Raw genomic sequence first — 57,671 nt, forward strand, 5'->3', positions numbered from 1 at the left:
CATCGCCCGGTAGCGTCCCGCCCATTCCGCTGGCACTTCGTCGGGCAACATTCCGGCAGCCGCAGCGCGATTCGCCTCGGCCAGCGTGCTCTCGATTCCGGCTCGCAAGGCCGCTTCGGCGCCCGGGAGTAGCGGGAGGGCTGTCAAGTCGAGCTCGGCGGTCAGAGGCGAAGGGGCCGAGTCGCGGGAACTGTCGAGCATTTCCAGCAAATGCCCGAGCAAGCCGAAGCCGGTGACATCGGTGACCGCCGCGAGTCCCGCCTCGATCGCCACCGCGGCAGCGGCCTGATTGCTCGCGAGCATCGACGCGAGCAAGCTCTGCAGATCGGGCCCGCGGCACTTCGCCTGGCGATGAGCCGCGAGCAGGACTCCGCTCCCCAACGGTTTGCTGAGCACCAAGTGGTCGCCCGCAGCGAGTCCGGCTTTGAGCGGCATCGGGCTCCCGGTACTTTTCGCGCCGCGTTCTGTCGGCCGCTCGCCGCGCCTCCCAAGTCGCTCGCCGAGCAACGTAAAGCCAAACACGCCCTGCTCTCCTTCGATCGAGTGCCCGCCGACGATCGGCACGCCGAGGGGACGGAATTCGGCGAGGCTACCGGCAAGCCACTCGAAGAGGAGTTGTTCCTGCTGGGCGGCGGGACCGGGGGGCACGATCGCATGTGCCAGTGCGGCCGTGGGGACCGTACCCTTGGCGAACAGGTCGCTGAGCGCGTTGAGTGCGGCGACTCGACCGACCACGAAGGGGTCATCGAGAAAAGCGGCAAAAAAATCGGTCGTCGCGACGACCGAAGCCCCGCCCGTCCAATCGATCTCCGCCACATCCTCAGCCTGCTCGAGCCCCAGCTTGATCCGCGGCGAGCTCGGGTTGTCGAGCCGGGCAAGGACGCGGCGGAGCGTCGTCGACGCCAGTTTGCCCCCACACCCGGCACACCGCATCGGAGCTTCCCGCTCGGCACGCTGCTCGGCACCGCGAACCGCTGCCATCGCGTCGAGCGAGTAGTCTTGATGCTTTGCCATGAACCGCCGGTCGATACGATCTTTCAACCACCAGCACCAGCGACCCTCGGCGGACCAGCCCCGGTAATCGAGCACGGCTCGTCCGTCTCCGGTGTTCAGCAGCGACAAAAAATTCCGCTGTGGCTTCCACTTGCGGAGCGGCTCTCCATGGAGCGAACGCTGGAGGTTCTCCCACAGCACCGGCCCTTGGCGGACCGCGTACACGCCTGCCTTGGGAGTCGGGCGTGACGGGCAGGTTCCCGAATCGCCGACGACGAAGATCGAGCTGCTCCCGAGGCTCCGCAAGGACTCGTCGACGAGCAGGAAGCCGGCGTCATCCTTGGGCAGTTCGAAGCTCGCAAAGAGTTCCGGCCCGACCGCACCGACGGCCCAGATCACTACATCCGCAGCCAGATGTTGCGAGCCCTCCTGCGGATGCTCGACGACGACGCTCTCGGAGGTGAGCTGTCGGACTTCGCAATGCATCAGCCGGCGGTGGCCGCGCTCCTCCAGCACCCGCTCGGCGCGGCGAACCGCTGACGGTGAAGCCCCCGAGAGCAGCTGCGCGCCCCGATCGACCAGCGTGAGCTCGAGCGTTGCAGCGGGAAAGTGCTGGGCGATAAACGCCGGCAAGCAGAAAGCGATTTCCACGCCCCCAGCCCCCCCGCCAGCGACGACGGCGCGCAGCGGCCGACCCGCTTCAGGCGACCGGCCGGCATCTACGGGCCGACGCTTCTCGAGGGCTGCCTGCACGCGCGCTCGCAGCCGCGGCAAAAACGTCTGCATCGGTTTGATCGACAAGGCATGTTCGAGCCCTGAAACCGCCGCCGGACGCGACCCAATCCCGATCGACAGCCGGTCGTAGGGGAGCGGTGGCCGATCGGCAAAATGCAGCTGCTGGTTCCGTAGATCGAGCCCCACGCACTCGGCCAGCAGCAAGCGGGCTCCGACCGCCTGGCATCGGCGGACCAGATCGACTTGCATCTGCTCCACTGGGTACTGGCCAGCCAGCGTTCCCGGAACCATTCCCGAGTAGGCCGCTTGCCAACGGTTTGAAATGCAGGTCAAACGGACTCCCGGCAGCGGTCGCATCTTCCACATCCGCAGGAGGTGCAGGTGGGTATGCCCGCCGCCGAGGAGCACGAGTTCACGATTCGGCAGGGTCTGGATCATGGTGCTGGCCTCGGCTCTACGATAGCGTGGGCTCCAAGGATGACGCGACTGGTCCGCAGGCTAAGGCTCTGTCAGAAAACCCAGCTGACACCCTCCCCCCGGGAGGGTCGCGAGGAACGAGCGGGGAGGGCGATCCGCGGCGTAGAGGCCGAAGCGCGAACGGATTCAGCTGGCCCTCCCCGGGCCTGAGAGCCCGACCCTCCCGGGGGGAGGGTGATGGGGAACAGCGGTTTTCTGACCGAGGCTAGCGCCTACGGCTCATGAACGCGGCTGCGAGGCCCGAGGCTAGCACCTACGGCTCATGAACGCGGCAGAGGGAAAGGTGAATGGGGATGACGAGGCATTTGATCCTGGGAACGGCTGGCCATATCGATCATGGCAAAACCGAACTGGTCAAAGCGCTGACCGGAACCGATGCCGATCGCTTGCCCGACGAAAAGCGACGGGGAATGACCATCGATCTGGGATTCGCCGAGTTGCGGCTCGGCGATCTGCAGCTGGGAATCGTCGACGTTCCGGGGCACGAGCGACTCGTCCGCAACATGCTCTGCGGAGCGATGGCGATCGACTTGGCTCTGCTCGTCGTTGCCGCCAATGAATCGGTGAAGCCACAGACCCGTGAACATCTCGAGATTCTCAAGCACCTGGGGATCGAGCACGGCGTGATCGTGCTGAGCAAGTGCGATCTCGTCGAACCGCATTGGCTGGATTGCGTCGCGGAGGAAGTTCGCTCCCTGGTCGCGGACAGCCCACTGGCTCAGGCCCGAGCGGTCGGCGTCAGCAGTCTCACGGGCCAAGGGCTGCCGGAACTGCGGGCGGCTTTGGCCGAGGCCGCCGAGCACGCCGCCCGCTCGCCGCGACGCCAACAGCTGCAAGCGCCTTTCCGGATGGCGATCGACCGGGCGTTCACCGTCGAGGGGCACGGCACGATCGTCACCGGCAGCGTCGCCAGCGGGCTGCTGCGAGTGGGCGAGGAAGTCGCCCTCGAGCCGCAGGGAACCGCCGTCCGCGTGCGGGGACTCCAGTCCCACGGGGTGGCCGTGGACCGTGTCGCTCGGGGCCAGCGGGCGGCGATCAATCTAGTCGGAGTTTCGCTCGAGGAGGCCCATCGAGGCGACGTGTTGGCCCCGCCCGGTTACCTCACCCCGAGCTGCCGATTGCACGTCGCCCTCTCCCTCAACCGCCCCCCGATGCGGCACGCTTCCGCCAGCGACCCGCCGCCTCGCAACCCGCGCCGCAAAATTTCCGTGCGGGTCCACCTGGGGACCAAGGAAATTCAGGCCACGCTCCGCTGGCTCGAGCCGCGGGGGGATGATTTTGACCAGGACGGAAGTGTGCTGCTGGCGGAGCTGGAGTTGAGCGAGCCGGCAGTCTGCGTGTGGGGGCAGCCGGTGGTCGTGCGGAGTCAGGCGCCGGTCGCGACGCTCGGCGGCGGACGCGTCGTCGATCCGCATCCCCGCCCGCTGCGGCGGAGAGCGACGGAGGAGGTTTCCGCGATTCGAGAGCTGGCATCCGAGTCGCCACGGGCTCGGCTCGCCTCGCTCTATTTCCTCAGGGGCTTCGGCGAATTGGGCGCCGCCGAGGTGGTCCGTCGCGGAGGAATCCTCGGGGAGTGGGAATCGCTCCGCGATTCGCTGGTCGCAGAGCGGGTGCTCGAGAGGCTGCCGCTGGCACCGGGACGCCTCCTGCACGTGCATGCCCAGGTCTTGGAGAGAGCAATGACACGGGTCGAGCAACTGCTGGCCAAATACCACCAGCGGAATCGCACCCAAGCGGTCTTCCCGCTGTCGGTGCTACACAAGATTTTCAGCGGGAGCGAGTCCCCGCGGCACACGGCCCAGTGGCTCGCCGCGGTGGTCGAGCGGATGCGGAGCCAAGGGCGGTTGACGGTGACGCCCGCCGGGGTGGCGCTGCCGGGGGCCGGACCGCAACTCTCCAAGCCGCAGCAGCAGTTGTACGAGGAGATCATCGAGACGCATCGCCGCTGCGGATGTGCTCCGCCAGCGATCGACCAGCTCGCCCCGACCGCGGCCACCCGTCGCTCGGTCGTCCCGAAGCTGGTCGAGCTGGCGATTGCCCAGGGGCATCTCGTCCGCGTTTGCTCGGCGTGGTGCCTGCACGCGGAAGTCGAAGGCGAGGTCCGGCGGACGCTTGTCGAACGACTCGGCGAAAGTTCGTTTGCGGTCCGCGATCTGCGCGAACTGCTGCACGTTTCACGCAAGTATCTGGTCCCGCTCTGCGAGTATCTCGATCGGATCGGCTTTACCCGGCGGGAGGGCGATCGGCGGACGATCGTCGGCTCCGGAGGTGGAATCGAGAGCCAGCCCGATCGCCTGCCCGAGGAGGTGAGCTCGTGAACGAGCCGCATGCGGTGGTGCGTCGCTTACCGAGTGTCAGCCGAGCCATCGATAGCGAAGCCTTTGCACCGCTGGTCGATCGCTACGGCCGGCCGGCGGTGATCGACGAGTTGCGGAAGGTGTTGGCCGAGCACCGCGAGCGGTTGCTCACAGCCAGCCACTCGCTCGATTCACGCCCCGGTCCGGCGGCGAATGGGAACGCTCCCGCCGCAAGCGTTCGCGAGTTGGGGCTAGGTGCGTTGAGCGAGCAAGTGCAGCAGCGGTTGGATCGGCGGCGGCGCTCTCGCAGCCTCCGCCCGGTGATCAACGGCACGGGGATTCTGCTGCACACTGGGCTCGGCCGCGCTCCGCTGGCTCGGGAAGCGATCGACGCGATTGCGGCCGTGGCCGCTGGATATGCAAGCGTGGAGCTCGATCTGGAGAGCGGCCAGCGGGGGCGGCGAGCGCGAGCGGTCGATGAGCTCCTGTGCGAGCTGACCGGCGCCGAAGCAGCGGTGGTCGTCAACAATAACGCGGCGGCGACGGTGCTGAGCTTGGCGGCGCTGGCCGCGGGACGCGAAGTCATCGTCTCCCGCGGCGAGTTGATTGAGATCGGAGGCCAGTTTCGGCTGCCCGAAATCATGGCCGCCAGCGGAGCGGTGCTGCGCGAAGTCGGGAGTACGAACAAAACGCGGATCGACGACTATGCCCAGGCGATCGGTGAAGCGACCGGAGCGTTGCTGCTGGTCCACCCGAGCAACTACGTGGTGGTCGGATTCACCGAACACGTCTCGCTCGACGAACTGGTCCGGTTGGGGCGCAGCCGCGGCGTGCCGGTGATCCACGACATTGGTTCGGGGGCGTTGGTCGACTTCGCCCAGTTCGGATTCCGAGATGAGCCGCTGGCCGAGCGAAGTATCGCCGCGGGAGCCGACGTGGTGCTGTTCAGCGGCGATAAGCTGCTCGGCGGACCGCAGGCGGGAATCATCCTTGGTGGGCGGGCGGCGATCGAACGGATCGAACGCCATCCGTTGGCCCGGGCGATGCGAGTCGACAAGCTGACGCTGGCCGCGCTGGCCGCGACGCTCGAGTTGTACCGCGATCCGCAGCGGACGAGCGGCACCGTTCCGCTGCTCCGGCTGCTCGCGACTCCTGCCGCGGAACTGCGGACGCGGGCCGAGCGGCTCGTCGCGGCGCTGACGGCGCTGCCCGCGTTCGCCGAAAGTTTTGCGGAGCCGGAAGTGCTCCCCGGACATGGCTATTTAGGGGGCGGCGCGGTTCCCACCCAACAGCAAGCGTCGTGGTGCGTGGCGCTCTCCCCGCGATCCATTGGCCTCGACGAGTTCGCCCGCCGCTTGCGCGCCGCGCGGCCAGCGATCGTCGGCCGGGTGCACGACCAGCGCTGGTGGCTCGACCTGCGGACGGTGTTTCCTGAGCAGGATGCGGAGGTCGTGGGGGTCCTATCAGCCGCCACGCGCTAGCGTCCGGTTTTCATGGCGTTAGCGGGAACCGGGGGCTCGCGCTCGGCGGCTGATGCAATACCCGAGAAGGGCGCGGGGCGTCCGAGCGTCCTCTCCCGCAGACCGGCCCGGGGTTTGCACGCGCCCTCGGCGGACCCGTCCCGACTCAGGAGCTCCGACCGATGTCCGCTTCCAAACCTTCGGCCAAAACTTCCACACGCCAACCGCAGCCGTTTAGCCCCCAATCGCTCGCCAAGGGCTCCCGGCTCCAAGGAGCCTCGCTGACCCACAGCGTCTGTCCCTATTGTGCCGTCGGATGTGGGCTGAATATCTACAGCAAGCGGGGCGAAGTGATCGACGTCGAGGGCAATCCGGAAAGCCCGATCAACGAAGGGACGCTCTGTCCCAAAGGGGCCAACGTCTTCCAATTGGTCCACAATCCCCACCGCGTGAAAACGGTGATGTACCGCGCTCCCTACTCGGACCACTGGGAGACGAAGTCGCTCGACTGGGCGCTCGACCGGATCGCCGAACGCATCAAATCCGCCCGTGAGAAAGGTTTTGCAGCGGAAGATGCCGACGGCAATCGGCTGAACGCGGTCCGCAATATCGGCACGCTCGGCGGTGCGGTGCTGGACAACGAAGAGAATTATCTCATCAAAAAGTTGTTCGGTGCCGGATTGGGAGTCGTCTCGATCGAGAATCAAGCGCGGATTTGACACTCCGCCTCAGTGCCCGGTCTGGGTGCTTCGTTCGGCCGCGGCGCGGCCACCAATTACCAGCAAGATCTGGCCAACAGTGATTGCATCCTGATCATGGGCTCGAACATGGCTGAAGCCCATCCGGTCGGGTTTCGCTTTCCGCTGCAGGCCAAGGAGAAAGGTGCCAAGCTGGTCCACGTCGATCCCCGTTTCTCCCGCACTTCGGCCCTCTGCGATCTGCACGTGCCGATCCGCGCCGGAACCGATATCGCTTTCCTGGGCGGTGTGATCAACTATGTTTTGACTGAGGAAAAGTGGTTCAAGGAGTACGTCCTCGACTACACCAACGCGGCCACGATCATCGAGGAAGGTTTTCTCGACACCGAGGATCTCGATGGCTTGTTCAGCGGGTTTCAGCCCGATCGGGCGCAGTACTCCCCCTCCGAAGGACACTGGGGATACGAAGAACGCGGCAGCCATCAACAGGATCGGGATCAGGGCCAAAGTCGGGACGAAGCTCGCGTTTCGGAGCAAGGTCCAGGTCAGGAGGCGGAGCCTTCCGCGTCACCGAGCGACGAATCGCATGTGCAGGCCAGTGAGATCGACACCTCGCACGTTCGCGAGGTGAGCGAGAAGCTCGATAGCCGGGGCGTCCATGGCCCCGGGCTGATGGGGGGCGCCAGCACGCACGAAACCGAACGGGGTTCGGCCGTGGAAGCTCCGGCTGGCGAGCCGTTGCAAGATCGGACCCTCAAGCATCCCCGCTGCGTGATGCAAATCCTCCGCAGGCATTTTAGCCGCTACACCCCGGCAATGGTGTCGGAGGTGTGCGGTTGCAGCGAAGCGGATTTCCTGCGGGTGGCAGAATGGTTGTGCGAAAATTCGGGACGCGAAAAAACGTCCGCAATCGTCTATGCGGTCGGCTGGACGCAGCACACGACGGGCGTCCAAAACATTCGCGCCGCTTCGATCCTGCAATTGCTGCTCGGGAACATCGGACGTCCGGGAGGCGGGATCATGGCGATGCGAGGACATACCAGCATTCAAGGCTCCACGGACATTCCGACATTATATGATTTGCTGCCCGGCTACTTGCCGCAGCCCATCGTCGGTGAAGACCGGGGAGGTCTTGACGATTACGTCCGCTTCGAAGGCCTACCCACTGGGTACTGGACGCATACCAAAAAATTCATGGTCAGCTTGCTCAAAGCTTATTATGGAGATGCGGCCCAGCCTGAGAACGATTTTCACTACGACTGGCTGCCCCACCTGGACGGTGATTATTCGCAGTTGCCATTCTTTGATCGAATGGCGCGGGGCGAAGTCGATGGGTACATTCTGTTCGGCCAGAATCCTGCCGGTGGGGGGCCCAATGCGGGACTGCATCGCGCGGGACTGCGGAATCTCGATTGGCTCGTCGTTCACGATTGGTTTGAGATCGAAAGCGCCGTTTTTTGGAAAGATGATCCCACCGGTCCACCGCCCTCGGAGATCAAGACCGAAGTCTTCTTTATGCCGGCGGCTAGCATTCCGGAGAAAGAAGGCACGTTTACCAATACCCAGCGACTGCTGCAGTGGCACGACAAGAGTGTCGATCCGCCGGGCGATTGTCGCAGCGACGCGTGGTATGTGTACCAGCTGGGCAAGCGACTCAAGAAACTGTACGAAGGCTCGGCCGATCCGAAGGACCAGCCGCTGCTGAATCTGACGTGGGACTACGATCAAGAATGGCCGCACCCATTGCCCGATGGCCAGCCGAGCCGTATCGAGGGCGAGCCAGATATTGCGAGGATTCTGCAGGAGATTAACGGCCGGAATCTGGCGGAGGTCGATCCCGCCACGGGGCAGCCCAAGTTGGTCGGCGGTTTTGAAGAACTGCGAGAAGATGGCAGCACTGCGTGCGGGTGTTGGATCTATTCGGGTTGCTACCCGGAACCGAATCTCAATCGGCCTCGCCAGCGGGTGCGAACCGCCAATCCGCTGCAGCCGGAGTGGGGCTTTGCGTGGCCGAACAACCGCCGCGTGATGTACAACCGCGCCTCGGCCGACCCGGCCGGCCGACCCTGGTCGGAGCGAAAGAAGCTGATCTCCTGGGACGAGGACCAGCAGCGGTGGGTGGGGTTGGACGTGCCCGACTTCGAACCCGATAAGCCGCCCGAGTACCGGCCGTCGCTCGATTGCACAGGGATGGATGCGATCGCCGGCAACCAGCCCTTCATCATGAAACCCGATGGCCGCGGTTGGCTCTATGCCCCAGGAAAGCCGAAGGATGGGCCGCTGCCGGTGCATTATGAACCGGTGGAGTCTCCGGTCGAGAATGCACTCTATCCTCACCAAACGATCGACCCCACCACGCGATTCTTCGAAGGCCCGCTGAACTCGCTCGCCCACACGCCGACCCGTGAGTTTCCAATCGTCGCCTGCACCTTCCGCGTGACCGAGCATTATTTGAGCGGCCCGATGAGCCGCTTCAACAGTTGGCTGAACGAACTGATGCCGGCAATGTTCGTCGAGCTAAGTCCCGAACTGGCTGGCGAGAAAGGCATCGTCCATGGCGAGTGGGCGACGATCATCTCGGCTCGCGGAGAAATCGAAGCGCGGGCGCTGGTCACACGGCGTATCCGACCGCTGAATTTGAAGGGCCGCATCCTGCACCAGATTGGATTGCCCTTCCACTGGGGATTTGCCGGCGAGAGCGTCGGAGGAATCGCGAATGATCTGACGTCGCTGGTGGCCGACCCGAACGTCAGCATGCATGAGGCTAAAGTCTTTGCCTGCCAAATCCGCAGCGGTCGCTCGCGTTATCCCGCGGGGCAGCCGACCAAGAACTACACGCCCTGGCCGCAGCGCAACCCCACGCCCGATACGCCGCCTGCTTCGCAACCGGAGGGACATCTGCGATGAATCCCCTCACGCCACCACTCGATGTGCTGCTGAACGCTTTTCCGCCACGGTACACGCCGGTCCCCGACCCCGAGGACGAACCGACGGCGCGGATGGGGTTTTTTACCGATACCACGCTGTGCATTGGCTGCAAAGCTTGTGAGGTGGCCTGTAAACAGTGGAACCAGTTGCCGTCGGACGGTTTGGATTTTACCGGCAATAGTTATGACAACACTGGCCATCTTTCTCAAAGCACTTGGCGGCACGTCGCGTTCAAGGAACGGCACAGTGAGGATGGAACGAGTCGATGGTTGATGATGAGCGACGTGTGCAAACACTGCGAAGAAGCTCCCTGTTTGCAAGCCTGTCCGACGGGTTCGCTGATCTACAACGAGTTCGGCGATGTGTATTTGCAAAATGACATCTGCAATGGTTGTGGATACTGCGTCGTCGCCTGTCCCTTCGGCGTGCTCGGTCGCAGCGACGAAGATGGGCATGCTCATAAATGCACGATGTGTTACGACCGTCAGAGCGATGGTATGGAACCGGCCTGCGCTAAAGTCTGTCCCACGAACTCGATCCAGTTCGGACCGGTCGAGGAACTCCGCGAGCAAGCGAAAAAACGCGTCGAACAATTGCAGGAGCGAGGCAGGGAGTCTGCCTATTTGTATGGTGCGGACGCGTTCGAGGAATACAGCTCGCTGAATGCGTTTTTCTTATTGGAGGATCACCCGAACCACTACAACCTTCCGGAGCAACCCAAGCATCCATTCAAGGGACAGGGGGTTCGATACGCCGTGGGCATTGCTGCCGGCGTGGCGTTGTCGGCCGTCTCCGCCCTGTTCCTCGCACGAGAGGATTGAAGCCATGAAGCGTCCAGGATTGATCGAGACGGGTCGCAACTCCCGAGCGATAGGGCGTCGTGACGACCGCTCGCCCCAGGGTGAGGATCGGGACGCGGAGGAGGCTGGGTACTACGATTTGTCGATGCTCAAGCCGCCGGTTTGGAAGTGGGAGATCGCCTCCTACTTTTTTTTGGGCGGTTTGTCGGCCGGTGCGTATTTACTGTCGCGTTTGGCGGCACGCTTCGGGGGACGGTCGATGGAAGGCGTTCGCAGCGTGGGAACGGCCGTGGCGGCGATCGCCGCGTTGCCCTGCGCCCCGCTGCTGATCAAAGACCTTGGACATATGAGCCGCTTTCATCATATGCTGCGGGTCGTGAAGCCGGAGTCGCCGATGAGCGTGGGGACGTGGGCGCTAACCGTTTACTCGGCAGCCGTGGCCCTCTCGGCCGTGCAGGAATGGCTCGGCAGCGAGTCGCTCGATGGGGCGGCAAAACGCCGGATTGCCGCGGCACTCGAGCGGGGCCGTCCGATCATGGTGACCGCGCTGGACGGCGCGGGCATTCCCGCGGCTCTGGTCATGATCAGCTACACCGGAGTGCTCGTCAGCTGCACTGCGATTCCTGCCTGGTCGCGGCAGGCGTGGCTGTCACCGTTGTTCGTCGCCAGCGGGATGAGCACTGCAGCCGCCTCGATCCAGCTCGGATTGGCCGCCACGCGGGAGGGAGAAGAGCCGACAGCGGCGGAGGCGGCGCTGGAGAAGATCGAGTCGGTCGCACGTTTGGCCGAAGCGGTTTCGCTCGGCGGTTACCTCCGATCGGCCGGTCCGCTGGCTCGTCCGCTGACACATGGCAAGCTGGCCCACCACACGTTGCTCGCCGCCGCCGCACTGGCGATACCCGAAGCGATCCACCATCTGCTGCCGGGCAAGCCGAGTCGCTGGAAGACCTATCTCGCCGCTGGCATCACGTTGGCTGGCGGGATGTCGCTGCGGTGGGCGGTGGTCCACGCCGGTCGTGAGTCGGCGAACGATCCGCACGCCGCCCGCCAGGCGAGCGGGCCGAGTCATCCTGAACAGGGTCGCCTTTCGCTCCGCGAAAGCAGCGCAGATCGGCTACTTTCGCGGAGCGAAAGGCGACTATGACAGTCCCACCCCTGCCGCCGGGAGCGCGGGAGTTGCCGGTCCATCGCGTGCGGGCTGGGTTGTGGACGGCGGAGCAGGACGCGCTGGCGATCGAGGAGCCGCTTGAGACGCGGCTGATCTACCACCGCCGCGGTCGGCGGCGGCGAAAGACCATCGCTGTGACGATGCGGACACCGGGGCACGACGTGGAGTTGGCGGTCGGATTCCTGTTCGCCGAAGGGATCCTCAACAGCCGCAGCGATCTGCGAGTCGCAGCGCACTTTGGGCCGGTCAAGGAGGAGGGAATTCGCAACATCGTGCAGGTGGAGCTCCGTCCCGATGCGTCAGTCGATCTCGAGCGACTGAAGCGAAACTTCTACACCTCGTCGAGCTGTGGGGTGTGTGGCAAAGCCTCGATCGAGTCGCTGCGGGTCAGCGGGTGCGCGCGGCTGAGTGCCGAGGATCCGCGAGTGGATCCCGCTTTGATCGCGAGCCTGCCAGCAAAACTTCGCGAGGCGCAGGCGGTTTTTGCGTCGACCGGGGGGCTGCACGCCGCGGCGCTGTTCGATGCGTCGGGCACGCTCCGGTGGCTGCGTGAAGACGTTGGTCGCCACAACGCGCTCGACAAGCTCGTCGGTCGCCAGTGGCTCGATGGTCGACTTCCGTCGAGCGATTCGCTGCTGGTCCTCAGCGGCCGGGCGAGCTTTGAGCTAATGCAAAAGGCAGCGCGGGCAGGCATCCCGATCGTCATCGCCATCGGCGCCCCCTCGACTCTGGCCGTCGAACTCGCCCGGGAGCACGGGATCACGCTGATCGGCTTCGCCAGAGAAAACCGCTTCAACATCTACAGCGGCGAACGGCGAGTTAGGGCACCGCGGGATCGCAAGATCGGTGAAATATAGTCGCCTTTCGCTCCGCGAAAGTAGCGCTGCAGCACAACTTTCGCGGAGCGAAAGGCGACTATGCGGCGGGCCGCACTTCGCGATTAGGGTTCGACATCCGCAGGAGCGAGCCAGGCACCGGCTGCGGCAAGCATTGTTTCGACGCCGGTTCGCAGGGTCGGGTGGAGGACTGGTGCGAACTGCGGCGAATGGTTCGACGGGATCGCGTCCATGTCGGCCCGCAGCAGCACGGTGGCGCCTTCGCCGTTGCGCAAGACACCGCCGACACCCGTGCCGCCGACCTTCTCGGTGACCTCGTAGCCGTGCTCGTTCAGCCATTTGGCAGCGATACCGGCGGTCCGGTGTTCCTGCATCGCAAGCTCGGGATTGGCATGAATGTCCTTGTAGATGCGTTCGAGTTCCGCCAGCAGAGCATCCGACGGAGCAGGCAGAGTCGGGCGTCGGGCCGCTGCATCGCGACTCGCTGCCTCCGGGCTGGCCGGCTGATTTTCCTGGGCCGACAATGGGGGAGTGCCGGTGCTCGCCGCAAGCAGGAGCAGGAATCCCGACGCGAGGCGGCGAACGGCGTTAAACTTCGTGAACTGCATGGCTAGGTTCCTTGGGAGCCGGAGGTTGCCGGTGGGGCTAGCGGAGCAAGGGGGGGACCCAAGGACGCATCGGAGAGTTGTGTCGAGACGGCGATATGTTCGCCGTCACACGCTGGCTTGGATCGGTACGGCCGTCGTCGCCAGTCTCTTATTGGCCGCGTTTCTCATGCGATCTTGGACGCTGGTCTGGATCGCGTTGCCGCTCGGGGTGGTATATCTGTTGTTGCTGACGATGCCCGTATTCCTGGGGGTGGTGACGGGCGACGATGACGACGGCAACAAGTCCTGAGTCTGGTAAGCTGATGCGTCGGCATCGAGGACCTCGCTAATCGTGGAGCACCGCTCGGAGGGCCGCTTGCGCGGCGTGGTAGCCCGACATTCCGTGGACGCCGGGGCCGGGAGGCGTGGAGGCCGAACAGAGGAACAGGCGAGGGTTCGGAGTCGCGTAGGGCGTGGGGCCGAAGGTGGGACGAGCAAGAATCTGGCGAAGGTCCATCACTCCGCCGGTGATGTCCCCACCGATGTAGTTCGCGTTGTAATTCTCAAAGTCAGCTGGCGCCATCACATGGCGGGCCAAAATCCGATCGCGAAAGCCCGGAGCAAAGCGTTCCATCTGAGCTTCGATCGCTTCGGTCATGTCGACCCGCGAACCGTGCGGGACATGGCAGTAACCCCACCCGGTATGTTTTCCGGCCGGGGCGCGGGATGGATCCAAAACGCTTTGCTGGGCGACCAGCAGGAACGGGCGCTCGGCCGGTTGGTCCGACCAGGCGGCTGCCTCCGCTTGGGCGACTGCGTCGAACTCACCTCCGACGTGGACCGTGCCGGCGCGGCGGCAAGCCTCGGCCGTCCACGGGATCGGTCCCTCCAACGCCCAGTCGATCTTGAAAACTCCCGGACCGTGCCGAAAACGCTCCAGCTTCTGACGGTAGCTTGCCGGCAAGGCGTCGCCGGCGATCCGGGCGAGTTGCCGCGGCGAGAGGTCAAAGAGCACCGCCCGGTTCGGAGGAAGTTCCGCCAGCGAAGCGACGCGATTGCCCGTGACGACTTCGCCACCGAGTTGCCGCAGGTAGCTCTGGAGCGCCTCGGAGATTCGCCCCGACCCGCCTCGCGGCAATGGCCAGCCGCCGTGGTGGGCGGTCAGCGAAAACATCAGTCCCACCGCGGCCGTGAACCGCTGGTCCAGCGGCAATACGGCGTGTGCCGCCATTCCAGCGAACATCCCCTGCACTTTCGGTTCGGCAAACCATCGCTTCGCCAATCGCTCGGCCGACTGCATTCCGCGGAGCCCGAACCGAGCGAGCGCCAGCGGATGGCGTGGGAGTTGGACCGGCGTGAGTACTTGCGAGAGGATCCCATCGGCGGCAGCGAGCAGCGGTTTGAGCAAGCGACGATACGACTCGCCGTCGGAACCGAAGCCGGCGGCGGTTTCTTCGAGCGAGCGATACACCGCCGCGGCTGAGCCGTCGGGCAGCGGATGCGCCAGCGGCACCTCGGGCTGGATCCACTCGAGTCCATGCTGTTCGAGCGGCAGCGAGCGAAAAAACGGCGATGCCACTCCGAGCGGATGAATTGCCGAGCAGATATCGTGGACGAACCCAGGCAGCGTCAGTTCGGCCGAACGGGTCCCGCCGCCGATCGCGTCCGACGCTTCAATCACCATGACCGAACGCCCCGCTTGGGCCAGCGTCACCGCCGCGGCCAAGCCGTTGGGCCCGGAACCGACGACGACCGCATCGTAGCGGCGGGAGGGTGCAGGCGGGCCGGGGATGGGGCGGTCGTTTGTGGAGTGCGGTGAGGCCACGGGGGTTCCCGGATGCGAGGCGGAGGTGTCGAGCGGCATCGTGGAAGCGGAAGCCGACGGGGCACCCTTTCTACTGGATTCGCGCTTCCGCGTCGGTCATGCTCTCCCAAAGGGGGCGTCCTCTTAATCGTGCTCGTGCTGACAAATTCGTACTCGTACTCAGCGAAGCGGTACTCGTACTCGTACTCGAAATCGGCCGCAACATTCCCGTGAAGGTTGGCCCGCCCGAATTCGAGTACCGCTGCGCTGAGTACGAGTACGAGTACGAGTAGGAGTAGGAGTACGAGTAGGAAATGAGGCGCGAGTCGAGAGAACGCCGCGGGAAACCTCGTTCGGGACACTACCGGAGACCAGGGTTATGCAGTCGATTGGGCGGTCGTACGCAAACTGGATTCGCGGGGCACTGCTGCTCGCTGGACTGTCTGGATTCACCGCAGCCTCGATGCCGCTCGCAGCATCGGCCGCCGACGGCAATCGGCTGACGTATCTCGACGAGTTTTGCAATCCGTACTACGCCCACCGCGAGTTCCCCAAGCTGACGACGCCGCAGTGGGTCGGCGAGGAGAACGTGGACGCGGTCGTGACGCTCGGCATCGACGACATGCGGGAGGTCGAGAAGTACGAAGCGTTCCTCCGCCCGCTGCTCGAGCGGCTCCAAGCGATCGACGGTCGCGCTCCGGTGAGCATCATGACCTGCCAGGTCGACCCCGCGCATCCGCACCTTCAGACGTGGCTGGCCGAGGGGCTGTCGATCGAGACGCACACGGCCGATCATCCCTGCCCCTGCTTGACCGGCAGCGACTTCGACCGCGCGAAAGCGACCTACGACAGCTGCGTCGATCAAATCGCCTCAATCCCGGGCAACGATCCGGTCGCCTTTCGCTTTCCCTGCTGCGACTCGAAGAACACGCCCAGCCCGCGGGCGTTTGCCGAGATCCTGAACCAGACGACGCCGAACGGAAATTTCTTGCAGTTGAGCACGTCGGTGGCTGCGATTCTGACGGCCGACGATCCCGAGTTGCCGCGGCAGCTGGTGTTCGACGAAGACGGGCGGCCGCGGTTCTCCAAGTACGTGCCGTTTCCCTCGTTCGTCAACAAAGTCGAGAACTATCCCTACCCGTTCGTGATCGGTCGCAAGATTTGGGAGTTCCCGATCTCGGTGCCGGACGATTGGCAGGGCCAGCATTTGAACCAGCCGAACAACCCCAAGACGCTCGCCGACTTGCAAGCGGTCATCGACGCCACCGTGATCAAGCAAGGAGTCGCCAATATCGTCTTTCACCCGCACAACTGGATCCGCAGCGATCAGATGGCGGGGCTGGTCGACCACGTCCACAGGACCCATGGCGAGCGCGTCCAGTTTCTCACGTTTGCGGAATGCATGGCGCGGATCAACGAGCACTTACTGGCTGGCCACCCGCTGCGCACGGCCGAAGGAGCGGACAACGGTGTGCGGCTGTTGGACCTCAATGGCGACGGGTTTCTGGATGTCGTGCTCGGCAACGACCGAGCCCAGCTGACGCGGCTTTGGTCGCCTGAGGAGAGCCGCTGGATCGAGTCGAGTTTTCCGGTGCGGATCGTGCATTCGATCGAAGGGAGCCCCGAGCGCGGCACTGGCAAGGAGACCGCGGATGCCGGCGTGCGCTTCGGTGTGCTCGGCGACGGCCAAGTCTGTTTGATCGTCCGCAGCGCGGCTGAAGCGGGCGGTTGGCGGTTCGAGGGGCAGCGCTGGGTTGAGGACCCGACGCTGCTCGAAGGACTGGAGATCGAGGGGCGACCGCTGTGGACCAGTCGCCAAGGCCGCGATACTGGAGTTCGGCTCCGCGATCTGGATGGCGATGGAAGCTGTGAGCTGATCATCGCCAATCCCGAGGAGCAGGTGGTTTTCGCACGCGACGCCACCGCGAACCGCTGGAACCGGCTGCCCATGACGCTCCCATCGGACGCGGGAATCGTTGATGCCGAAGGCCGCGATGCGGGGCTGCGGTTTGTCGATATCGATGAGGATGGCCACGACGATGTGGTCTTTTCGGACGAGCGCCGCTACGGGTTGTATTTGTTCGAATCGCTCGAAGCGGGCTGGTCGACAAAAATCCTCGACGCCCGTCGCGGCGAGGCCGAAGGGCTGCCGCCGATCACCCGCGAGGGGACCAACAACGGCGTGTGGTTCGCCGACCGCCATCTCTGGTGCCAAAACGAAGACACGGCCAATCTGCCCGATGGGGTCGACCGGCGAAGCTTCAACGACTTGCTCGGCGAGCGAGCCGCGCGACCCAAATCGCCTGCGGCGGCGGTTCGCGGGATCGAGGTCCCCGAAGGTTTTGAAGTGGAATTGGTGGCGGCCGAGCCGCTGGTGATGGACCCGGTCGATTTCGACTGGGGCCCCGATGGGCGGATGTGGGTTGTGGAGATGGCCGATTACCCGATGGGGATCGACGGCCAAGGAACGCCCGGAGGACGCGTGCGGTGGCTGCGGGACACCGATGGCGACGGCGTCTACGACGAGTCGACGTTGTTCGCCGACGGGCTCAGCACGCCCACCGGGATCATGGTCTGGCGCGAAGGCATCTTGGTGACCGCCGCCCCCGACGTGCTCTACTTGGAAGACACCGATGGCGATGGTCGGGCCGACCGCCACGAAGTCGTCCTGACCGGGTTTGGGGAAGGGAACGAGCAGCACCGCGTCAACGGCCTGCGGTGGGGGCTGGACAACTGGGTCTATCTGGCCAACGGAGACAGTGGCGGGAAGATCACGGCGGTCAAGAGCGGCGAGACGATCGACATCGCAGGGCGGGACTTGCGGATGCGACCCGACGAGGGAAGGCTCGATGCGCAGTCGGGACGGACCCAGTTCGGCCGCAACCGAGACGACTGGGGGAACTGGTTTGGCTGCAACAACCCCAACCCGATTTTCCACTATCCGCTGGCCGATCACTATCTTCGCCGCAATCCGCACGTCGCCGCTCCCCGCCCGCAGCGCGATATTCGCGAGGGGGACGCGATGGTCTATCCGATCGCCCGCGTGATCAGCCACTGCGACACCCAGTACCGGCCGATCGGCGCCCCGACGACCTTCACCGCCGCAAGCGGAACGATCGTCTACCGCGACTCGCTGTTCGGCTCCCAATTCGGCGGCCCGACGTTCGGGAGTTCGACGTTCGGCGGCCCGACGTTGGGGAGTCTGGAAGCGGGCGGATCGGGACTGGCGGCGACCACTTTCACCAGTGAACCGGTCTACAACCTAGTCCACCGTCGCGCGCTCCATCCGCAGGGCGTCAGCTTCCTCAGCCGCCGCATCGACGACGAGGCGGATCGCGAATTCTTTCGCTCCAACGATCCGTGGAGCCGGCCAACGGGGCTGCACGTCGGTCCCGATGGTGGCTTGTACATCGCCGACATGTACCGCCAAGTGATCGAGCATCCGGAGTGGATCGACGACGAATTGGAAGTCCAGCTCGACGTCCGCGCCGGCCACGATCGCGGGCGGATTTATCGCGTCGTGCCGGTCGGCGTGGCGCGGCGGAAGATGCCTCGGCTAGACCAGATGAGCGTGAGCGAATTGGTCGCCGCGCTCGAGTCGCCCAGTGGTTGGCAGCGGGATTTGATCCAGCGGATGTTGATTTGGCGCGGAGATTCGTCGGCAGTCGCTCCGCTCTCGCAGCTGGTGACCCGAGGCGAACTGGCGGTGGCCCGGCTGCACGCGCTGTGCACCCTCGATGGCCTCGATGCGGTTCACCCACAACTGCTCGTCGCCGCCCTCTCGGATCCTCACCCCGGCGTGCGGCGGCACGCGGTGCGACTCGCGGAACCGTTTCTGCGAGCCGCGGCGGGGCCGACTGAGCCGCTCGAGCAGAAGCTGGCTGAGGCGATCGATGACCCCGATCCGCAAGTCCGCATGCAGCTCGCCTACACGCTCGGCGAGTGGCCCTCGGGACGGGGAGCCGAGCTGCTCGGACGGCTGGCTCGCAACGGCCAGGGCGCTGAGACCGAGACGGATGAAGCGACCGAGCCGTACTTTGCTGCGGCGGTCGCGAGCAGCATCCGTCCCGAGACCGCGGCCACGGTGCTTGCAGCGGCCCTGGCTGAGCCCTTGGATTCGCAGCGACCGCCGGTGTCCCCGGTCATGGCGAGGCAGTTAGTCGTGGTTGCCGCGGCGATTGGGGATCCGGCCGCGCGGCGGCTGGCTCTCGAATCGCTCGCCGCCGAGGCTGAGCACGCCCGCCAGCTGCAGAATGCCACTCAGCCGCAGAGTGCCCGTCAGTCGCAGAGTGCCCGTCAGTCGCAGAGTGCCCGTCAGCCGCAGGATGCTCGCCAGCAGTGGGACTCGCTGGCAGCGATGCTCGACGCCCTCCGCCGCCGCGGCGAACCGCTCGACGCGTTGCTCGACCGGGCGATGCGCGAGCGGGCCGAGCGGATCATCGGCCAAGCCCGCGTGGTCGCCGCCGACGAGGCCGCCGAGACTCCGTTGCGCGTGGCTGCGGTGGAACTGCTGGGGCGGAATCCGTGGCGGAGCGAGTCGGACATCGACCTGCTGCAAACGTTGCTCGACCCACGCAACGCTGCGGGGCTGCAAGACGCAGTGGTCACCGCACTCTCACGCTCGAGCGATCTGCTAGCCGCCGACGCGCTGCTGGCCGGTTGGAGTGGACATACGCCAGCGATCCGCGCGCGGATCCTCGACGTCTTGCTCAGCCGTCACCGCTGGACCGAGCGGCTGTTCGAGCATCTCGATCAGGGAAGCGTGCTGGCGGCGCACCTCAACGCGGCCCATCGCCAGCGGCTCCTGGAGCATGAACAGGAGTCGATTCGGGCGCGGGCGAAACGTCTGCTCGCCGGCAGCACCGATCCGCAGCGAGCGGAGGTTGTCGAGCAGTATCGCGAGGTGCTGGCAATGGCTGGAGACGCGACGCGGGGAAAGTTTTTGTTCGCCGAGCGGTGTGCGGTGTGTCACAAGCTGGAGGAGGTCGGCCATAGCGTCGGACCCGATTTGGCCGCCGTCACCAATCGCTCCCCGGAAGCGATGCTGGTCGCCATTCTCGATCCGAATCGGGCGGTTGAAGACAAGTTCCTCACCTACCAGGCGCTGACGGTCGATGGCCGCGTGCTGACCGGAATGCTGCTCGCGGAAACCGCCACCAGCATCACCTTGGTCGGGCAGGAGGGGAAGCAGCAGGTGTTGCTGCGGAGCGAGATCGAAACGCTTCGCGGGAGCGGCAAGTCGCTGATGCCCGAGGGAATGGAGAAAGATTTTTCACCGCAGCAGCTGAGCGACTTGCTGCATTATTTAAGCGGACGGATCACGGCGGTCGCGGCTCCCCCCGAATGAGTTTGAGCTGAGGCCGCAGGATGGCTATAATGGCGGGTGGCTGCGTGTGTTGCGAATGCCGTGCGTTGGGAGTGCAACGCCACGCTGCCCGACTGCGTTCCGACGCTGCATCAGCGATGTCGCTCCGATGTGCGTCCGTGGGCTCAGCCGCCTGCCCTACATGCCCTGCCCGAGAATTGGCTGCCCTGCCCGAGAATTAGCCGACCCTCGCCGCACTTCGGTAGCACTGGAGTTTGTGCGTCGTGGGTAGCGGCGGCTCCCAGCCGCTGTGGCTGCCTCACCTTTGATCATTCGCTTTCGCCGAGGAGACGTGAGAATGACACCTGCTCCGGCTTGGTTCCTCGCATCGGTTCGTCTCACCCCGGCGCTTCGCCCGTCGCTGCTGCTGATCGCAGCGGTGTTGTCGGCAGCCGGAACGCTCCCGATTGGGGCGGGCCTGGCCGGGGCGGGGCGGGGCGAAGCATCGGCCGCGGAACCCGACTCCGCGAAAACTCCCGCCGCCACGAGTCCCGAAGGGGTCGAGTTTTTTGAGAAGAAGATTCGGCCGCTGCTAGCGACCCACTGTTACGACTGCCACAGCGAGTCGGCCCAGGAGGGAGATCTCCGGGTCGATACCTGGGAGGGGATGGCTGTTGGCGGCGGATCGGGACCTTCGATCCAACCGGGAAAAGCGAACAGCAGTTTGTTGTTGGTGGCCGTGCGGTACCAAGATCCGTCGCTGCAGATGCCTCCCGATGGGAAGCTGAGCGATGCGGAGATCGCCGACTTGGAGAAGTGGTTGGCGATCGGAGCCCCGCATCCCGACGCTGACGGGGCGGTGCCACTCCCGGTGGCCGCGTCGAAGGCGGAGGATCTATGGTCGCTCAAGCCGATCGCGCGGCCGACGCCTCCGCAAGTGGAGAACCCGCAGTGGGTGGCGAACCCGATCGACGCGTTCATTCTCACCCGGCTCGAGGCAGCCGGCGTGGCTCCCAATGAGCCGGCCGACCGACGGACGCTGATCCGCCGCGTGACGTTCGACCTCACGGGGCTTCCTCCGACGCCTGAGGAGGTCGAGCGGTTTATGGCCGACGAGGATCCGCGTGCGTACGAGAACCTGGTCGACCGCTTGCTCGCCTCGCCGGCTTACGGGGAGCGGTGGGGACGGCACTGGTTGGACGTCGCCCGCTACGCCGACTCCAACGGACTCGACGAGAACATCGCCCACGGCAACGCCTGGCGGTATCGCGACTGGGTCGTCGGTGCGTGGAACGAGGACTTGCCGTACGACCAGTTCGTTCACCAGCAACTCGCAGGCGATCTGCTGCCGAGCGACGATCGCGAGACTCGCTACGACCATCTAACCGCGACCGGTTACCTTTCGCTCGGACCGAAAGTGTTGGCCGAGGCCGACAAGATGAAGATGGAGATGGACATCATCGACGAGCAGCTCGACACGCTCGGCCGCTCGTTTCTCGGGCTGACGTTCGGCTGCGCCCGCTGCCACGACCACAAATTCGATCCGATCCTCACCAAGGACTACTATGCGCTGGCCGGGGTCTTCAAAAGCACCCACACGATGGACAGCTTCAAGACGATCGCCCGCTGGCACGAACACGAAACGGCCACGCCCGAGCAGTTGGTTGCGCAGAAGCAGCACACCGAGCAGGTCGCCGAGAAGAAACAAGCCGTCGAGCAGTTGATCGCCCAGGCGAACGACCAGCTCCGCAATCAGCTCGGGCAAGCCGCGGCGTTCCCCGATAAGCCCGAGGAGCATTATCCGGAGGAGACCAAGAAAGAGCTCGAGGCCCTACGGAAAACGGTTGCCGATCTCGAAAAAACTCCCCCCGCCGTCGATTCGGTGATGGGCGTTTCCGAAGGGGAAGTGACCGATCTCGCGGTCCATATTCGGGGCAGCCACTTGTCGCTCGGCGAGGTCGCTCCGCGGCAGTTCCCCGAATGGTTGCCGACGGCCCAAGAGTTCGAAATTCCCGACGACCAGAGCGGACGGCTGCAGGTCGCCCAGTGGATCACCGACCCCGAGAACCCGCTCTCCTGGCGAGTGATCGTCAACCGCGTGTGGCGGTGGCATTTTGGTCGCGGCTTGGTCGCTTCGGTCGATAACTTCGGCAACCTCGGCGACCAGCCGACCCATCCCGAGTTGCTCGACTGGCTCGCCCGCGATTTTGCCGAGGGAGGCGCATCGATCAAACGCCTGCACCGCTTGATCCTGCTCTCGAGCACCTACCGGTTGAGCGCTGCGGCGAACGAGGCTGGCCAGCGCGTCGATCCGGCCAACGAGCTGTTGTGGCGATCACCGCTACGGCGACTCGAGGCCGAGGCGATTCGGGATAGTCTGTTGGCGGTCGGCGGGATGCTCGATCGTCGCATGGGCGGATCGCGGTTGCACGTCGACAACCGCGCGTTCCTGTTCGATCACACCTCCAAAGACCTCACCAGCTACGACTTCCAGATCCGCTCGCTCTACCTGCCGGTGATCCGCAATAACCTCTACGACGGCTTCGAGTTGTTCGACTATGGCGACGGGGCGGTGATCAACGGCGACCGCTCGACGACGACCGTGCCGACGCAAGCGTTGTTCGTCATGAACAGCCCGCTGATGAAGGACGCTTCGGAGGGACTCGCTCGCCGAATTTTGGCCGAGAGCGAAGTGGCAAGCCACAGCGAAGCGGGACCCCGCAGCGCATCAGGGCTGGCGGGCGATCCGGTCGCGGCGATGTACCGCTTGGCGGTGGGCCGCGAGCCGAGTGAGGCCGAACGCGAGCAGGTGTGGCGCGCGCACGCCCAGCTCGAAACCTTGTTCGCGACGACCCCGCCCCCAGAGCCCCCGGTGACGGCCGCGGTCGACGCAGCGGCCGCCGAAGAGAAGCCCGCGGAAGAAAAAACCGCCGAAGAGAAGTCGGCCGCAGAAAAGCCCGCGGCCGAGTCGGCTGCGAGTGCTGCGGCCGAGCCCGAGCCGCCGGTGAGCGCCGAGTTTCGCGCTTGGGCTGCGATCTGCCACGCGCTGCTCGCCTCCAATGAATTTATCTACCTTCAGTAGACTGCAACGGAGCCAAGTCCGATCATGACTGCATCCTCTTTGCTCGCCGGACGTCGCCAGTTGCTCAAACGCAGCGCGGTGGGGTTTGGCTATCTGGCGCTCGCGTCTCTCTTGGCCGACGAGCGTGCCCGCTCGGCGTCGGCGATGACCACGACCGATGCTCCTCGGCTTCCGCAGCCCCATTTTCCAGCTCGTGCGAAACGCGTCATCTTTCTGTTTATGAAAGGGGGGCCGTCGCACATGGACACGTTCGACTACAAACCCCAGCTGCAGAAGGACGATGGCAAACCGCTCCCGTTCGAAAAACCGCGGGTCCAGTTCGCTCCGACGCAAAACCTGTTCGCTTCACCCTGGAAGTTCGCCCAGTACGGGGAGAGCGGATCGTGGGTCAGCGAGCTGTTTCCGCATGTCGCTGGCTGCGTCGATGATCTGTGCATGCTGCATTCGCTGCACGGAACCAATGCGGCCCATGGCGGGGCGCTGCTCAAGCTGCACACCGGCAGCGACAATTTCGTCCGCCCCAGCATGGGGGCCTGGGTCAACTACGGGCTCGGCAGCGAGAACAGCGACTTGCCGGGGTTCGTGACGATCTGTCCGACGCTGGCCCACGGAGGCGTCCGCAACTGGGGAGCCGCCTTCTTGCCGGCGCACGTCCAGGGAACGCCGCTCGGGGTCGCCAGTGCGCCATCGTCGCAGGCGACGATCAAGCACGCCAGAAATACCTGGATGAACTCGGCCATCCAGCAAGAGCAGCTCGCGCTGCTCGATCAGATGAACCGCCGCCATCGCGAGCAGGCGGCCGACGACGATGCGCTCGAATCTCGGATCGCTTCCTTCGAACTCGCTTTCCGGATGCAGCAAGCGACTCCCGACGTGATGGATCTTTCGGACGAGACCGAGAGCACCCACCGGATGTACGGTTTGGATGACCCGATCACCGAAGACTTCGGCCGCCAGTGCCTGATGGCCCGCCGGTTCAGCGAGCGGGGAGTTCGCTTCGTGCAGGTGACCCACAGCGACACCGCGGTCCAGTGGGATCAACACAGCAAGCTCAAGGAAGGGCACGAAAAGAACGCCCGCGAGGTCGACAAGCCGATCGCCGGCTTGCTGCGGGACCTCAAGCAGCGTGGCTTGCTCCGCGACACGCTGGTCCTATGGGGGGGCGAATTCGGCCGAACCCCCACGGCCCAGGGCAAAGACGGCCGCGACCATAACCCGGAAGGGTTCACCATGTGGATGGCCGGCGGGGGCGTCAAAGGGGGCTTCCACTACGGAGCGACCGACGAGTACGGTTACTACGCAGTCGAAGACAAAATGCATATCCACGACATGCACGCGACGCTCCTGCACCTGCTGGGACTCGACCACACGCAGTTGACCTATCGCTACGCCGGCCGTGATTTCCGGCTGACCGACGTCGCCGGGAAAGTCGCGGACAAGATTTTCGCCTAAGCGTTAGGACGCCTGCTTCGCTCATGCCACCGCTCCCCTTCGGCTTTTTTCTCTTGCTCACGGCGAGCGAGTGGTGGCTTTGGCTCCGCGATTCGATTCCCGAGGACCAGGCCTGGATGGTGCTGCGGATTGTGGTCGCGGGGCTGCTCGGCGGCGTGGTCGGCTGGGAGCGCGAGCTGCAGAAAAAGTCGGCGGGGATTCGCACCCACATCCTGGTCGCCGTCGCCGCTGGCTTGTTCGCCTCGGTCACGATGCTGATGGCGGAGGCCTCGGGCGATGGCACCGATGCATTGCGGACCGTCAACGCGGTGGCCACTGGGATCGGCTTTCTCGGTGCCGGGCTGATCTTTGTCGATCGTTCCCACAACCATGTGTTCGGGCTGACCACGGCCGCCAGCGTCTGGGCGACCTCGGCGATCGGTCTGACCGCCGGCTTCGGCTATTTCTTTCTCGCGAGCTCGGCGACGATCATCGTCTGGAGCGTCTTGAAGTTCCTCAATTGGATCACGCCCGAGGCCGCGCTGACCCAATCGCATGCCGCCGAGGATCAGACCGCCGAGAGCCAGACCACCGAGAATCAGACCACCGAGAATCACTCCCCCGAAAAACCTGCGGCTGCGGGAGAGAGCCGCGAGGATCGGACTTCGGGCGAGGCGGACATCTGAGTCGTATGCGATAGCCTTGGATTATTCATCAGCTGCCACGCGCTAGCGTCCGGTTCTCGCAAATTCCGCGGAAACCGGACGCTAGCGCGTGGCGGCTGATTTGACACACGACTTGTCGGTTTCCGCTGCAGAACCCGCGGCTAGCGCCGTCGGCTCTGGGTTTTCGGCCGACGTTTACCCGCCGATCACGTCTTTACCCATCCAGGGGCGGAGCACTGGGGGGACGCGGACGGTGCCGTCGGCTTGCTGGTTGTTTTCCAGCACCGCGATAATCGCCCGGCTGGTCGCGATCGCGGTGCCGTTGAGCGTATGGACCAGTTCAGTTCCCTTTTGTCCGGCCGTCTTGAAGCGAATGTTCAGCCGTCGCGCTTGATAGTCGGTGCAATTGCTGGTGCTGGTCACTTCACCCCACTCGCCCGCCTCGCCGCGCCCCGGCATCCACGCTTCGAGGTCGTATTTGCGATACGCGGGCCCGCCGAGGTCTCCGGTCGCGGTATCGATCACGCGGTAGGGGATCTCCAAAGCGTCGAACAACTCGCTCTCGAGCGTCCGCATTTCCTCGTGGGCCGCCGCGCTCTGGTCGGGATGGGTGAAGGCGAACATCTCGACTTTGCTGAACTGGTGAACGCGATAGAGTCCTCGGGAGGCTCGGCCGGCGGCCCCCGCTTCGGTGCGGAAGCAGTGGCTCAATCCACACAAGCGGAGCGGCAGCTGGTCGGCTTCGAGGGTTTGGCCGGCGAGCATCCCGCCGAGCGTGATTTCGGCGGTGGCGATCAGGTTCAGGTCGGTGTTCTCGATGCTGTAGATTTGCGTCTCTGGACCGCGGGGCATGAATCCGGTGCCATGCAGGACGCTGGTCAGAGCCAGATCGGGCGTGCTGACTGGCGTGAAACCGCGTTCGGCGAGGAAGGCGACGGCGAACTGCTGCAGCGCCATATCGAGCCGCACCGCGTCGTTTTTGAGAAAGTAGAAGCCGGCTCCGGCGACGCGGGCACCGGCTTCGAAATCGATCATGTCCCAATGGCTGCCGATTTCCAGGTGGTCTTTGGGCTGGAAGTCGAACTGGGGGATCGGCGTCTTGCCGCGACCGAGCTCGACGGCGTCCTCTTCTCCGCCGAGCGGTGCGTCGGGGTGCGTCAGGTTCGGGATCGCCCGCTGGATCGCGTCGATTTCGGCATCGAGCTGGTCGTGTTCGCGCTGCGCGGTTTCTTTTTGCTCCCGCAGTTGGCGACCGCGGGCGATCATCTCCTGCCGCTCTTCAGGGCTGGCCGCTTTGCCGATTCCCTTGCTCGTCTCGTTCGCCTGCCGATTCAACTCCTGAGCCTCGCGGAGCTTTTCGAGCCGCTGCGATTCCAGGGTCACCATCCGCAGGACGTCGACGTCGACGCCTCGCAAGCGGCAATTTTCTTGGACTCGTTCAGCGTTGTCCGTGATATAGCGTCGGTCGAGCATCGCGGGGCGAGACGGGGGTGCGAGGAACAGGAAGCATCGATCGCCGGCGGCGTGGCTCGCCAGCGGAGTCGATCGCCGGCGGCGACAGGGCGACAGAATATCGCACTCCCGCCCGATTCGCGACTCCCGCCCTCAAGCGACCTCTTGGGAATGGGCTATTTGGGAATCTTGCCCAGCTCGCACCACAGGCACGCGCTGGCGGCGATGCCGCGGTGGAAATCCTCGCGGCGGAACTTCTCGTTGGGGCTGTGAGCGTTGTCGTCGTTCAGTCCCCAGCCGAGCAGCAGGCAGTCCGCCTTCAGCACTTCCTGGAACCGCGTGACGATCGGGATCGAGCCCCCTTCGCGGATCATCACCGGGGCGGTCCCAAACGCGTGCTCGATCGCTTGCTGGGCGGCCGTGATGTAGGGGCTGTCGAGCCGCGAGAGCATTCCGGGGGCGCCGTGGTCGCTGGTCAGCTTCATGTGCACGCTCGGCGGGAGCTTGCTCTTGAGGAACGCTTCGAAAGCGGCGGCGATTTTCTTGGGGTCCTGGTCGGGCACCAAGCGGAAGGAGATTTTCGCCGAGGCCTGGGCCGGGATGATCGTCTTGGAGCCCTCACCCTGGTGGCCGCTGGTCAAACCGTTGACGTCGTAAGTGGGCCGGGCCCAACGGCGCTCGAGCGCCGTGTAGTGGGCTTCGCCGCCGAGTGCCGGCACGCCGATCTGCTCGGCGAACAGTTCATCGCTTTGCGGCAGTTCGGCCAGCTGCTCCCGCTCGCACTCCGACAGCGGCTGGCAGTCGTCATAGAAGCCGGGGATTTGGATCACCCCATGGTCGTCGACGACCGAAGCGAGCAGTCGGCTGAGCGCGATCGCCGGATTGGTCACCGCGCCGCCGAACGAGCCGCTGTGCAAATCCTGCCGCGGCCCGTCGATCCGCAGCTCGAAGGTGACGATCCCGCGGAGCCCGTAGGTGATCGCCGGTTGCCCCTCGGCGTACTGGCTGCTGTCGCTGATCACGATCACGTCGGCGGCGAATTGCTCGGCCCGTTCGGGGAGCAGCCGTTCAAGGTTCGCGCTGCCGACTTCCTCTTCCCCTTCGATCAAAAATTTCACCTGCAGCGGCAACGGTTCGCCGCTGGCGAGCCAGGTGAGAACGCTTTCCACGTGCGTCAACAGCTGGCCTTTATCGTCGGTCGCGCCGCGGGCATAAATATTGCCGTCGCGGATCTCCGGAGCGAACGGGCCCGACTTCCACTGGTCCAGCGGCTCGACCGGCTGAACGTCGTAGTGGCCGTAGACCAGGGCGACCGGGGCGCCGGGAATTGCCGGGGTCTGGGCGAAGATGATCGGATGGCCGTCGGTTTCGATCGTCTCGACTTCCAAGCCACCGGCGGAGAGCTTTTGGGCGATCCAGTTGCCCGCGGCACGAACATCCTCGCGATGGACCGGATCGGAACTGATGCTGGGAATCCGCAGCCACTCGAACAGGTCGGCTTCGAACTGCTCGGAAGAATCGCGGAGACGCTGGTCGAGAGGATTCGCTGCCACGAGAGTTTGCCGGTTGGAGAAACGATCGGGAAAGATTCGAATACGCCGTGCGGCGCCCGCAGAATGAGCCGCAAAATAGGTCGTCATCGCTGGTTTAATCGCTGCCGACGGCGCTACAATATATCCCGTCACGACCCGATGCGGGGCCGGCAATTCCGAGGGCTCGGTCGGCAACGGTTGCGACGCTGGAGAGGACTGATACGGTCGACAGTCACAGGATGCGAGAGTCAGTACGATGAGCGAAGAATCGACAATGGTGGCCGAGCCGATTGCTCGCCCGGCGAAAAAAGCTGCCGAAAAAACGAACCAGAAACCGAAGCGCCAGCCGCGCTACAACGTCATCCTCTGGGACGATGCGGACCACACCTACGAGTACGTCCAGACGATGATGAAAGAGCTCTTTCGGATGCCGATCGAGCAAGCCTATCAGATCGCTAAACAGGTCGATCTCTCGGGCCGGGCGATCTGCATGACCACGACGCTCGAACACGCGGAACTCAAACGCGATCAGATCCACGCCTACGGGAGCGACGCGCGCATCCCGCGCTGCAAGGGAAGCATGTCGGCCTCGATCGAACCGATTGGCGAGGGTTGATGTCCAGCGACGCAGCGCAGTCCGACCTTCCGCAATCCGACCTACCACAGCTCGAGGCAGCGCGGCTCGATCCAGCGCGGCTTGAGAGAGCGCAGCTCGAGGGAGCGCAGCTCGCCCCAGCGGGGCCCCGGCTGAAGACGGTCACACTCGGATGCAAAGTTAACCAGTACGAGACGGAATTCGTGCGGCAGGGGCTCCACCGGATCGGGTTCCGCGATGCCAGCCGCGAAGAGCGGGCTGACGTGTGCGTGGTCAACACGTGCACGGTCACCAGCGAAGGGGATTCGAAGAGCCGCCAGGTGATCCGGCGGCTCGCTCGCCAGAACCCCGACTCGCGGATCGTCGTGATGGGGTGTTACGCGACCCGGGCTCCCGAGGAAGTCGCCGCGCTGCCGGGGGTCGCCGAAGTGGTGACCGATAAACGCGAGCTGCCTGACCTGCTCGGCCGCTTCGGGGTGACCGACATCCCCACCGGGATCGATGGGTTTGCCGGACGCAAGCGAGCCTACGTGAAAATCCAAGACGGGTGCCTGCTCCGCTGCAGCTACTGCATCATCCCGATGGTCCGCCCGGAACTGACCAGCCGCCCGCTGGAGGACGTCGTCGCGGAAGTCCAGCGGCTGACGACCGCCGGCCACCGCGAAGTCATTCTGACCGGAATCCACCTCGGCCACTACGGCGTCGACTGGAACCGCCAGAAACCCAAGTCCGAGTGGATTCGCTTGGCACACCTCGTCGAGCGGCTGGCGGAACTGCCCGGGAGTGGCGAGTTCCGAATTCGCCTGAGCAGCATCGAAGCGACCGAGGTGACTCGCGAGCTGATCGACGTCCTCCGGCGCTTCCCGCGACGCATCGTCCCGCATTTGCACGTTTGCTTGCAGAGCGGCAGCGATCCGGTGCTGCGGCGGATGCGCCGCCGCTGGGGAACGCGGATGTTCCTCGACCGCTGCCAGATGCTCCGCGATGCCCTGGACCAGCCGGCGTTGACGACCGACGTGATCGTCGGCTTCCCGGGGGAGACCGACGCCGATTTTGAGCGGACGCTGGAAACCTGCCGGCGGGCCGGGTTCTCCAAGATCCACGTCTTCCCCTTCAGTCCTCGGCGAGGCACGCCCGCCGCCGAGATGGCCGACCCGGTTCCCGACGCCGTGCGGAGCGAGCGGGTCGCGGAGCTGCTGCGGCTCGAAGCCGAACTCCGCCGCGACTACTTCGAATCGCTCGTCGGCCGCCGCTTGCAGTTGCTCGTCGACTCGGTCGATCGGGCCGAAGGAACCGACGAGTGGATCGTCCGCGGGACCTCGTGCCGCTACGCACCAATCGAACTCGTCAGGCAGCGCCGTCCCGAGTTGAGCGAGTTGCTCGACGTCGAAGCGGTCACGGCTGAAGACGACCGGATTCTCGGCAGGTAGCGGGCGTTAGGTTTCAGGGGGCCACGGAAGGACACGGAAATGCACGGAAAGGGGAAGACCGCGGATAGCGCAGAGAACGCGGATCGAACGGGAGTTCAGAGTCAGCAACTTCCCGGGGGCTCACGGTGAGGAACGAGCCGGATTCGATTACGAGCACGTGCACCGCTTCGCTGAGCACGACTCTCGCTCTCTTCCGTGCCGTTCCGTGTCCTTCCGTGGCCTCCCCTGCTGCCTGCAATCTGCTACCTGAACCCTCTCCTTACCAGGTCGCGGCGAGGATCTCGGCCGGTTCGGTGGTCTCGGCTGCTGCGGTGTGGCAGTTCAGTGCCAGCTGCATTTTGACTCCCCAGCGTCCTTCGGCGTCGCCGCGCACCATCCAGTGCGGCTGGACGCAGACGCTTTGGTGGACTAGCTCAAAACCCCCTTCGCTCTGGCTGACCGTCTCGACCGGGAAGGCCCACAGTCCGCCCGGCCGGTCGGCGTTCCAGCGAGCGGAGATGCCCAGCCACTGGTCGGTCAAGCTGAGCGCCGAAGTCTGCTCGAGGTCGAGCGTCTGGCCGAGCGTTCCCAGCCGATTGCCCTCGGCATCGCTGAAGAACCGGTCATCGGCACCGGCGGGCAGACCGGCAAAATTGAACTCGACCGCAAACTTCAGCGTTCGCCCGGGGGGCAGGTTCTCGATCAGATAGGCGATCTCGAGCTGCTCGCTGCCGGCGACCATGGTGACGGCTTTGGTAATCGCCAGCGGGATGCCCCAGGCGTTGCCGTCGCGGCGCATCTGCAGCTGGACGCGGTCGCTGGCGCGCCGCAGTTTGGCTTCGAACGGGAGGTCGACAAAGTCGCCCCGCTCGAGTGCATCGCCTCGCCGGACTGCTTCGAGCGTCGCGTCCTCGTCGTAGAAGTGGTCCATCAGACTCTTCCGCGGGTAGCGGTCGTACTGCAGCAGTTGATCGAGTCCTTCCTGTTTGAAGACGACGCGGTCATGGATGCTGGCGACTTCTCCGTTGCCGGTGCTCGGGCCGGCGAGAACCTTGCGGTGGTACGCTTCGGGCCGTCGCTGCATCGTCGCCAGCAGGTTGTGGCGGATGCCGCGGACGTCGAGCCCATACAACCGTCCGCCCCGCCCCGGAGCGAGCCACGCGATCGCTTTGTCGCCTGCGAGCCGCACTTCCTGCTGGCCGTCGTAGTCGTAATCGTCAGCCGTCGCTTCGACCCAGGGAGCGTCGCCGTGCCGCTCTACCGCCAGGCGGTTATCGGCGGCGATCAGGTGGTGATAGATCGCGTTCCGCAGGTGCGGCAGGTAGATGCCGCCGAACGCGCCGTGCCAGTAGGGGCAATTGCACTGGCCGCGGTACAGGTCGTCGCGGACCGCATCGAGCAGCTCCGCAGGGGCGCCGATCGCTTCGGCTTCGGCCAAGCGGTTGCTGACATCCATCATCCGCGCGTACATCTCGCCCGCTTCGGCGTACTTGACCTTGAAGTTCCGCCAAAATCCACCGCGGACAAAGCGGCTCAGATCCTTCCACCGCGCGTCCTCGTGCAGCGAGTGCGTGAGCTGGTCGTAGCACTCCTGCTGGGCGACCGGCAGCGACCACTCGGTCATCTCGCGATAGCTGCAGTCGGGCAGATAGATTCGGCCGACCGCCGGCGTGTTGCGAGCCGCCTCGGCCAGAGTCGTCGTCCGCAGCCAACCCGCGTTGGCCGAGAGCGCGTCGAAGAACGAGCGGAGCCAGCCGCGATCGTAGACGTGTTCGCGGGTATCGGGCCAGGTGCCGAACTTTTCTCCGTCGTCGCCGAACACGAGCACCGCCCCGGGATGCCTCTCGGCGACCATTCGGCAATGGTCGATCGTCTCCGACGGAGCGGCGAAGGGGATCGTGTACCGCAGTCGCTCGCTCCCCGGGAAGACGCGGAGCAGGCGGCCGTCTTCCTCGGTCAGGAAGTAACCGTTCAGCTGCTCGTCGGTCCAGCCGGCGGCGCGGAAGTGGAAATCGTCCAGCACCGTGTAGGCGATTCCCGCTTCGGCAATGTCCCCGGCCAGGTGCGGTTCCCAAACCCGCTCGGGCGTCCACATCCCCGCGACGGTCGCCCCGAGCCGATCCTCAAGCCAGCGGGTGTAGGTGCGGATCTGACCGATCCGGTCGCGGCGGGGCAGCATCGTCAGGATCGGCTCGTACTGCGGGCCGCCGATGATTTCGATCCGCTCGTGCTCGACCAACCGCCGCACGCGGTCGAGATACTCCGGATGCCGCTCGGCCAACCACATCATCAGCGGGCCGCTGGTGTGCAGCGAAATCCGCAGCGCTTCGTACGGCTCGAACACGTCCAGGAAGGGCAGGTAGCTGTCCTGGTAAGCCTGTTCGAAGACCCCCTCGAAGTTGCCGATCGGCTGGTGGTTATGGAGGACCAGACACAGGTGGGCGGTGGGCGTCATGGGTTCAAGCGACGGAAATGGAGGGCGGAGACCAGACGAAAGCGTTGTCGCGGGCTTGGAAAGGTTTCCCTAACCCGCACAGTTTTCATCGGCCAGCGCTCACCCGGCGATTGACCTCAGTCGGAAAATTCCGCCGATTTGCGAGAGACCGTTCGCTTTGTGCGGCCGCGCTGCTCGCGACGCAGATGCGTGGCGGCTAACTCCGGTGGAACCGGATTGATGAAACAATCCGAGCTCCATTCGAAACCGGCGACTTTTGTCAGTCGCGGGAAGAGTTCCATCCACCAGTGGAACGAAGCAGGAGAGGCCACGTTGCGCGGCCGCGTGTGGATCGTGTAGTTGTAAGCGCAAGGAGCGAACGTCGCTTCGAGCGAATGCAAGACTCCTTGGACCAGCCCAGCGAGCTCTTCGAGATCCGCCGCCGAAGACGTCTCGAAGCGATCGGAGTGATGGCGGGGGGCAATTCGCACCAGGTAGGGCATGCGGCTGGCGAACGGGCAGTAGGCGACGAACCGCTTGCTCTCGAGCACCACGCGGCGGCCATCCTCGAGTTCACCGAGGAGCGTCGCACACAGCAGGCAGTCCGCGCACCGCCGAAAATGATTTTCGACCCGCTGGCCGATCTCGCTGACCGAAGGTGGCAGTAGGCTCGTGGCGATCACCTGGCTGTGGGTATGCCGCAGCGAGGCTCCGGCTGCCGCCCCCACATTCTTGAACGTCACGACATATTCCACCCCCGGCACATCGTACCAGTACCGCATCCGCGCCGCGTACGCCTGAAAGACTCGCCCGGCGTGCTGTTGGCTGAGGTCGGTCAGCGATTCGAGATGGTTCGGTGTTTCGATCACCACTTCGTGGCCGCCGTGCAGTTCGGTGACCTGGAACAAATTGTGGTCCGCTTCCTCGTCGCTGAAAATCGCCTCGCTCGGAGCGACTCCTTCGGCCGGTTCGTCGAGCAGCGGTCCGGCTTCGGAAACGGGATGGTCCTGAGAGACAGCGGGATAGAGGTTCGGGACGACGCGAACCGACCATTGCTCGCGCGGCACGTTCGGCTCGCGAACCACCAGCGACGGAGCCGGGGTGTACTGCTCGTGCCCGCCGCAGAAGGGACAGCTGTGACCGGCTTGCCGGGGGAGGGCCGAATCGCCGATCTCGGCCGGCCGCGAGTTGCGTCCCGGCGCAAAAATCGCCCAGCGTCCAGTCAGTGCGTCTCGCCGCGTCTGACTGACGCGGGCCACCTCGGGGTGTCCGTCGCCTCCGGTGTCTGTCCCGCCATCCGAATCTCGCGAGGCTTTCGCGTCCCCGAGCGAGAGGGCAGGCCCGAGCGCGCTCGGATCGGTGCTCGGTGGAAAGGGCAGGCCCACCAGCGCGATCCCCGGGGTGGGCGGGATCGCCCTCTCAGGCCGGCTCGGTTCGGAGGATGGATGGGCTCGAGACACGGCGGCTTTGGGCTGTCGGGCGGTAGGAAAATGCGAGGCAGACATACGGCAGGAAATCAGTTACAGCATAATGCGAACCACCTGTCAAATTCGCTTCCCCTTTTGCCTAGCGAGCCCACTCACACCCACCTTCTGTAGGGGGATGGTGGGTCCAGCAGCCTCTGCTAACGGCTGCTACGATTCCCCTGGGGTAGAATCGGAGAAAATCGGGGCTGGGGCGCCGGTCAGAAATCGCTCGGGCGGGGTGCCGGGGCAGCACGTCGTGCTGCTTTCCGCAGCCATGTCTCGCTGTAAAGATGTTCGTACTGGGCGGCGCTCTTCCGCCAGGACCAGTCCTGCCGCATACCGCGGCGAACGATCTGATCCCAAGTCGGCTGGTTGTCCCACCGGACCAGGGCCGCTCGCTGCAATGCATCGAGCAATCCGTTGACCGAGTATTCCCGCATGTGAAATCCGGTCGCCGTCCCGGCGGCCAGCGTTTCGGCCGTCGTGTCGACCACCGTGTCGGCCAGGCCCCCGGTGGGATTGACCACCGGCACGGCCCCGTAGAGCAAGCTGTAGAGTTGGTTCAGGCCGCACGGCTCGTAACGGCTCGGCATCAGGAAGATATCCGACGCCGCTTCGATTTTGTGGGCCAGCGGATTGGAGAAGCCCAGCCGCAACCCGAGTCGATCGGGGTGCGCGTTAGCGAGCTCCTGCAGCGCGTCGTGGTACCGCGGATCGCCCGTGCCGAGCACGACCCACTGCATCGGAGTTCCCTTCTGCAACTCCTGCCGCATCGCCTCGATCACCAAATCCCAGCCTTTCTGGTCGGCTAACCGCCCGATCAAGCCAATCAGCGGGACGTTGGGATCGTCGGGCAAACCGAATTCGGCCCGCAAGGAGGTGCGGTTTGCGGCTTTGCCTTCGCGGTAACTGTCGGCGTTGTAATTCTGGCTCAGATGCGGATCGGTCGCCGGATTCCAGATCGCTCCATCGACCCCGTTGATGATGCCGACCAGATTCGCCGAGCGGGCCCGCAGGACTCCGTCGAGTCCGCAGCCATGTTCGGCCGTTTGGATTTCTTTCGCATACTGCGGGCTGACCGTGCTCAGCGAGTCGGCGAAGACGAGTCCGGTTTTGAGCAGGTTGAGGTGGCCGTAGAACTCCATGCCGGCTGAGTTGAAGTGCTCCCAGCCGAGCCCGGTCAGCAGCATGTCCCAGTGCCAAAATTGTCCCTGGTACGCCAGGTTGTGGACGGTCATCACCGTCGCAGCGGCCGCCATCCAGGGATGGTTTTCGAAACTGGTGCGGATGTACGCGGGGACCAGGCCGGTTTGCCAATCATTGCAGTGAACGATGTCGACCTTCAGATCCAACCGCGTGATTGCGTGCAGGGCTGCGCGGCAAAAAAAGGCAAACCGTTCGCAGTTGTCGACGTAATCTCCCGCCGCATCGCCGTACAGCGCCGGGCGGCCAAAGTACTCGGGTTGATCGATGAAATAGACCGGCACTTCGGAGTCCGGGAGCCGCGAACGGAGCAAGCGGGCTCCGACGATTTTGTCGTTGATCGGGATCGCAAAGCTGATGTCGGTCGTTTCGATTGGCAGCCCAGCGTTATAAATTTGCTGAAACGCGGGCATGATCACCACCGGCCGGTGACCACGATTCGCCAACCGCGTCGGCAACGCTCCGCAGACATCCGCCAACCCGCCCGTCTTGGCGAAGGGGACCGCTTCGGTCGTTAAGAACACCACTTCCAAAATAGACCGCCTGACGCTTCCCGCTCTTGCTGACTGATCGATGACTGAATCGGGTGAAGTGGTGTCGAGTGTAAACCGAGCCGTCGGAAATCGCCAACCAGCTCCCTTCTGCCCCAGTTCCCTGGTTGGTCGCCGATGCTCCTGAGCGGTTAAGCTAGAAGGGCCGCACTCGTCGACTCGTCCCGCCATTGGGTTCGCCCCGCAATGAAGCGCTCCGTCCCTGAATTCTTAGCTTGCTACGCGGCCAACGGTCTGGAAAAACGCACCGTTCGGAAAACTGGGGGAACCGCCCGCCAAGTCGACGAGCCGATCGACGAGTTGCTGCGACGTTTCGCTTCGGAACACGAGTCGCGCGAACCGGCTGATGTGGCGGAACTGGCACGCTGGCTGATCCGCCGTGGATCGCTGACGCAGTACCAAGCCAAACAGCTGATCGCCGCCGAAAAGCCGCGGCTGCGGAGCGACCGATTTCTTCTTCGCCAGCCCCTCGACCGCCCCCCGTTCATCGGCTGGTGGTCAGCCGTGGCCGACGACGGCTCGCCGGTGCGGGTGTGGGAAACGACGGCTGATGTGAACGCGTCCGCCGGCGAGCGGTATCGAGCTCACGCCGCGCTTACTTCGTCCCATCTGCAGAAGCTCGAGCCGCCGATCGCTCTCGGCCAAAAATCGGGGGAAGGAGAATTCGCGAACGGCCAGCGGATGCTGTTTGTGACGCGGCTGGCCCCTGGGGCGACGGCCGCAGACTCGCTGCCCGAGGGGGGGCTGCCGGCGGTCCGCGTCGCCCAAATCGGCCGCCAACTCTGCTCCGCATTGACGGCAGCCCACGAGCGGGGATTGCAGGTCGAAATCCTCGATGCGACTCGGGTGTGGCTAACCAAGTCCGGCCCGGCGATCCTGTTCCGCGACCCGCTGGCCGATCCCCGCTCCGGCCGCGGCGGATGGTACGCTGACCCGGTCGTCCCCGGGCTGTACCAAGCCCCCGAACGGCTGCTCGCGGGGCACGAACCCGATGCGGCGAGCGATCTCTACGCGCTCGGATGCTTGCTGTACCACTTGCGATTCGGCGTGCCTCCTTTTCCCGCCGCCAGTCCTGCCGACCTCGCGCGACAGCACGCTCGCGACATCCCGGAGCCGGTCCGCACGGCGGTGCTCGATCCCGCCTCCGGCGACCCACTGCTCCGCGTCATCGGCCACGCCCTCGCAAAGAACCGCGACGCCCGCTTCCGGTCCGCAGCGGAACTGGATCGAGCGCTGGCGGCGGTCGAAGCCGGGCTGCCGCAAGAAACGGCAGCCCCACTCAAGCCGGAAGCCCCACTCAAGCCGGAGACTCCAGCCCCGCCGGAGACTCCAGCCCCGCCGGCAACTCCAGCCCCACCGGCAACCCTAGCGAAACCGGCACCGGCCACGGCGGCACCCTCCACACCGGCACCGGTCGTTGGGGCTCCCGTGGCAGCCCCAGCGGCCGCGGTCCGGTCGCGGCGCCCGCCGGTGCGTCGCCGCAAGAAGAACGCGCTGGGGACGTTGATCCTCGGCGGACTCGGCTTCCTCGTGATGGTGCTGGTCGTGCTGTTGCTGGTTCAGCGGCCAAGTGGTCCCTCCGCTTCGCAGCAAGCCGAACGAACGGTGCGGCCTCCCTTGCCTCCACCGCGAAGCGCCGCAACCAACCCCGCAGCGTCCAACGCTGTCGCTACGCACGCGGCGACCTCGAACTCCGCAGCCGCGGGTGGGGCCACTGGGAGTGGGCCCGAGCCGTCGGTTGCGCTGAGCGACGCGCCCGACATCCTCTGGGCCTCTCCGGCGACGGGTCAGCCTCCGGAGCTCGCGCTGGTCCCGCCGGGAGCGGCGATGTTCGTCTCCTTCCGCCCTGCGCAGCTTGAGGCGACCGATGCCGGTGGGCAACTGCGGGAAGCGTTCTCGCCCGAGTTGAGCGAGGGGCTTGAGCGGTTGGAGGAACGGATCGGTTTGCCGCTGGACCGCGTGGAACGATTGACGCTGGCGATTGAAGGGGACACGGGAGGCGCGCCGCAGGCTTCGCTGGCGGTGTGGCTGCGCGAACCGGTCGCGCTCGAGACGCTCCGCGAGGCCTGGGAGGCGGAGGCGGCTCAGACGCCCGACGGCCAGACCGTTTACGCGGGCGAAGAAGCCGACGGAGACGTCTACTACATCCCGCCGTCGGAGCAGGATTCCGTTCGGCGTTTTGCCGTGGGCACGGCCGAGCAGATGGGGCGAGTCGCCGAAGTCGAAGGGGGACCGATCCCGCTGCCGCGGAGCCACGAGCAGCTGTGGCGAGGTATCGGCGGCGACCCCGACTTGGCGGTGCTCGTCAGCCCGAATTTTCTTTTCGCCGACGGACGACAGATGCTCGAGCAATACGCTCCGGCACTGATTCGGCCCCTCCGCCGGTTGCTGGTCCCCGATGCGACGGCGGTCGCGCTGCGGATGGACCTCGAGCCCCAGTGGTACGCCGAAGTCCGGCTGGCCCCGGGGGGCGCGATCAGTCCTCCGGCGCTGGCCAAAAAGCTCGACGAAGCGGTCGCCGAACTGCCGAGCGACGCTGAGCAATTTTTGCTGGCCAGCTCGCCCCACCCGTCGTGGCGGGCCCTCGCGCTCCGCTTACCGGCGATGATGCGGGCGGTCGATGGAGCCACGCGGAGCGGAGTCGTCGATGGCAATGCCGTGGCGAATCTCTACCTTCCGTCCGAGGCCGCACCAAGCGTGCTGCTCGGAGGATGGCTGGCGGCCAACACGCCGAGCGAGAGTGGTGCGAGCTTGGCCGCCACCGGTGGAGCTGCGGCGACCGGCAACGCGTCGCCTGCGGGGCCCGAGACGGTCGACCAGATGCTCGACATGCCGCTCACCGTGCGGTTCGACCAAGAGTCGCTCGAGTTCGCCGCCGATACGATCGAGGAGCAATTCAACGCCTCCCTGCCGCCCGGTTCACCCGAGCTGAAGATCGTGCTGATGGGGAACCATCTGCAGTTGGCGGGAATCACTCAGAATCAGCAGATCCGCGACTTCAACCACAGCGGCGCAGCGTTGCGGGAAGTCCTGGACGATTTGGTGCGGCGAGCGAATCCCGATAAGACCGCAACGGCGCTCGACCAAGCGGCTCAAAAGCTCGTCTGGGCGCTGGGCAACGATCCGGACGATCCGAGTCGCCGCGTCGTGCTGATCACGATCCGCGACAAAGCGCTCAGCGATTACGAGCTGCCCCCGCAGTTCCAACCCTAGTACTCGTTGAGTTCTTCTTGCAGTTCGCACCAGCGATCTTCGGCGGCGGTCAATTGGTCGCCGATCGCTGTCACTTCTTCGTGCAGCTTCATCGCTTCCTCCGGATCGGTCGCCTGCATCAGAGAGTCGTTCTTCTCCTTTTTCTGATCGTCGAGCTTCTGGATCGTCCGCTCCAGGCTGGACATCTCCTTGCGGATCGCTCGCTCGTCCTTCGGGGACGGCCGGTCGGAGCTCTTGGCACCCTTGGACGCCGGGGGCGGGCCGCCCGATTTGCTGGCGGCCAGCGCCCGCTCGCCTTCGTCGATCTCTTTATTCACCTGGTAGAGGTAGGCCTCATAATCGCCGCGATAGTCGACGACGCGGCCGTCGCGGACTTCGATCACGCAGCTTGCCACGCGGCGCATGAAGTGCCGATCGTGGCTGGTGAAGATGACTGTTCCCTTGTACTCGAGCAGCGCTTCGGCCAAAGCCTCGACGGTGTCGACGTCCAAGTGGTTCCCGGGCTCGTCCAAGATCAGGACGTTGTAGTTGCTCAGCAGCAGCCCGGCCATGCACAGCCGAGCCCGCTCGCCCCCGGAGAGGACCGAGATTTTCTTTTTGACGTGTTCGCCGCGGAACAGCATAGCTCCGGCGATGTTGAGAATCTCTTGCGTCTTGGTGCCGGGCGTGGCTTGGTACTCGAGATACTCTTGAACCGTCTGCTTCATCGGCAAACTGGTGTAGACGTGCTGGGCGTAGACGCCGATGTCGCACCCATAGCCCCAGCGGACCGTGCCGTCGCGCGGCGGGAGCGAATCGACGATCGTTCGCAGAAAGGTCGTTTTGCCCTGCCCGTTGTCACCGACGATCGCCGCTCGCGACCCGTGTTCAATTTCCACTTCGATGCCACTGGCGATCGTCCGTTCCGGATAACCGATCGCTAAGTTTTGGCAGCGGAGCGCCGGCCCTTTGCGCGGATCGACGCGGGGGGCGTGGATCACGGCGGTCGGTTCGTCGACTTCGATCTCATTCAGCTCGAGCTTTTCCAGCTGCTTGCTCTTGGAGCGGGCCTGCGTGGCCGTGCTGGCGCGGGCCTTGTTCTTGGCGATGAACTCCTCGAGCTGTCGTTTTTTAGCCAACACCGCTGCATTGACTCGCAGATCGTGCTCCCGACGTTCGGCCTGGTACTCGAGAAAGGCGTCGACTTTGCCGGGAAACAAGGTCAGCTTGCCGCGGGACAAGTCGAGGGTGCGGCCGCAGGTGGCACCCAAGAACGCGCGATCGTGCGAGACGATCAAACAGGCTTCCTTAAAACCCCGCAAAAAGTGCTCGAGCAGAATCTGCGTGCGGAGGTCGAGGAAGTTGGTCGGTTCGTCGAGCAGCAGCAGGTTGGGTTCGTGGAGCAGAAGCGCGGCCAGTTTGACGCGGGTTTGCCAACCGCCGGAGAGCTTCGAAACGGGGCCTTCGAGGTACGCCCCTTTGAGCTCGAACTGGCCAGCGATCTCGCCGCACTTCCAGTCGGGCTGGCCACTGTCGCGGATCAGGAACTCGAGCGCCGTCTCCTCGGGCAAAAACGGATCGTGCTGTCGCAAGTAGCCGATCCGCAGCTTCGGGTGGCGGATGACTTCTCCGGCATCGAGCTCTTCCTCGCCGAGCAGGATCCGGAGGAGGGTCGATTTTCCGGCTCCGTTGCGGCCGATGAACCCGACCTTCTCGTCGTCCGTCAGCGTCGCCTCGGCTCCGTCGAGCAGCACCTGCTCGCCATAACTCTTATGCGCATTCTTGATCTGCAGCAGCACGGCCATAAATCGTTTTCTTTGTCCTACAAGCTTTTCAGGAGATCGGCGGAGGAGCGACGCAGCGGGAGAGTCATCGTAGACCCTGCCGCCGGATTCGGTAAAGCCAGGAACGGGGACGGGTAGCTGGGAGCGGGGCTTTTGCGCATCGCTTGAGCCGTAGGCGCTAGCCTCGGGCCCAATCCGGGCCGCGCTGCGGGGAAACGTGACGTTGTAGCGGCGTCCAGTCACAAGTTCGGACCGTTCGGCAGCGCGAGGGAACCCGCGGCTAGCGCCTTGCGGCTCAGAACCCGCGGCTAGCGCCTTGCGGCTCAAAAGTCGATAGCATTGGACGCTCGTCCCGTCCTCTCCTTTCCTCTCCCCCGCGTTCGCTTGCTTTGAGTACCCCGACTGATCTGGAACCGAACGGTGGTGGGATGGGCCGCGCTGCGTGGGAAACGCTGCTGCTGGTGTTGCTCTTTTTCACCGTCGCGGGGGACCCACCGCCGGCGATCAATGAAGCCCACTACTTGGTCAAGGCCAAGAATTTCTGGCAGCCCGAGTGGCTCGCAGGAGACCTGTTCGCTTCCTCCGGCGCAGCCCACGCAACCTTCTACTGGGGCTTCGGTTGGCTGACGACGGTTCTATCGCTCGAGGCGACCGCTTGGATCGGACGCTTTGTCGGGTGGACGTTGCTCGCCGTTGGGCTGCAGCGATTGATCTGGACGATTTTTCGCACCCCCTACGCTTCGCTCGCCGTGGCCGTGCTGTGGATCGTGGGGATCGCTCGCGGCAATCTGGCGGGGGAATGGGTAATTGGGGGCGTGGAAGCCAAACTGCCGGCGTACGGATTGGTGCTGTTGGCGCTGGAACGGATCGTCGCCGGCCATTGGCGGTCGGTCTGGCTGCTGCTCGGCGGGGCCTCGGCCTTTCACGTGCTCGTCGGTGGGTGGTCGGTCGTCGCTGCGTTTCTTCCGCGGTGGCTGCCGGGGGATCGAGGGGAAGCGGGATCAGCGTGCACACGGAGTTTCGCCGACATCCCGTTTCTGCTGCTCGGCGGGCTGATTGCCCTCTTGGGGCTCGTCCCCGCCTTGCGACTGGCCGCGGATGTGTCGGTCGAGGATGCGAGGATTGCCACGCATTTGTACGTGTACGGTCGGCTGCAGCATCACCTGCTCCCCTCGGCGTTTCCGCTCGAGTGGTACGTGCGTCACGGCGTGCTGCTAGCACTGACTCTGGCCGCCGGCTGGCTTTTCTGGCGTGGGGCCAGCGAGGAGTTGTGGCGGCGGACGCGGCCGCTGTTGTGGTTCGTTGCAGGCACCGTGGGAATCGCCGCATGCGGCATGCTGCTGGGCCTCCTGCCGGCCATCGCGCCGGGGTTGGCCGCCCGGCTGCTGCGGTTTTACTGGTTTCGGCTGTCCGATGCATTCGTACCGCTCGCCTGCGGCGTGGCTCTGGTCGGCTGTCTGCTCTCGCCGCCGCGGCGGATCGCCCCGCAAGCGGTCCGGGGACTGGTGGTGTTGCTGCTCGCCGCTTGCGTCGTCTCGCTCGGGACGCAGTTTCTCGAAAGCCTGCAGCGCGATATTCCGCTCGCCGTCGATCGGAGCCAGTTGACGCTCGGAGCTCCCACGACGCTTGAGCAGCAACAGCAGGTCTATCGAGATTGGCGAGCTACCACGCGTTGGGCGCGCGAGCAGACGCCCGAGGGCACCGTCTTTCTGACCCCTCGCCACCAGCAGACCTTCAAGTGGTATGCGGAGCGCCCCGAGGTGGTCAATTGGAAGGATGTGCCGCAGGACGCGGGCAGCTTGCTCGAGTGGGCGCGACGGTTCAATCGCGTCTTTCCCCAAATTCTTGGCCGCGCGATCCCGGACCTCGATCCCGAAACGCTCGCTGCCCATCGCCGCGATTACGGCGCCGCCTACCTGATCATCGACCGCCGGGTCGTGACCACCCCGCCCCCGCTGCCGCAAGTCTATCCGCTCAACCCGCAAGAAAACCAAACCTACGCGATCTACGCCATTCCGTAGGCAGGTTGCAGGTTGCAGGTTGCAGGGGGGGCCACGGAAAGACACGGAAAGACACGGAAGGGAGAGAGAATCGCACTCGTACTCAGCGAAGCGGTACTCGTACTCGTACTCGAATCCGGTTCGCCACCCGCCAGAGGCACGACCGAAATCTCAGATCTGGAATCTCAGATCCCTTGAACCCTGAACCCTGAACCCTGCTTTCTCTCTTTCCTTGCTTGCCCCGATTGGGCTAACCTCCGCGCGCCGATTTTCTCGCTTGACTTGGCAGCGGGCTCTGGACTCGTGCGTGGAAGGGATGAGCGTGCCTCAGGTGGATTACAGCCGTTCGATGCGTTGGTTGCGTGATCGAACCGAGCGGCGGCGGAACGACCAACGTCGCCGCAAGCGCACCTACGCCGTGATTGCCGGCGGTTTTTTGCTGGTGTTCCTGGTCGGCCTTCCGAGTCTCATCAGCCATTCTCCACTGGCCCCGTCGATGATTCGCTCGGCGGCCGAGCAGCACGGATGGTCAGTTTCGGTGGCGTCGGTGCGGATGGGCTGGATCACGCCGCTGCGGCTCACGGGCGTGGAGGCGACCGGGCCCTCGGGCGAGACGCTGTTCGCGGCCGAATCGGTCGATACGACGCTGACGGTATTCGACTGGATGCAGGGCCGCAGCGATCTGGGCACGATCAATGTCGACGCGCCGCGGCTGGAGACGCAGGTGACCGAGGGTCGGACTCGGCTCGAAGAGGATTTGGAACCGTTTTGGAGCGGCCCGGAAGAAGGCTGGGTGTCGAGCGGCAAAGTGCAGCTCCGCGATGCGTCGCTGAAGATCGTCGATTCGCTCAGTGGCCAGCGGTGGCGAGTTGACCAGCTGCAGACAACGATCGAATTCGACGACTCTCGGACCGCGTTTGATGCTCAAGGCGTGGTGACCGATCCCGACGGGATCAGCGGCGCGCTGCAGACGCGAGTCGCGATCCCCGCTGCGGCGGACAGCCCGGTCGATGTCGAGACGCAGAGCGAAGGGGTGCCGTTGTCGCTCTTGAAGCTGGCGGTGCTCCGCTTTCCCCAATCCTTCGAACCGCTGCCGGAGAATCTCGCGGGGAACCTCACGGGCAATCTCCACGTGACGGTCGACGCGGCGGCGAATTGGCGGGCTGATGCTGCGGCGCTCGACCTCCGCAACTTGGTTGTCACCGACCCCCGCTGGACCGAGGGAGGGGCGTGGCGCGCCAGCCGCGTAACGCTCGAAGGCTCAGCCTGGAATGAAGGCAAGCTGCTGCGGACCTCCCGGGCCGTGATCCGTTCGGATGCTGGGAGCGTGGAGTTTGACGGAGCGATTCAGACCGACGCGGTGTTGGCCGGGCGGTATCTCGACTCGCTGGTCGGAGAGTTCGTTGCCGACGTCGATCTGGCCGCGCTGACCGCTTCGGCTCCAGGGCTGATTCCGCTCCGCGAAGGGGTATCGATCGAGAGCGGTCGGGTGCAGACGCGCATCAGCGGCGACTACGGAGGCGACGGCCTCTACCGCTCGCGCTGGAATCTGCAGTCGCAGCCGGTTCACGCGATCGTCCGCGATGGAAGCCGCGTCGTCTTCGAGCCGGTCACAGCCGACGTGACGCTGCGTCCGGTGGGGCAGTGGGTCTCGGCCGAGAATCTCCACGTGCGAAGCAAGTTCGGTGACGCGACTGCCAGCGGCGATCTGCGGGCCGGGCGGGCGCAGTTCAATCTCGACTTTGGCCGCTTGTCGACGATGCTTCGCCACATCGTGGATCTGCCCGAGACGGACCTCGGCGGCGTCGCTTCGGGCAACGTCCGCTGGGAGGTCGACGCTCGGAATCGCTGGACGCTCGGCGGCTCGGCCACCGCCTCAAATCTCGCCGTCTGGATTCCGGGCAATCAGGTCCTGCGGCGTCCTTCGCTCGATGTCGAGATCGACGCCCAAGGAGTTTGGGGAGGCGACGCGCTGGAGCGGCTCGACCGCAGCACGCTCAAACTTTCCGATCCCGCTCAAAGCTGGACCGTGCAACTCATCGAGCCGGTCGATCGGCCCGGACCCGCGACCGTACTGCCGCTGCGAGTTCAGGGGGGCGGAAATCTTGATGCGTTGGTCAATCTGCTCGGTCCCTGGATGCCCGAGAGCCTGTCCGCGACCGGGGGAACCATCGAGGCCGATTTGCGAGTCGACGCGGCGGTGCGTTCGGGGCGACTGCACCGCGGCGAGATCGCGATGCGCGACGTGACGGCGGTGTTCGAGCGGCGGCGGTATGACCAAAGCTCCATCAAGATCGAGTTCGACGGAGCCTACGACTGGCCCTCCGGTGACCTGGTCGCCAAGACGATGTCGCTCAGCGGCAATGCCGTGTCGCTGGCGGTGCAGGGCGAGATGGTCGGAGGAGCCGCCGACTTGGAGCTCGCCTATCGAGCCGACATGTCACGGCTGCAGGGGGCGGTGACGCGCCGCGAACCGGCGGGCCAAGCGGCTTCGACGCCGCGTCCTGCGAATCAGGGCGGGCTCGCGGCCAATCCTCCAAACTATGCCAACACCTCTCCGGCGATCGCTCAGGTCGCGTTCCGACCGAACGATGTGCCGCTCGACTCGGCTTGGCGGATGGAAGGACAAGTTGAAGGTCGAGCCGAAGTGCAGCGGCAGGACTTTGGGCCCTGGACGGTCGCCTTCGAAGCCGCTGGCAAAAATATCCAACTCCTCCAGCCCCCGGCGATGGCTTCCTCCGCCCCATTCGTTGGGCCCCTGCGGAACACGCAAGCCAACCTCCAACCAACCGCCGTGTGGGCCGAGCCGACGGTATCAGTCGGCGGCGAGGTGCTGGTTCGCTCATCGGGAGGGCAGGTGTCGGCAAAGAGCCTTCGAGTTTCGACGCAGTGGATTTTCAGCGAGCTCAGCGGCCAAGTCGACTGGAATGACAATGGACACGACGTGCGGTTGCAAGGACCGGCGCGGATCGATGCGCGGATCGCGGGCGAGCGGGTGACGACGTTGCTCGGTGAACCGATCCAGCTGGCCGGCGTCCACCAAACGCCCCTCCAGATCCGCGCCGTTGGTGGTGCCGAACGGCCTGCGCAATTCGAAATCCTCGGCTCGGTCGGTTGGGATTCCGGTCACGTGGCCGGTGTCAACGTCGGCAGCAGCAAAGTCCCGCTGCGGGTGACCGAAACGACGGTGTTTGTCGATCCGGCGACCGTGCCGCTCGACCAGGGACAATTGAACGTGGCCGGGGAAGTTCACTACCGGCCCGGCCAGTTGTGGTTTGAACAACGCCCCGGTCTGTTCGCCCAAGGCATCTCGCTGACTCCCGACATGTGCCGAAGCTGGATGAAGTACATGATGCCGCTCGCGGCCGAGGCGACGGATGTTGGCGGCTCGTTCTCGGTCGAGCTTGATGAATGCGTCGTGATTCCCTCCGATCCGATGCGAACCCGCGTCGTCGGCAACCTGCTGGTCGAAGGTGCGGCCGTGGGACCTGGACCGCTGGCCACGCGTTTGATCACTTCGGTCGAGCAGATCGAAGCGGCGGCGAAAGGTTTGCAGGGCGTGGCTCCACAGCCGCGGACCGCTCGACCGTGGATCGAAATGGAACCGCAAACGGTCGATTTCTCGCTGATCAATGGCCAAGTGACCCACCAGCGAATGCGGATGCGGATGGGGAAAGCGGAGCTGATCAGCAGCGGCAACGTCGCGCTCGATGGCCGCTTGGATCTGCGCGTCCAAATCCCGCTGCAGGCCGAGTGGTTAGGGAGCAAGCTAGCTTCGCTCGCCGGCCAGCAAGTGACGCTGCCGATCGACGGGACGTTGACGCAGCCGAGTCTCGACACCCGCGCGATCACGACTGTGCTTGCCCAGCTCGGTACCCAAGCAGTGCAAGCGAACGTGGAAAACTATCTGCAGCGTCAAGTCGACAAGCAGTTTCAGAAGCTGTTCGGCAAATAACCGCGGTCAGACTTCCGCCCAGGATTGGCCCCGGGCGACGTCGACCTTCAGCGGAACCCGCAGCTCGGCCACACCGATCATCTCTCGGCGAACCAGTGCTTCCAGGTCGTCCGCTGCATCGGGCGCGACTTCGAAGAGCAGCTCGTCGTGAATTTGCAGCAACAGTTTGGCCGCCAATGACGAATCCTTCAGTTCGGCATGGACGCGAAGCATCGCCTGCTTGATCAGGTCGGCCGCCGAACCTTGGATCACGGTGTTGACGGCGATGCGTTCCGGCTCGGTAAGCGTGCGTCGCTTGGAAACGTCGAGATTCTCCAGATCCCGAACTCCCTGGACCGTCCGCCGGCGACCGAGCATCGTCTCGACGAAGCCCGTCTGTCGACAATTGCTGAGCGTCCGCATCATGAACGCCTGCACGCCGGGATAGCGCGCGAAGTAGGTTTCGATGTAGGCAGCCGCTTCGTCCTTGGGGATCCGTAGCGTGCGGGCCAGGCCGAACGGGCTCTGGCCGTAGACGATCCCAAAGTTGATCGTTTTGGCCACCCGTCGCATCTCGTCGGTGACTTCGCTCTCCAAGATTCCGTGAACTTCGGCGGCGACGCGGCGATGGATGTCGGCGTCTTCGGCGTAGGCGGCGAGCAGCGCCTCGTCACCGCTGTAGTGCGCCAGGACGCGAAGCTCGATCTGCGAGTAGTCGGCCCCCATCAGCAGCCAGTCCGGATGCCCGGCGGTAAAAGCGCTGCGGATCGCTCGCCCCTGCTCGGTGCGAATCGGAATGTTTTGCAGATTCGGTTCGGTGCTGCTCAGCCGGCCCGTAGCTGCCACGTCCTGGCGGAACGAAGTGTGGAGCCGCCCGGTCGACTGGCAGACGAGCTGCGGGAGCGCGTCGACATAGGTGTTTCGCAGCTTGGTGGCTTGGCGGTAGGCGACGACTTTCTCGGGCAGCTCGTGCAGCGGTGCCAACTGCTGCAGCACATCGACGTCGGTGCTGGGGCCGGTCTTCGTCTTTTTGACGACCGGCAGATTCAGCTCGTCGAACATCACCACCGCTAGCTGCTTGGGGCTGTCGATGTTGAATTCGTGGCCGGCCAGCCCATGGATCTCCTCGCGGAGCCGTTCGATCTCGGCGGCAAAACCGGCACTCAGTTCGGCGAGCTGATCGACGTCGACTCGAATGCCATTGAATTCCATCTCCGCGAGCACGTCGATCAGCGGAATCTCGATCGTGTCGAAGAGCTCGGCTAAGCCTTCGTTCTCGAGTCGCTCGCGGAGCATCGGTGCGAGCCGCAACGGAATATCCGCATCCTCGGCGGCGTAGTCGGCAACCCGCTCCACGTCGACCTCGTCCATGCGGCACTGGTTCTTACCCGTTCCGATCAACGCTTTGATCGGCGTCGTCTGATGGTTCAGATAGCGGCGGGCGAGGTCATCGAGCGTGTGGTTCCGCTGCCCCGGCTCGAGCAAGTAATCGGCAACCATCGTGTCGTCGGTGACGCCGCGGACGTCGAGCGAGCAGCCACGCAGGACGATCAGATCGAATTTGATGTTCTGTCCCACCTTGGCGATGCCCGGATTCTCCAGGACCGGCCGCAGGGCTTCGACCACGACCGATTCGGCCAGCTGCGGATCTCCCGCCGGTGCGCGGACAGGAATGTACGCCGCTTCGCCGGGAGCCCACGCGACCGAGATTCCCACCAGCTGGCTGCAGCGAGGATTGGTGCCCGTCGTTTCGGTATCGAGGCTGATTCGCTCATAGCCGGAAAGCGTCGTTACCAGCTCGGCGAGTTCGGCTTCGCTGCGGATCAGGCGGTAGTCCGTCTCGAGTGGTGGCGGCGGCGCCGCTGCACCGCCGCTCCCCCCCGCCTTGCTGTGGTCGCCGATCAGTTCCTTGGCTCGGTCCTTGAGCCGCCGAAAGCCGAGTTCGTCGCAGAGCGCGGTGATCTGATCGAGATCGGCACCGCCGACCGCCCCCAGCCGCCACGGAATTGCGCATGGAACATCGGTTCGCAAGCGGACCAGTTCCCGCGAGAGCATCGCCCGCTCGCGACCTTCCTCCAGGTTCTTCCGCCACTTCGGACCCTTCGAAGCCGCCGCTTCGTCGAGCACTTTCTCGAGCGTGTCGTATTCCTCGAGGAGCTGCTGAGCCCGCTTGGGACCGATCAGGGGAACTCCCGGGACATTGTCGACCGGATCGCCGACCAGAGCCTGGTAGTCGACCACTTGCTCCGGCCGCACGCCCCAGTCGTCCCATAACTCGGCCGGACCCATCTCCGCGTTTTTGCGAATGTTGTACAGCCGCACGTTGTCGGTGATCAGCTGGCGGCAGTCCTTATCGCTGGTCACGATCAAGCAGCGTCCGCCCGCCGCTTCGACTTCGGCTCCGACTTTGGCGAGGATGTCGTCGGCTTCATAACCCGAACATTCGATCTGGCCGATCGACAGCGCCGAGAGCGTCCGCCGGATCAACGGAAGCTGCTGCCGCAGCTCGTCGGGCATCGATTCGCGGTGGGCTTTGTACTCCGAGTAGAGCGTGTTGCGAAACGTGATGTCCGACTTATCGAACGCGCAAAACAGGTAGTCGGGGGATTTGCGGGCGATCAGCTCCAGCACGTCGCCGAGAAACCCATAGACCGCCGCGACCGGCAGCCCCGACGGACTGCTCATCGGCGGCAGGGCATGAAAAACTTGGTAGATCAGCGAATGGGAATCGATGATCACGACCAGCCGCCCCTGCAAATCGGGCCGCGGATCGTCGCCCGCCTCGGCTGGGCGCGAGTTCGCGGGTGGGGCCGGTCCGGTGGCCGGAGCCGGGGCGGGGTCGGGAGCCGGAGGGTTCGAGCCGCTCACCGCGTTTGCCTCCCCATTGGCAGCGGGGCTGCCGGAGTCGTGAGGGCTGCTGGGGGCGTCGTCGTGATCAAAGCCCGTCAAAGTCGGCTGTTTGGGATTGCGGGGCATCGGCTTGAAGCGTGGTTGGAAGGAGATTTCCCCCGTTGTACCCCGTCGAGCGATTCCTCCCCAGGACTTTACCGCTGAGAGACCGGACGGACGTTGACCGCGTCGATCGTTTCGGAGCGACCGGCGTGGCCGGGTCGCGCTGCCGAGGCCGAGCGGGAATCACCGCGGGGCGGGTCGGGGCGATCGCCGAAGGTGGCCGAGCCGAGGGGGCCGCGCGTGAGCTGGACGCGAACGCCGCTCGCGATCCGCCGCATCACGGCTGCGCGAATCGACGCCCGAACGGCGGGAACGAGGAGCAGAAATCCGACCCCGTCGCTGAGGATCCCGGGGGTCAGCAGCAAAAGGGCGGCGGCGCCGATCATCACGCCGTCCTGGATTTCGCGTCCCGGCAACCGTCCCTCAGCCGTCGCCCGGCGGAACCGCTGCCACGCCTGCACGCCTTGTCGCCGCGCCAAAAATGAACCGATCACTCCGGTTACAATGACCAGCGCGATCGTCGCGAGCAGCGAAGTTTGTTCCGCGATCCAGATCAGCAGGAACAGCTCGACGAGCGGAATCAAAATGAAGGCCAGTAATAGCTTGATCAGCATCCTTCGAACTCCTGCTGTTAAAATCGCACGGCGGCCAAAGTGACAGTCGCCGCGGCTTTTTCTTGCGGTTTGCACGGTAATCGCAACTGCCGGGCCGCTGCTTTCCCTGGCCCGCTGCTTTCTCTTCCGCTTTCCCCTCCCCCTCCTGAGACCCCACCGATGAACTTCCGTTTTCTCGTCTTACTCGCTCTGGCCCTAGCGATTGGCACTCCGGTCTCCGCCGACGAGTCCTCGAAACCCACCTCCGAGGCGAAGGCGTCCGACCCGCTCCGGGCGCTGTTGGTGACCGGGGGATGCTGTCACGATTACCCCCGCCAAGCCGAAATCATTACGAAGGGAATGAACGAACGGATCGGACGGATTGAGTGGACGGTCGTGAATTATGGTACTGAGCGAACGGGGGAGTTGGCTGTCTACGCGAATCCCAACTGGGCGGCCGAGTATGACATCGTCGTCCACAACGAGTGCTATGGCGGCGTCACCGATCCGGCGGTGATTCAGCGGATCGTCGAGGGGCACGCGAAAGCCGGCGTTCCCGCCATCGCCGTCCACTGCTCGATGCATTCCTATCGGGCAGCCGAAAACGCCGACCTCTGGCGAGCCTTGCTCGGCGTCACCTCGACCTACCACGAGAAAGCCAAGCGGAGTCTGGCGGTCGTCCCGGTCATGCCCGAGCATCCAATTCTCAAAGGCTTTCCCGAAACCTGGAATACGCCCAACGGCGAACTGTACATCATCGAGCGGACGTGGCCAGCGACCGAAGTTTTGGCGACGGCCTACAGCACCGAAACCGAAAAGGACCAGCCGGTGGCCTGGGTGAACGAGCATCAAGGCGTGCGGGTGTTCGCAACCACGCTCGGGCACCACAATGTGACGATGGAGAGCCCCGAGTGGTTGAACATGGTCGCACTCGGCATGCAGTGGGCGATGGAAAAGCCGAAGCAGTGAATCCTTCAAGCGACGCCGCCCGTTTCGTCGAACTCACGACCGGCGCTCGCGGCGATCTGCCGGGCTGGCTGTGCAGTGATCCGCGTCGACCGCTGCAGGGCGGAGTCGTGCTGGTGCACGGGCTCGGCGAGCACTCGGGCCGCTATCGCGAACTCGCTGGAGTCCTCGCGGGTGCCGGTTTCGCTACGCTCGGCTACGACCAGCAAGGGCACGGGCTTGCTCCCGGACGTCGCGGCGCCCCTCGCAGCTACGATTCGATGCTCGAGGATATCGATGCAGCCCGCCGGACGCTCGGCGAGCACTTGGAGAAGCTGCAGCGGGAAAGCGGCGAGGAACCGCAGCCGGCACTGCCGCAGTGGTTGTTCGGCCACAGCATGGGTGGCAATCTCGCGGTGAACTACGCGCTTCGCTGGCCTCACGATCTGGCCGGGCTGATCCTTTCGAGTCCAATGCTGATGCCGGCAAAGCCTCCCTCGCGGAGTCAGGTCTTCGCCGCCTGGCTCACCGGTCGATTGTTGCCCTTCCTTCCGATTCGAGCTCCGATCGATCCGTCGGAGCTGACGCATGATCCCGCCGAAGTTCGGGCCATCGTGGAGGATCCGCTTCACCACGCGCGATTCTCGCTGCACCTGGCGACGCAGATGCTCGCCCAGGGCCGCTGGTCGCTCGATCGGGCTGGCGAGTTGAAGCTCCCGGTGCTCGTCTTTCACGGCGAGCTCGATTCGCTGACCGACCCGGGTGCAAGCGAAACGCTGTCGCTCCGCGCCGGCGAGCAGGCGAGTTTTCACTTGCTGCCCGGGATGTACCACGAGACGCTGCACGAGCTGGAGCGGGAGAAGGTATTTGCCATTCTCCGCGAGTGGTTGGAGGCACAAAAAAACGGCCGGAGATTGCTCTCCGGCCGTTAATGGTTCACTCGCTCATCAGCCGCAACGCGCTGGCGTCCGGTTCCCACGCCGTTTTCGGGAACCGTGGGCTAGCGCCCGGCGGCTGATGGATCATCCGGGCTCGTGTCCTCGCTCATCAGCCGCAACGCGCTAGCGTCCGGTTCTCACGCCGATTTCGGGAACCGTGGGCTAGCGCCCGGCGGCTGATGAATTATCCGGGCTCATGTCCTCGCTCATCAGCCGCAACGCGCTAGCGTCCGGTTCTCGCGGCGTTTTCGGGAACCGTGGGCTAGCGCCCGGCGGCTGATGAATCATCCGGGCTCGTGTCCTCGCTCATCAGCCGCAACGCGCTAGCGTCCGGTTCTCGCGGCGTTTTCGGGAACCGTGGGCTATCGCCCGGCGGCTGATGAATCATCCGGGCTCGTGTCCGGTGACTGCGAGAGGAACGTTAGTCGCGGCGTCGGCCACCGAAGCCGCCACCGCCACCGCCGTTGCCTCCTCGACTTCCTCCTCCTCCGCCGCCGCCACTGCGACCGCGGCGCCGCGGGGCTCGCCGGCCCCCTTCTTCGTCGTCGCCACCGGAGGCGCGCTCGCCATCCTCGTCGCCGGCCACGGCCGCGGCGAGTTCATCTTCGAGGCCAAGTTCTTCGAGGGCCCGACGACGGCTGAGTTTGACCCGGTCGTGCTCATCGATGTCGATCACCAGGACCTTCATCGCATCGCCCACCGAGATGTGCTTGTCGAGGCTGCTGATATACCCGCCGCTCATCTCGCTGATGTGCACCAGTCCATCGCGGCCGGGGAGGATTTCGACAAAGGCGCCGAAGTCCTTGATGCTGCTGACCGTTCCGTCGTAGATCTTGCCGATCTGGACCGTTGCGGTGCAGGCTTCGATCGCCCGCATCGCTTCGGCAGCGGTTTCCGAATCGCTGCTGGCAACGGTCACGACGCCGTCATCATCGACTTCGATGACCGTGTTGGTCCGCTCTTGGATTCCGCGGATATTTTTACCGCCCGGTCCGATCAGCATGCCGATCTTGCTCGGGTCGATCTTCGTCCGCAGCAGACGCGGCGCGGTCGCGGCGATGTCCCGACGCGGACGCGAGATCGTCGTCAGCATCTTGCGAAGGATGTCGATCCGGGCTTCACGCGATTGCTTGAGCGTGGCCCGGATGATGTCCTCGGTGATCCCGTTGATCTTCAGGTCCAGCTGAATGCCGGTGATCCCGTTCTGGGTTCCGGCGATCTTGAAGTCCATGTCGCCGAAGTGATCTTCGTCGCCCAGGATGTCGGTCAGGAGGCACCACTTGTCATCGGACTCCTTAACCAACCCGACCGAGATTCCCGCGACCGGGTTGCTGATCGGCACGCCAGCGGCCATCAAACCGAGCGTCGCACCACAGACCGAAGCCATCGAGCTGCTGCCGTTGGACTCCAGAATGTCGCTGATCACGCGGATCGTGTAGGGGAAATCTTCCGGCGAGGGAAGGACCGGAGCGACGCTTCGCTCGGCGAGTGCCCCGTGACCGATTTCGCGGCGTCCCGGGCCTCGGATCGGGCGGACTTCGCCGACCGAGAAGGAGGGAAAGTTGTAGTCCAGCATGAACTTTTTGCTGTACTCTTCCTGCAGGCCGTCGACGCGTTGCTCATCGCGGCCGGTTCCCAAGGTGATCGTGATCAGCGCCTGGGTCTCGCCCCGCTGGAACAGGGACGATCCGTGAACCCGCGGCAGCAGGTCGGTCTCGCAGTAGATCGGTCGCAGCGAAGTGCGATCGCGACCGTCGGGCCGGGTGCCGGCGAGGATCAGATCGCGGACGACCTTCTCTTCCAGATCGTGCCAGACGCTCTTGAAGCGAACCACCGAAATGGCGTCGGCCGCTTCGGGTTCGGGGATGACTTCGCCCATCGCCCGGTCGCGGAGTTCGCGAACGGCGTTGGCCCGTTCGAGCTTGCCAGGGGTCTGCTTGGCCGCCCGGAAAGCGTCGTAGTAGGCATCGTTGAGCCGTTGGAACAGCCCGTCGTCGGCTGGCGGGACGAATTCGACCTTGGTCGGCTTGACCTTGTCGAACAGCTCTTCCTGCAGGCCGATCACTTCGCGGATCACGTTGTGGGCGAACTGGATCGCCGAGAGCATATCGTCTTCGGACAGCTCTTGGCTGAAGCCTTCGATCATCGTGACCGCGTCGCGCGAGCCGGAAACGATCAGATCGAGCTCGCTCTCTTCGAGTTCATCGAAGGTGGGAAAGGGCACGAATTGCCCGTCGATCCGGCCGACGCGGACCGAGGCGACCGGGCCTTGGAACGGCAGGCTGCTGATGTGCAGGGCGGCCGAAGCGCCGTTCATCGCCAGCACGTCGCCGTCGTTCTGGGCGTCGCTGCTGAGGACGAACGATTGGACCTGGACTTCGTCTTTGAAACCCTGCGGCCACAACGGGCGGATCGGACGGTCGATCAGCCGGCTGGTGAGCGTCTCTTTGGTGGTCGGACGCCCTTCGCGTTTGAGGAATCCACCGGGGAAGCGGCCGACGGCGCTCAATCGTTCGCGGTAATCACAGGTCAACGGGAAAAAATCGATTCCCGGACGCGGGGTGCCGCTCGCCGCTGCGGTCAGCACGGTGGTATCGCCGTACTGCACGATCACGCAGGCGGCGGCTTGTTTGCCCAGTTGGCCGGTCTCGAACGAGAGCGTTCGTTGGCCAATTTTCTTTTCGACTCGAATCTTCACTGACTACTTTCCTTCCATCCAACATTTACAACAACATGCAAGCACCCCGCAAATTCCCCGCTGCGCCGTGCGACGCGATCAAAGTTCCAGGGCATGAGTCTCGATTGGGGGGCGGCGGCACGCTCGACGGTGCCGACTTGCGCCGAAGGGCTCGAGTGCCGAAAGTCTCGACCATTCGAACCGCTCGACGGGTGAGATGCTCGACCGGCGGCCGAGCGACCTCGGGGTGCGTCCCCTCCCGCGAGAAACTTGGGGACGCCTGCTGGCTCGCTTCAAGGTGATGTGAGCCGGGGATTCATAAGAACGCTCGCGGAGCGGTCCGGATCCAACCGACCGACGGAGCAAACAAGAGAAAAGGGCTGGGTCGAGAGGATTCCCCGCCGCAGCGGGCGGGGAACAACGAGGGCCTGTTCGAGATCGCCCTCAACCGCTCGTGACCGACCCGCCTCAGTTTCGCGCCCGCGGCCGGGCGCCTTCTGACGGCACCCGACGAGTGTTGCGTCGTGGGGAGCCGTGTTACTTCCGAATGTTTAGCTTTGCCAGAATGTCCAGGTAATGCTGCGGGTCTCGGTCGCGGATGTAATCCAGCAACCGCCGGCGGCGGCTGACCAGGCCGAGCAGCCCACGCCGCGAACCGAAGTCCTTGCGGTGCGTCCGCATGTGTTCGGTCAAGCCGTTGATCCGCTCCGTCAAAATCGCAATCTGCACTTCGGGCGAACCGGTGTCATTGGCTGCCTTCTGGTGCTCTTTGACGACGGCCTCTTTGCGTTCTTTCGTGATTGTCATCAGCTAACTTGCGCCAATATCCGTAACGTTGTCCTGACTGAGAATCCCGACAGTGTATCGCCACGCGGCGGGTTTGCAACGCCAACTTGGGAATCAATCGGATGTGGTAACCTAGGCTTTGTGAACCGGGGCCGCGGGCCTGCCCGAGCGGTCCCCCTTCCCGATCCTCCGCAAGAGTCCCGACGCCGATGTCCAACCGACGCGCTCGCCCTCCGCAATTCGAATCCATCGGCACCTATGCGACGGTCGGATTAGTGGCTTTGGCAGGAATGCTGGTCCTGTACCTCCTGGCCACTGGGATCTTCAAGGTCAACGAGTACGAGCAGGCGGTGCTGCTCCGCTTCGGACGCTTCCACCGCGTGGTCGAACCCGGATTGCATCTCAAGCTGCCGTGGATCGACGAAGCGATCGTCGTCGACGCTTCGGAGCGGAGCCTGCGGCTGCCGTGGGGGACGAGCGATCTGGAGCAAGCCGGCCGCCAGATGGTCGTGGACCAGCGTCGGCAGGATGAATCGCTGATCCTGACCGGGGACCTGTACGCGGCGGTGGTCGAGTGGAACGTGGTCTGGCGGATCGCCGAACCCCGCGACTACGTCACCCGGTTCGACGACGTCGAAACGCTCGAGCGGACGATCCTGGCGGTCGCCCGCAGCACGATGCACCGGGCGGTCGGCGATTACTCGGCCGAAGAGGTGCTCACCGGAGAGCGGGCCGCGGTGAAAACTGCCGCTTGGCAGGACATGAGCGACCAACTCGAGCGGCTCCGCAGCGGTGTCGAAATCGTCGACCTGCAGATGCAGCGGGTGACCCCGCCAACCCGCGTTCGCCCGGCCTTCGACGACGTCAACGCGTCGATCCAGCAGCGGGACCAATTGGTCAACGAAGCGATCCGCGAACGCAACATGCTGACACCGACGGCCGAAGCCCACAAAGACCAGCTGATCCGCGAGGCGGAAGGCTACGCCGCTCGCCTGGAAGCGGAGACGCAAGGGAAAGTCGCCGCGCTGCGGGCCAAATACGAAGCCTACCGGCACGCTCCCGAAGTGACTCGCCAGCGGATGTACCTGGAAGCCATGGAACGGGTGCTCAGCAACAGCGGACCGAAGACGATCCTCGACAGCGACCTGCAAAGCCTGCTGCCGCTGCTGAATCTTGGCCCCGAGCCGCCGCTGAGTCCCGCGGTGCCCGTTGGGGACGCCGACGCCCGCAGATCGCCGACGCCCGCAAATCGCTGACGCCCGCGAATCGCTGATGCCCGCGGATCGCTGATGCCGCTCGCCCCCCAAATTTCCTCCCCGCCACCACCGGCGAAAATTTCAACTCCATGAATATTCAACTCCATGAATAATCGAATTCTCCTCAACGTGCTTCGCGGTCTGGCAGTGCTCGCAGTGCTGCTGATCCTGATGCCCTTCTGGGTGTTCATTGTCAGCGAACGCGAAATGGCGGTCGTGCTGCGGTTTGGCAAGCCGGTCCGCGAGCACACCGAGCCCGGGGTGCGGTTCAAGGTGCCATTCGTGGAGACGGTCCGCGTGCTCCCCAAGACCCAGCAGTTCTGGGGCGACAGCCGCGAATACGTGCTCCCCGATTTGCCGACTCGCGACGACAAAAAGATCGAGCTGATCCCGTGGTCGGTGTGGCGGATCACCGAGCCGACGGTGTTCGTCCAGCGGCTGCGGACGATCGAGAACGCCGAACAGCGGGTCGCGCAAATCACCCGCAGCGCAATCCGCGACGTGCTGACCCAGTACGATTTGGTCGAAGTCGTGCGGAGCACCAACCGGCCGATCCCAAGCAGCAGCGACTACAGTCAAGCGGCGGCCGAGGCCGCTGCCGCCGTCGCCGACGATGAAATTGCCGCCAGGCTCGCCCAGGCCGGTGAGGGCCAGGCGGCTCTCGAAATCGAGACCGGGCGGCGGAAGATTTTGGCCGAGATCAAAG

Annotated in this window: 33 protein-coding genes (2 of these 33 cut by a window edge); 20 read left to right on the top strand and 13 right to left on the bottom strand. The window is 64.8% G+C overall.

What is annotated here, in order from left to right:
* Positions 1-2,166, bottom strand: partial view of a selenide, water dikinase SelD gene (selD, locus tag GNK13_RS02700; RefSeq protein ID WP_164100899.1) — the 5' portion only. The gene continues 228 nt to the left of window position 1, outside the view; the window shows 2,166 of its 2,394 coding nt (coding positions 1-2,166); its start codon is at positions 2,164-2,166; the stop codon falls past the left edge of the window.
* A 332-nt stretch (positions 2,167-2,498) separates the two neighbouring features.
* On the opposite strand from selD, the gene selB reads away from it, so the two are divergent.
* From selB to fdhD, 6 genes are all read left to right on the top strand, one after another.
* Positions 2,499-4,523: a selenocysteine-specific translation elongation factor gene (gene selB / locus GNK13_RS02705; RefSeq protein WP_164100900.1), complete on the top strand. Its 2,025-nt coding sequence runs from the start codon at positions 2,499-2,501 to the stop codon at positions 4,521-4,523.
* Entirely contained in the window at positions 4,520-5,983 is a 1,464-nt protein-coding gene (gene selA / locus GNK13_RS02710; RefSeq protein ID WP_203328890.1) for an L-seryl-tRNA(Sec) selenium transferase, read from the top strand. The genes selB and selA overlap by 4 nt, the downstream gene beginning before the upstream one ends.
* 161 nt (positions 5,984-6,144) lie before the next feature.
* A complete protein-coding gene (gene fdh, locus GNK13_RS21975) occupies positions 6,145-9,567 on the top strand; it encodes a formate dehydrogenase (protein ID WP_315852961.1) in 3,423 nt (1,140 codons plus the stop codon).
* Entirely contained in the window at positions 9,564-10,409 is an 846-nt protein-coding gene (locus tag GNK13_RS02725) for a 4Fe-4S dicluster domain-containing protein (RefSeq protein WP_164100903.1), read from the top strand. Before fdh ends, GNK13_RS02725 begins: the two co-directional genes overlap by 4 nt.
* A gap of 4 nt (positions 10,410-10,413) precedes the next feature.
* Complete coding sequence (gene nrfD, locus GNK13_RS02730; protein ID WP_164100904.1) at positions 10,414-11,532, top strand: NrfD/PsrC family molybdoenzyme membrane anchor subunit; 1,119 nt, start codon at positions 10,414-10,416, stop codon at positions 11,530-11,532.
* Positions 11,529-12,413 carry a formate dehydrogenase accessory sulfurtransferase FdhD gene (gene fdhD, locus GNK13_RS02735; RefSeq protein WP_164100905.1) on the top strand — a complete coding sequence of 295 codons (885 nt, stop codon included), beginning with the start codon at positions 11,529-11,531 and terminating at the stop codon, positions 12,411-12,413. The genes nrfD and fdhD overlap by 4 nt, the downstream gene beginning before the upstream one ends.
* A gap of 83 nt (positions 12,414-12,496) precedes the next feature.
* Here the strand turns inward: fdhD and GNK13_RS21390 are convergent, their stop codons facing one another.
* A complete protein-coding gene (locus GNK13_RS21390; RefSeq protein WP_203328891.1) occupies positions 12,497-13,000 on the bottom strand; it encodes a hypothetical protein in 504 nt (167 codons plus the stop codon).
* Between the two features lie 79 nt (positions 13,001-13,079).
* Between GNK13_RS21390 and GNK13_RS02745 the strand changes: the two genes are divergently transcribed.
* Positions 13,080-13,289 carry a hypothetical protein gene (locus GNK13_RS02745; protein ID WP_164100906.1) on the top strand — a complete coding sequence of 70 codons (210 nt, stop codon included), beginning with the start codon at positions 13,080-13,082 and terminating at the stop codon, positions 13,287-13,289.
* 36 nt (positions 13,290-13,325) lie between these two features.
* On the opposite strand, the gene GNK13_RS02750 is transcribed toward GNK13_RS02745, so the two are convergent.
* Positions 13,326-14,804, bottom strand: coding sequence for a phytoene desaturase family protein (locus GNK13_RS02750; RefSeq protein ID WP_235934733.1), 1,479 nt, complete (start codon positions 14,802-14,804; stop codon positions 13,326-13,328).
* A 358-nt stretch (positions 14,805-15,162) separates the two neighbouring features.
* On the opposite strand from GNK13_RS02750, the gene GNK13_RS02755 reads away from it, so the two are divergent.
* From GNK13_RS02755 to GNK13_RS02770, 4 genes are all read left to right on the top strand, one after another.
* Positions 15,163-20,130 carry a PVC-type heme-binding CxxCH protein gene (locus GNK13_RS02755; protein ID WP_164100908.1) on the top strand — a complete coding sequence of 1,656 codons (4,968 nt, stop codon included), beginning with the start codon at positions 15,163-15,165 and terminating at the stop codon, positions 20,128-20,130.
* Positions 20,131-20,446: 316 nt separating this feature from the next.
* The gene (locus GNK13_RS02760; protein WP_164100909.1) at positions 20,447-23,170 is read left to right on the top strand and encodes a PSD1 and planctomycete cytochrome C domain-containing protein; all 2,724 of its coding nucleotides are present in this window, start codon (positions 20,447-20,449) and stop codon (positions 23,168-23,170) included.
* A gap of 24 nt (positions 23,171-23,194) precedes the next feature.
* Positions 23,195-24,622: a DUF1501 domain-containing protein gene (locus GNK13_RS02765; RefSeq protein ID WP_164100910.1), complete on the top strand. Its 1,428-nt coding sequence runs from the start codon at positions 23,195-23,197 to the stop codon at positions 24,620-24,622.
* Between the two features lie 23 nt (positions 24,623-24,645).
* A complete protein-coding gene (locus GNK13_RS02770; RefSeq protein ID WP_164100911.1) occupies positions 24,646-25,287 on the top strand; it encodes an MgtC/SapB family protein in 642 nt (213 codons plus the stop codon).
* A 174-nt stretch (positions 25,288-25,461) separates the two neighbouring features.
* Here the strand turns inward: GNK13_RS02770 and serS are convergent, their stop codons facing one another.
* Both serS and GNK13_RS02780 read right to left on the bottom strand, forming a co-directional pair.
* The gene (gene serS, locus GNK13_RS02775) at positions 25,462-26,739 is read right to left on the bottom strand and encodes a serine--tRNA ligase (RefSeq protein WP_164100912.1); all 1,278 of its coding nucleotides are present in this window, start codon (positions 26,737-26,739) and stop codon (positions 25,462-25,464) included.
* Positions 26,740-26,894: 155 nt separating this feature from the next.
* Positions 26,895-28,358 carry a dipeptidase gene (locus GNK13_RS02780; protein ID WP_164100913.1) on the bottom strand — a complete coding sequence of 488 codons (1,464 nt, stop codon included), beginning with the start codon at positions 28,356-28,358 and terminating at the stop codon, positions 26,895-26,897.
* Positions 28,359-28,506: 148 nt separating this feature from the next.
* Here GNK13_RS02780 and GNK13_RS02785 point away from each other — a divergent pair, with 148 nt between their 5' ends.
* Complete coding sequence (locus GNK13_RS02785) at positions 28,507-28,866, top strand: ATP-dependent Clp protease adaptor ClpS (protein WP_164100914.1); 360 nt, start codon at positions 28,507-28,509, stop codon at positions 28,864-28,866.
* Positions 28,866-30,275 (top strand): tRNA (N(6)-L-threonylcarbamoyladenosine(37)-C(2))-methylthiotransferase MtaB, encoded by a 1,410-nt coding sequence (gene mtaB, locus GNK13_RS02790; RefSeq protein WP_164100915.1) that lies wholly within the window; start codon positions 28,866-28,868, stop codon positions 30,273-30,275. Before GNK13_RS02785 ends, mtaB begins: the two co-directional genes overlap by 1 nt.
* A 259-nt stretch (positions 30,276-30,534) precedes the next feature.
* Here mtaB and GNK13_RS02795 read toward each other — a convergent pair whose 3' ends face one another.
* The 3 genes from GNK13_RS02795 to glgA all read right to left on the bottom strand — a co-directional run bounded on the left by GNK13_RS02795 (position 30,535) and on the right by glgA (position 35,890).
* Entirely contained in the window at positions 30,535-32,709 is a 2,175-nt protein-coding gene (locus tag GNK13_RS02795) for an alpha-amylase/4-alpha-glucanotransferase domain-containing protein (RefSeq protein ID WP_164100916.1), read from the bottom strand.
* Positions 32,710-32,825: 116 nt separating this feature from the next.
* Positions 32,826-34,073: a galactose-1-phosphate uridylyltransferase gene (locus GNK13_RS02800; RefSeq protein WP_203328892.1), complete on the bottom strand. Its 1,248-nt coding sequence runs from the start codon at positions 34,071-34,073 to the stop codon at positions 32,826-32,828.
* 299 nt (positions 34,074-34,372) lie between these two features.
* On the bottom strand, positions 34,373-35,890 hold the full coding sequence (glgA, locus tag GNK13_RS02805; RefSeq protein WP_164100918.1) for a glycogen synthase GlgA: 1,518 nt from the start codon (positions 35,888-35,890) through the stop codon (positions 34,373-34,375).
* Between the two features lie 204 nt (positions 35,891-36,094).
* Between glgA and GNK13_RS02810 the strand changes: the two genes are divergently transcribed.
* Positions 36,095-39,121, top strand: a complete 3,027-nt coding sequence (locus GNK13_RS02810) for a serine/threonine-protein kinase (protein WP_164100919.1) — start codon at positions 36,095-36,097, stop codon at positions 39,119-39,121.
* Here the strand turns inward: GNK13_RS02810 and GNK13_RS02815 are convergent.
* Positions 39,118-40,905 carry an ABC-F family ATP-binding cassette domain-containing protein gene (locus GNK13_RS02815; protein WP_164100920.1) on the bottom strand — a complete coding sequence of 596 codons (1,788 nt, stop codon included), beginning with the start codon at positions 40,903-40,905 and terminating at the stop codon, positions 39,118-39,120. The genes GNK13_RS02810 and GNK13_RS02815 overlap by 4 nt on opposite strands.
* 368 nt (positions 40,906-41,273) lie before the next feature.
* Here GNK13_RS02815 and GNK13_RS02820 point away from each other — a divergent pair, with 368 nt between their 5' ends.
* Both GNK13_RS02820 and GNK13_RS02825 read left to right on the top strand, forming a co-directional pair.
* The gene (locus GNK13_RS02820) at positions 41,274-42,905 is read left to right on the top strand and encodes a DUF6798 domain-containing protein (protein ID WP_164100921.1); all 1,632 of its coding nucleotides are present in this window, start codon (positions 41,274-41,276) and stop codon (positions 42,903-42,905) included.
* A 301-nt stretch (positions 42,906-43,206) separates the two neighbouring features.
* Positions 43,207-46,839, top strand: coding sequence for a hypothetical protein (locus tag GNK13_RS02825; protein WP_164100922.1), 3,633 nt, complete (start codon positions 43,207-43,209; stop codon positions 46,837-46,839).
* 6 nt (positions 46,840-46,845) lie between these two features.
* On the opposite strand, the gene polA is transcribed toward GNK13_RS02825, so the two are convergent.
* Together polA and GNK13_RS21395 are read right to left on the bottom strand one after the other, a co-directional pair.
* A complete protein-coding gene (gene polA / locus GNK13_RS02830) occupies positions 46,846-49,794 on the bottom strand; it encodes a DNA polymerase I (RefSeq protein WP_203328893.1) in 2,949 nt (982 codons plus the stop codon).
* A 68-nt stretch (positions 49,795-49,862) separates the two neighbouring features.
* Positions 49,863-50,384: an FxsA family protein gene (locus tag GNK13_RS21395; protein ID WP_203328894.1), complete on the bottom strand. Its 522-nt coding sequence runs from the start codon at positions 50,382-50,384 to the stop codon at positions 49,863-49,865.
* A gap of 159 nt (positions 50,385-50,543) precedes the next feature.
* On the opposite strand from GNK13_RS21395, the gene GNK13_RS02835 reads away from it, so the two are divergent.
* Positions 50,544-51,332: a ThuA domain-containing protein gene (locus tag GNK13_RS02835; protein ID WP_164100923.1), complete on the top strand. Its 789-nt coding sequence runs from the start codon at positions 50,544-50,546 to the stop codon at positions 51,330-51,332.
* A complete protein-coding gene (locus GNK13_RS02840) occupies positions 51,329-52,240 on the top strand; it encodes an alpha/beta hydrolase (protein ID WP_164100924.1) in 912 nt (303 codons plus the stop codon). The genes GNK13_RS02835 and GNK13_RS02840 overlap by 4 nt, the downstream gene beginning before the upstream one ends.
* Before the next feature lie 427 nt (positions 52,241-52,667).
* Here the strand turns inward: GNK13_RS02840 and pnp are convergent, their stop codons facing one another.
* A complete protein-coding gene (pnp, locus tag GNK13_RS02845; protein ID WP_164100925.1) occupies positions 52,668-54,944 on the bottom strand; it encodes a polyribonucleotide nucleotidyltransferase in 2,277 nt (758 codons plus the stop codon).
* A 516-nt stretch (positions 54,945-55,460) separates the two neighbouring features.
* Positions 55,461-55,730 carry a 30S ribosomal protein S15 gene (gene rpsO, locus GNK13_RS02850; RefSeq protein ID WP_164100926.1) on the bottom strand — a complete coding sequence of 90 codons (270 nt, stop codon included), beginning with the start codon at positions 55,728-55,730 and terminating at the stop codon, positions 55,461-55,463.
* Between the two features lie 188 nt (positions 55,731-55,918).
* On the opposite strand from rpsO, the gene hflK reads away from it, so the two are divergent.
* Positions 55,919-56,965, top strand: a complete 1,047-nt coding sequence (gene hflK, locus GNK13_RS02855) for an FtsH protease activity modulator HflK (RefSeq protein WP_164100927.1) — start codon at positions 55,919-55,921, stop codon at positions 56,963-56,965.
* Between the two features lie 105 nt (positions 56,966-57,070).
* On the top strand, positions 57,071-57,671 hold the 5' portion of the coding sequence (hflC, locus tag GNK13_RS02860) for a protease modulator HflC (RefSeq protein ID WP_164100928.1). The gene runs 470 nt beyond the window's last position; the window shows 601 of its 1,071 coding nt (coding positions 1-601); its start codon is at positions 57,071-57,073; its stop codon lies beyond the right edge, outside the window.

The organism is Candidatus Laterigemmans baculatus, assembly GCF_010367455.1.
Taxonomy (GTDB): domain Bacteria; phylum Planctomycetota; class Planctomycetia; order Pirellulales; family Pirellulaceae; genus Laterigemmans; species Laterigemmans baculatus.

Excerpts from the sequence above, each read along its gene's own strand:
- GNK13_RS02780 (WP_164100913.1), bottom strand. The coding sequence starts at position 28,358 with ATGACGACCTATTTTGCGGCTCATTCTGCGGGCGCCGCACGGCGTATT.
- GNK13_RS02725 (WP_164100903.1), top strand. The coding sequence starts at position 9,564 with ATGAATCCCCTCACGCCACCACTCGATGTGCTGCTGAACGCTTTTCCG.
- GNK13_RS02785 (WP_164100914.1), top strand. The coding sequence starts at position 28,507 with ATGAGCGAAGAATCGACAATGGTGGCCGAGCCGATTGCTCGCCCGGCG.
- serS (WP_164100912.1), bottom strand. The coding sequence starts at position 26,739 with ATGCTCGACCGACGCTATATCACGGACAACGCTGAACGAGTCCAAGAA.
- GNK13_RS02765 (WP_164100910.1), top strand. The coding sequence starts at position 23,195 with ATGACTGCATCCTCTTTGCTCGCCGGACGTCGCCAGTTGCTCAAACGC.
- GNK13_RS02835 (WP_164100923.1), top strand. The coding sequence starts at position 50,544 with ATGAACTTCCGTTTTCTCGTCTTACTCGCTCTGGCCCTAGCGATTGGC.
- GNK13_RS02795 (WP_164100916.1), bottom strand. The coding sequence starts at position 32,709 with ATGACGCCCACCGCCCACCTGTGTCTGGTCCTCCATAACCACCAGCCG.
- GNK13_RS21395 (WP_203328894.1), bottom strand. The coding sequence starts at position 50,384 with ATGCTGATCAAGCTATTACTGGCCTTCATTTTGATTCCGCTCGTCGAG.
- hflK (WP_164100927.1), top strand. The coding sequence starts at position 55,919 with ATGTCCAACCGACGCGCTCGCCCTCCGCAATTCGAATCCATCGGCACC.
- GNK13_RS02810 (WP_164100919.1), top strand. The coding sequence starts at position 36,095 with ATGAAGCGCTCCGTCCCTGAATTCTTAGCTTGCTACGCGGCCAACGGT.
- GNK13_RS02755 (WP_164100908.1), top strand. The coding sequence starts at position 15,163 with ATGCAGTCGATTGGGCGGTCGTACGCAAACTGGATTCGCGGGGCACTG.
- GNK13_RS02815 (WP_164100920.1), bottom strand. The coding sequence starts at position 40,905 with ATGGCCGTGCTGCTGCAGATCAAGAATGCGCATAAGAGTTATGGCGAG.
- rpsO (WP_164100926.1), bottom strand. The coding sequence starts at position 55,730 with ATGACAATCACGAAAGAACGCAAAGAGGCCGTCGTCAAAGAGCACCAG.
- polA (WP_203328893.1), bottom strand. The coding sequence starts at position 49,794 with ATGCCCCGCAATCCCAAACAGCCGACTTTGACGGGCTTTGATCACGAC.
- fdhD (WP_164100905.1), top strand. The coding sequence starts at position 11,529 with ATGACAGTCCCACCCCTGCCGCCGGGAGCGCGGGAGTTGCCGGTCCAT.
- GNK13_RS02760 (WP_164100909.1), top strand. The coding sequence starts at position 20,447 with ATGACACCTGCTCCGGCTTGGTTCCTCGCATCGGTTCGTCTCACCCCG.
- selB (WP_164100900.1), top strand. The coding sequence starts at position 2,499 with ATGACGAGGCATTTGATCCTGGGAACGGCTGGCCATATCGATCATGGC.
- GNK13_RS02770 (WP_164100911.1), top strand. The coding sequence starts at position 24,646 with ATGCCACCGCTCCCCTTCGGCTTTTTTCTCTTGCTCACGGCGAGCGAG.
- GNK13_RS21390 (WP_203328891.1), bottom strand. The coding sequence starts at position 13,000 with ATGCAGTTCACGAAGTTTAACGCCGTTCGCCGCCTCGCGTCGGGATTC.
- nrfD (WP_164100904.1), top strand. The coding sequence starts at position 10,414 with ATGAAGCGTCCAGGATTGATCGAGACGGGTCGCAACTCCCGAGCGATA.
- mtaB (WP_164100915.1), top strand. The coding sequence starts at position 28,866 with ATGTCCAGCGACGCAGCGCAGTCCGACCTTCCGCAATCCGACCTACCA.